Origin of the sequence: Mycobacterium sp. IS-1264, from assembly GCF_001954195.1 — a bacterium.
Taxonomy (GTDB): Bacteria; Actinomycetota; Actinomycetes; order Mycobacteriales; family Mycobacteriaceae; genus Mycobacterium.
The window spans coordinates 56518-113635 of sequence record NZ_MBES01000052.1 but is presented as its reverse complement, the minus strand read 5'-3'; the positions used below and the strand labels follow the sequence as shown (position 1 = coordinate 113635).

Sequence of the window (57118 nt, the reverse complement as noted above, 5' to 3'; positions counted from 1 at the left end):
GCAAGGTAATCAACGAACGGCCGTATTTGTCGACCTACGAACAGTGGGAGGCACCGCAGGAGGGCACGCCGCCGTTTCGCACGATGGCGAAGCCGGTGCTCGCGGCGATCAACGGATTGTGTTGTGGTGCCGGGCTGGACTGGGTCACCACCGGAGACATTGTCATCGCGTCGGACAAAGCGACGTTCTTCGATCCCCATGTCAGCATCGGGCTCGTGGCCGGGCGCGAGGTGGTCCGGGTGGCCCGGGTGCTGCCGCGCTCGATTGCCCTGCGCATGGCTCTCATGGGCAAGCATGAGCGGATGAACGCACAGCGGGCATACGAGCTCGGGCTGATCAGCGAGATCGTCGAACACGACCGGCTGCTGGAACGCGCCCACGAGATCGCAGACATCGTCAACTCCAATGCGCCGCTGGCGGTTCGGGGCACCCGGCTCGCCATCATCAAAGGCCTCGACCTGCCGCTGCACGAAGCCGAGATGCTGGCCGAGTCGTTCCGCGAACGCAACCTGCACACCGAGGATTCTCTCGAAGGGCCCAAGGCGTTCGTGGAAAAGCGGAATCCGGATTGGCAGTGTCGATGAGTTTCGAAACCATCCTGCTCGACGTCGACGCCTCCGACCACGTCGCGACCATCACGCTGAATCGGCCCGAGCAGCTCAACGCCTTCAACCGAGCCATGTGTGAGGAGATGGCCGAAGCCTGGCGCGCGGTCAAACTCGATGACTCGGTGCACTCCGTCGTGCTGCGCGCCGCCGGCGACCGGGCGTTCAGCGCCGGCCTGGATATCAAGACGCCCTACGGCCAACCCGAAAACGTCTGGAACCACCAAGATCCCGGCGAGTCGCTGAGCCCCAAGTGGCAGAAGATGTGGAAACCCGTGGTGTGCGCCGTCCAGGGCATGTGCACCGCGGGTGCGTTCTACTTCCTCAACGAATCCGACGTGGTCATCTGCTCAACGGACGCAACGTTTTTCGATTCACACGTGTCGGCCGGCCTGGTCTGCGCGTTGGAGCCGATCGGCCTGATGCGGCGCATCGGTCTGGGTGAGACGTTGCGGATCGCGCTCATGGGCAACGACGAACGGGTCGGCGCCGACACCGCGCTGCGAATCGGCTTGGTATCGGAGGTGGTCTCCCCGGACCAGCTGTGGGACCGTGCCCGTGAGATCGCCGCGGCGATCGCCGCCAAGCCGCCGTCGGCGACCCAGGGCACCGTGAAGGCGATCTGGGAGTCGCTGGACAAGCCGTATCGAGCCGCATTGGAGCAGGGGCTGATCTACACCCGGCTGGGAAACCCGCTCGGCACCGCCGAGTTAGCCACCCAGCAGAGCGAGGGCCCGCGCCAGCCGAAGATCCGCTGATGCCTCCTCACCCACTCAGCCAGCGCATCGCGGAAGTACTTGACCTGCAGCCCGACTCGCACGCCATCGAGTACGAAGGCCGGTGGTTGTCGTGGCGTCAAGTTGGCGACGCGGCACGCCACATCGCATCCCTCACCCCCAACCACAAGGCCGGGATCGGGATGCTGCTGCGCAACCGGCCAGCCCACGTCGCGGCATTCCTCGGTGTGCTGCTGGGCGGCGGAACTGTGGTCACCATCAATCCATCTCGGGGCGATGAGCGCACCCGAGCCGATATCGCCGGGCTACGACTGCCATTGGTCATCGGCGATTCCGAGGACCTGGCGACGCTGGTCAGCCCGGAGACCCCGACCGTCGCGATCTCGGGCCTGTTGGACGATGCCGGCGGGTCGCCGCGACCGACGCCGGACACCGCTGACCCACCCGGCGTGGCGGTCCGGATGCTGACCAGCGGAACCACCGGCCCTCCCAAACGAGTTGACCTCAGTTACGACATGCTGGCGCGCAGCGTGATGGGTCCCGATCCGGAGAACGCGCCGGCGCCCACGCGGCTGAGGCGCGGAGTCGCGATCGTCAATTCGCCGCTGGTGCACATCGGCGGTGTGTTCCGGGTTTTGCAATGCATCGCCGAAGCGAGATCGTTTGTGCTGCTGGAAAGATTCGAGCTCAACGCCTGGGCCGAGGCGGTCCGCAAGCACCGGCCCCGCGCGGTCTCGCTGGTACCGGCGGCATTGCGGACGGTGTTGCACTCCGATGTGCCGCGGGCCGACCTGGACAGCATTCGGGCGGTCACCTGCGGCACGGCTCCGCTCTCGGCCGACGACGCCGATGCCTTCACCGACAAGTACGGCATCCCCGTGTTGACTTCCTATGCCGCAACCGAATTCGGCGGAGGCGTCGCCGGCTGGACCCTGACCGACTACCAGAAGTACTGGCGCGCCAAACGCGGCAGCGTCGGCCGGGCCAACCCGGGCGCGCAGCTGCGGGTGGTCGGCGATGACGGCGAGACGCTCGAGCCGGACCGGGTGGGCCTGCTCGAGGTGAAGCCGGGACAACTCGGGCCTGCGGCGACGTGGATGCGGACCACGGATATGGCGCGAATCGACGCCGATGGCTTTGTGTGGATCGTCGGGCGCGCCGATCAGGCGATCATCCGCGGCGGGTTCAAGGTCTTGCCCGACGACGTCCGCGTCGCACTGGAGGGCCACCCCGCGGTGGCGGGCGCCGCGGTGGTCGGGCGACCCGATGATCGGCTCGGGGAGACTCCGGTCGCCATGGTGGAACTGCGCGCAGCCGAATACGCCGACGCCGACGCGCTGGTGGAGTACCTGCGAACGCGATTGGCCCGCTACGAGATTCCGACCGAAATCGCGGTCGTCGACACGATCCCGCGCACACCGTCGGGTAAGGCCGATCTGAGTGCGGTCCAGCGTTTCTTCGACGAATCCGCCGCGCAGCGAGACCATGTGCGGTGAGTTGACGGTCGCCGGAATCCTGCGGACCCAGACGCAGTCGCGCGGTGGCCACCCGCTTCTGGTCTGCGACGCCGATCGCATCGGCTACGCCGAGGCCGATCAGCGGTCGGCCGAGCTGGCCCGCGGACTGATCGCCCTCGGCGCCGGCAAGGGAACACATGTCGGCCTGCTCTATCCAAACGGCCTCGAGTTCGTCGTCGGGATGCTCGCGGCCGCGCGAATCGGCGCCGTCGTGATCCCGTTTTCGACTTTCGTCACCGCTCGCGAGCTGCGCGAGCAACTGGTCCACAGCGATGTCGAAATTCTCTTGAGCGCCGAGTCGTTCCGCTCCCACGATTACGCGGAACGAATCGCCGAGGCGCTGGCGGACCCCCGCTTCGATTCGGGCGAACGCCTGTTCGTCTCCGCCGCACCGCAATTGCGCCACGTTGCGCTCACGCATGGGCAGCTCTGCGGGCTGGCCACGTCCGTCGAGCCCGCGCTGCTCGCGGCCATGGAACACGATGTCGACGGCTGCGATCCGCTGGCCGTCGTGTACACGTCGGGATCGGCGAGCGCTCCCAAAGGAGTGGTGCACACCCACGCCGCCCTGCTCGAACATCAGCAAAACCTCAACGAGATCCGCGGTTTGACCGCGGCCGACAAGCTGTTCTGCAATTCGCCGTTTTTCTGGATCGGTGGGTTCGCGTTTGGCCTGCTGGCCACCCTGGTTGCCGGGTCGACGCTGGTGTGCTCCAACGCCAGCGATGCCGGCGAGACGCTCGACCTGCTGGAGGCCGAAAAGCCAACCATGACCAACGGTTTCGCAGCCGGGGTCGTTCACCTGGCCAACCATCCCAGCTTCGCCGAACGCGATCTGTCCTCGATGCGCCGCGGCAACTTGTACCCGATCATGCCGCCCGATGTTCGCCCGGCCGACCCGGAGTTGCGTCACAACATGCTGGGCATGACCGAGGCCGGCAGCGTCGTACTGATCAGCGACGACGAATCGGATCAGCCCGAAGCGCGGCGGGGATCGTTCGGTAAGCCGGCACCGGGATTCGAGACCAAAATCGTCGATCCCGATTCCGCGGGAGTCGGGGAGCTGTGCATTCGCGGACCGTACGTGATGCAGCGGTATTACAAGCGCGGCCGCGAGGAATGCTTCGACGCCGACGGCTGGTTCCACACCGGCGATTTGGTGCGCGTCGACGCGGACGGCTTCTTTTATTTCGCCGGCCGGCTCAGCGCGATGATCAAAACGGCGGGCGCCAACGTCTCGGCGGCCGAGGTGGAGAAGGCCATCGCCAAGGTCACCGGCGCCGAGGCACACGTCGTGGGCATTCCGGACGCCGAGCGGGGCGAGCTGGTAGCGGCCGTCGTCGTCCAGCCCAATCTCGACGAAGGCGCGTTGCGCGAGCGGCTCAGGGCCGAATTGTCGGCGTACAAAATCCCGAGGCGGTTCGCCGCCCTGACCCGCGCCGAAATACCGCTGCTGTCCAGCGGCAAGGTCGACACGCAGCGGCTGAGGAAGCTGTTCGATGCCTGACACCATCGACCGGCTTGTCAGGTTGCGTGCCACACAGCACGGCGCCAAACCGATGGTGATCGACCCGACGACCCGGATCAGCTACCGCGAACTCGACACAACCACACGCGATTTGGCCGCGATCTTCGTCGACGCCGGCATCGGAAAGGGCACCCGGGTCGGGCTGATCATGCCCAACTGCGTGCGCTGGGTGCAGGTCGCCGTCGCCCTGACCCGGATTGGCGCGGTGCTGGTTCCGCTGAGCACGCTGCTGCGGGCCGGGGAACTGGTCGCCCAGCTACGGGCCGCCTCGGTGCAGTTCCTGGTGAGCGTCGCGGAATTCCGCGGCCACCGCTACCTGGAGGAGGTCTGCTCCATGCCGCGGCTCGAACTTCCCGCCCTGCGCGAAGTTTGGCTGGCGGACCGGTTCGACGACCACGCCGCGGCCGGTGAGGGCGCTCGCCGGATCGTCGACGCCATGACCGAAACGGTCACCCCCGCCGACCCGCTGGTCATTATGTTCACCTCCGGCAGCAGCGGAGCACCCAAGGGTGTCATCCACTCGCATGGCAATGCGTTGGGCGCGGTCGAGTCGGGCCTGTCGGCACGCTGCATCGCCACCGACACGCGCCTGTATCTCCCGATGCCGTTCTTCTGGGTCGGCGGCTTCGGCAGCGGGATACTGTCGGCGCTGCTGGCCGGTGCCACCCTCGTGACCGAGGAAATCCCGCGCCCCGAAACCACCCTGCGGCTCCTCGAAACCGAGCGCGTCACATTGTTTCGCGGCTGGCCCGATCAGGCCGAGGCGCTGGCCCGGCACGCGGAAACGGTTGGCGCCGACCTGTCGGCGCTGCGGCACGGCAGCCTGGAAGCGCTGCTGCCGCCCGAGCAGCGCGCCGCTCCCGGGGCGCGGGCCACGCTGTTCGGCATGACGGAGGCGTTCGGGCCCTACTGCGGCTATCCCGCCGACACCGACATGCCGCCGACGGCGTGGGGCAGCTGCGGAAAACCCTTCCGGGGCATGGAGGTCCGGATCGTCGACCCGGATGGCGGTGGACCGGTTCCCGCGGGAACCGTGGGCATGATCCAGATTCGGGGACCGCACACGCTTCGCGGCATTTGCCGTCGCAGCCGCGAAGAACTGTTCACCGCCGACGGCTTCTACCCCACCGGCGATCTCGGCCACCTCGATCGAGACGGGTTCCTGTTCTACCACGGCAGATCCGACGACATGTTCAAAGTGAGCGGCGCGACCGTATACCCGAGCGAGGTGGAGCGCGCGCTGCGCACGATCGACGGCGTCCAGAACGCGTACGTCACCAACGTCTCCGGGCCGTCAGGTGAGCGGGTCGGCGCGGCGGTGGTTTGCCACGACGAGCTCACGCCCGAACAACTGAGGGTCGCTGCCCGAAAGCTGCTGAGCGCCTTCAAAGTTCCGACTGTGTGGCTGATGCTGCGATCCGACGACGACGTTCCGCGCGGCGGCACCGGCAAGGTCGACATCCAGCGCCTGCGGGAGGCACTGCTCGGGGCGCAGCGCGACTAACGGCGACTGCCGGACACCGCCGACCGCGGCAACCGGCCCGCGCGAGAATGCCCGGTCATGACGCCACCGTCGACCACGACGTCGAAGGCCAGATTCAGCCGAATGGGCTTGGTCACCGATTGCCGCCATGTCAACCGGGTGCCGTCCGCGACGATCTCGCTCCGAATGCCTTGCAACGGAACCGTTTCGGACTTATAGGTCGCCGTCCCGCCGAGCCCGTCACGAGATTCCCTGAACACATACTCCACGGCGAGTGTGCCGATCGGCGTTTTGATCGTGACGTCCCATTCGCCTTCGATACCCAACTCATGCCTCCACTGGTTCTCGCCCGCTTGGGCGCCACACGGTGCCCCGGCGCTCGTACTCGAAGAGTTCCTCGACGGCGCGCGGAATTCGCGGGCCGTACCACCGCTCCAGCAGGTAGAGACCCAAGTCCAGCCCCGATGTCACCCCACCCGCGGTGACCAGATCCCCGTCGTCGACGACCCGAGCCGCCACCGGGTGCACGCCGGAAGCCTCGAGTAACTCCAATCCCAAATGATGCGTCGCCGCGTGGCGTCCTTCGATCAGGCCCGCCATCGCCATCACCACCGATCCCCCGCACACCGCCGCCATCGTCACCTCTGGGTTGGCGAAAGCCTTCCGCAACAACGGCGTTAGCTCGGTCTGGCTTGCCCGGGCCAAAACCACCGGAATGGTCTCGACGCCGTCATCCGGGTCCCCGGCCACGGGCCCGCTGGCGCCGGGCACGATCACACACCCGCGGCTGTCCGGATCAAGCGTGGCGGTGGCGGTCAACGCGAGTCCACGGGTTCCCCCGGTCACGCTGCGCGCCCCTTCCGCCGACACCAGCGTCACGGTCAGCTCGCCCCCCACCCTGTCGCTGCCCGCGGCCAGCACTTCGAAGGGCCCCACGACGTCGAGCGGGTCGAACCCGTCGTACAGCACGATTTGCGCATGCATTCAGCCATCGTCATGGGTCGGGCGGCGGTGGGCCAGTGGCTGGATTGACACGATGCGCCGGTATATTGCCAAGCCATGCATCGCGTGGCAGTGCTGGCGGAGCCGGATGTCATCGCGTTCGACGTCGCCATCGCGGTCGAGGTATTCGGCCGTGTCCGGCTCGAGGACGGCGCGCCCGGCTACCGGGTCCGAGTGTGCGGTTGCGAGCCCCTCCTAACGGCCGGACCGATCCGCATCTGCACCGACTTCGGCCTGGAAGAACTCGGCAACGCCGACACCATCGTCGTGCCGGGACGCAACGACGTCACGGTGCCGGTCCGCGACGACGTCGCCATCGCCCTCAAGTCGGCCCACAGCCGCGGCGCCCGAATCGCATCCATTTGTAGCGGAGCCTTCACCGTGGCGGCCGCGGGCATCTTGGACGGCAGGCGCGCGACCACCCACTGGCTGGCGGCCGAATTGTTCTCTGCCGCTTATCCCAACGTCCGGCTCGACGCCGATGCCCTCTACGTCGACGAGGGGCAGATTCTCACTTCGGCCGGAGCATCAGCGGGCCTGGATCTCTGCCTGCATATGGTCGCAAGCGACTACGGTTCCGCGGCGGCCGCCGACGCCGCTCGCTTGGCCGTCACCCCGCTCCATCGCACCGGCGGGCAAGCGCAATTCATCATCCGCAATCGCCGCATGTCCAACACCGAACTCGATGGCCTGCTGGCATGGATCGAAAACAACGCGCACCTGCCGCTGACCCTCCGCGAGATCGCGCGTCAGGCGTCCACCAGTGAGAGGACCATCAACCGGCGCTTCAAGCAAGAGACGGGGCAGACACCCATGCAGTGGGTCAACGGTATTCGGATCAAGCATGCGCAGGAGCTGCTGGAGAGAACGTCCGACAGCGTCGAAAACGTCTCACGCCGAGTCGGTTTCGCATCGGCGACGAATTTCCGTGAACAGTTTCGCCGACTGGTCGGGGTGGCACCGCAAAGCTATCGCAACACGTTCCGGGACAAGGCCGGCAGGTGACGGGTCATTGGACTCGCGTCCAGGGTTGACAGTTCTGCGACTCGAAGGCCTTAACCGATGTGTTGATATTGGCGAACATCGGACCGATGGAGGTGTTCGTCTGGAGCACATGGTCCTTGTTCGCATCGGGCGTGCTGTAGGTGAACCACGAGCACATCGAGTCCTGGGTCGGCACATTGTTGATCCAGACGCCAAAGGCCGACCCCGACCCGCCAGTGTGGTAGAGGCCCGGTGCAATGTCGGGTCCGACGACAAAGACACCATTGCCGGGGATCGGGTCGAGCGGGTCGGCGATGGCCGGAGGCGCGAGCGCGACCATGCATGCGGCGAACACGGCCGACGTGCGAAGGATTGGGGGCATTTCTCATCTCCGTACCGTTGCCCACCCCAATGGCAGGGTAAGCCCCGCCGCGCTCGCACAACAACAGCTAGTCCCGTGAACCGTTTACCTCCACGACAACCCCATGGGCGGTGAGGTGGTCGATCAGCGGAACGGCGCCGGCGGCAAGGTGTTCTGACATCGCGGCCCGCGCGAGTTTGTCGTCGCGCTTTTTCAGCGCGGACAGGATCCGGCGATGGTCCTTCATCGACTGTTCCGGCCACCCTTTGATGTTGGGGAACACCGATTCCGGGGCGTAGCGGGTGATCTGCAACATCAGCTGGGCGAGCTTGGGTGAATCCGCGGCAACGTTGATGGCCCGATGGAATTCGTGGTTGAGACGAACGGTTCGCTCATGGTCGTCGCCGGCATAGGCGTCTTCGAGCTGCGCTTGGATCTCCTTGAGTTCGCGCAACTGGTCGTCGGTGATGTTGATCGCGGCGCGTGCGGCCAGCTCGCCGCCGACGTGAGCCTGCACGTTGGCGACGTCGGCGACATCGCGCCCGGTCACGGGCAACACCACGAATCCCCGGCGCGGCTGCTGGGCGATGAGGCCCTCGGCGCGCAGGGCGAACAGCGCCTCACGCACCGGGGTGACACTGATCCCCAGTTCCGCGGCAAGCTGGTCTAGCCGAACGTAGGATCCCGCGGCGTAGGTGCCGTCGAATATCCGGGTGCGGACGAATCGCGCGACGTCCTCGGAAAGCTGAGGCCGCGCGGCGAAATCCGGAACGCTCATCGCCTCACACCCGATACTCGGCGAGCAATCGCTTGCTGATGATGGACTTCTGGATCTCGCTGGTTCCTTCGCCGATGAGCAGGAACGGCGCATCGCGCATCAGCCGCTCGATCTCGTATTCCTTGGAATAGCCGTAGCCGCCGTGAATCCGGAAGCTCTGCTGCGTGACCTCCGAACAGTATTCGCTGGCAAGGTATTTGGCCATGCCGGCGGCGACGTCGTTGCGTTCTCCCGAGTCCTTCAGCCGCGCCGCGTTGACCATCATGAGGTGTGCGGCTTCGACTTTGGTCGCCATCTCGGCCAGCTGGAACGCGATGGCCTGGTGCTCGGCGATCGGCTTGCCGAAGGTGTGGCGTTGCTGCGCGTAACGCACGGCGAGTTCGAAGGCGCGGATTCCGATGCCGCAGGCTCGTGCCGACACGTTGACCCGGCCGACCTCGATGCCGTCCATCATCTGGAAGAATCCCTGCCCCAGTGTGCCACCGAGGATGTCGTCGGCGCTCGCCCGGTACCCGTCGAAGATGAGCTCGGTGGTTTCGATGCCCTTGTAGCCGAGTTTGTCGATCTTGCCGGGAATCGTCAGGCCCGGCACGACTTCACCGAAACCGACGGGTTTCTCGACAAGAAACGCGGTCAGGTTGCGGTGTGGCTTGTCCGAACCTTCGTCGGTGCGCACCAGCACCGCCACGAGCGTCGACGTCGCGCCATTGGTCAGCCACATCTTCTGTCCGTCGATGCTGTAGGCGCCGTCGGAATTCCGCTTGGCCCGGGTGCGGATCGCGGCGACGTCGGAGCCCAGCTCGGGCTCGGACATCGAGAACGCGCCGCGGGATTCGCCGATCGCCATGCGGGGCAGGAACCGCTGCTTCTGCTCGTCGGTGCCATGCTGACGCAGCATGTACGCCACGATGAAGTGGGTGTTGAGCACCCCCGACACGCTCATCCACCCGCGTGCCAGCTCCTCGACGCAGAGGGCGTACGTGAGCAGCGACTCCCCCAGGCCGCCGTACTCCTGCGGAATCATCAGTCCGAACAGACCCATCTCGCGCATCTGGTCGACGATGTCCTGGGGGTAGGTGTCGGCGCGCTCGAGTTCCGGCGCGTTGGGAATGACTTCCTTGTCGACGAATTGTCGTACGGTGGAAATGATTTCGGTCTGAAATTCGGTCAGGCCGAGCGTCTGCGCGAGTCTGGTCATGGGCTGTCGTTCCCTATCGTGTTGGTGCTTATCAAGCGCTCGATGTCGGCCGGGATCAATCCCAGGCACTGCGCGAGCAGATCGGCGGTGTCTTGCCCCAGGGTGGGTGCCGGAGCGCTGGCGGGATGGGTGCCGTCGAACGAGATCGGCAGGCCCGGCGCGAAATAGTCTCCGACACCGGGTTGATGCAGCCGTGAGAAGAGCGGGTTTGCGGTCACTTTGGGGTGTTCCGCGGCCTCCGCGAAGGTGCGATATCGCTCGAACAGGACGGTGGTGTTCGACAATGCCGCGGTGACTTCGTCGGCCGTGTGCTCGGCGAACCAGGTGGAGAACAGGCCGGAGAGAGCATCACGGTACCGATAGCGGTCCCCTTCGGCGGCGAAGTCCACACCGAGTGCCCCGGCGAGCGCCGACACCGCGGCGCTGGTGCCCGTCGCATCGACCAGGTCGCGAAAGTGCCTGCCGGTCAACGTGACAACCATGAATGCCACACCGTCGCGACTGGTGAAGTCCTGGCCGTATTGGCCGTAGATGGCGTTGCCCAATCGCTGGCGTTGGGTCCCGTTGACCTGCGGCTCGGTCAGCAGGCCCAGATTTCCCGCGGTGGCCAGCGCGACGTCCTCGAGCGCCAGGCTGATGCGCGCACCCCTCCCGGATTGCTCGCGGCGCCGGACGGCCGTGACCACGGCCAGCGCGGCGTACAGGCCGCAGCACACATCCCAGGCGGGCAGCACATGATTGATCGGACCGGCATGATCGGCCGGTCCGGTCACGAGCGGGAATCCGAGACCGGCGTTCACGGTGTAGTCCACCCCGGTGGAACCGTCGCCACGCCCAACGAGCTGCACGTGGATCACGTCGGAACGCTTGGCGAACAACTGATCATGGCTCAGCCAGGACAGACCCGCGGCGTTGGTGACGACGATGCCGTCGCCCTCGACGATCAGCCGCTGGACGAGTTCTTGACCTTCTGCCGAGCGCAGATCGATGGTGGCCGAACGTTTCCCCTTGTTCAATCCGGTCCAGTAGATCGACGTGCCGTCCGCCGCCAGCGGCCACCGCTGGACGTCGGAGGCGCCGCCGATCGGGTCGATTCGGATCACCTGGGCGCCGAGCTGACCCAGCGTCATGCCGCACAGCGGTGCGGCGACGAAGCTCGACACCTCCACCACGGTCAGGCCGCTCAGCGGCAACTCGCTCACGTCGAAGCGACCCGTTCGAAGACCGCGGCAAGCCCCTGGCCGCCGCCGATGCACATGGTCTCTAACCCGTAGCGCGCCTCCCGGCGATGCAGTTCGCGCGCCAGGGACGCCAACATCCTGCCGCCGGTGGCGCCGACCGGGTGACCCAGTGAGATGCCCGACCCGTGCACATTGGTTCGGTCGTGGTCGGCCGAGCCGAAATTCCATTCGCGCATCACCGCAAGCGCTTGTGCGGCAAAGGCTTCGTTGAGTTCGATGACGTCGATGTCGGACAGTTGCAGGCCCGCCTTGCCGAGCGCAACCTCGGTCGCGGGCACCGGGCCGATGCCCATGACGTTCGGCGCCACGCCCGCCAGCCCCCACGACACCATGCGGACCAACGGCCTCAGCCCATATTCTGCGGCCTTCTCGCGCGTGGTCACCACGCACATGGAAGCCGCATCGTTCTGTCCGCTGGAATTGCCGGCGGTGACCGTCGCATCCGGATCTTCGGCCAGCAGAACGGGTTTGAGCTTGCTCAGCGACTCGACCGATGTGTCGGCGCGTGGATGCTCATCGGTGTCGATGATTTCCTCGCCGTGCCGACTGCGGACCTCGACAGGAATGATCTCCTCCGCGAATACGCCGTTCTTTTGCGCCGCCACGGCACGCTGGTGTGAGCGCACCGCGAGCTCGTCTTGCTCCCGGCGCGAAATGCCGTACTGGCGACGCAGGTTCTCAGCCGTTTCCAGCATGCCGCCCGGAACCGGATGGTGCCGGCCGCCGGCCGTGGTGCGTCCCCGGGCCAGCCCGTCGTGCACCCGGACACCCCCGCGCGCGCCACCCCACCGCATGTCGGTGGAATAGAACGCGACATTGCTCATGCTTTCGCATCCGCCGGCGATGACGAGGTCGTGGTCGCCGTTGGCCACCTGCAGGCACGCCTGAATCACCGCCTGCAGACCGGACCCGCAGCGGCGATCGACCTGCATGCCCGGAACCGTCACGGGCAGACCGGAATCCAATGCCACCACTCGCCCGATCGCGGGCGCCTCGCTGCTCGGATAGCAGTGCCCGAGGATGACGTCGTGCACGGCCTCCGGCGCAAGTCCGGTTCGTTCGAGTAGTCCTTTCAGCGCGGCGACACCGAGGTCGACCGCGGTCTGCGACTTGAACATTCCGCCGTAGCGGCCGATCGGTGTCCGTACCGGCTCACAAATAACCGCTTCACGCATGGTTATCCTTTCGCGGCAAGCTCAGATGTGCCGGCCGCCGGTGACTTCCATGACGGTGCCGGTCATATACGAGGACAGGTCGGAGGCCAGGAACAACGCGACGCTGGCGACCTCGCTGGGCTCCCCCGCCCGGCCCATCGGAACCTCGGCCTCCTTCTGATCCCAAATGCGTTGCGGCATGGCCTCCGTCATGGCCGAGCGAATCAAGCCGGGGGCGATGACGTTCACCCGGACTCCCAGATAGGCGAGTTCCTTGGCGGCGGCCTTGGTCATCCCGACGATCCCGGCCTTGGCCGCGGAGTAGTTGGTCTGGCCGATCATGCCGACCTTGCCGGACACCGACGACATGTTGATGATCGCGCCGCGCTTGTTTTCCCGCATGATGGCCGCCGCCAGACGGATGCCGTTCCAGGTCCCTTTCAGGTGCACGTCGATGACCTGATCGAATTGTTCCTCGGTCATCTTGCGCATCGTCGCGTCGCGGGTGATCCCGGCGTTGTTGACCATGATGTCCAGGCCGCCGAAGCGCTCGACCGCGGTCTGGATGAGGCTCTCGACATCGGCCGCTTGAGTCACATCGCACCGGACCGCCAGGGCAACGTCATGACCGCCCAGCTGCTTGGCGGCAGTTTCGGTCGCCTCGAGATTCACGTCTCCGAGCACGACGCGCGCGCCTTCGGCGACGAATCGCTCCGCGATAGCGAAACCGAGACCCTGTGCACCACCCGTGACCACCGCGGCCTGACCGCTGAGCAACGACACTGAAGACCACTCATCCTTAATCGCGTTCTTGCTCCCAGGGGGACCCCTGCGATCCGAATATCATATTTCATATAGGATCCTGTCCTGGGATCTGGGGTACCCATTCGAGGAAAAGGAGCGTCTGCGCATGACCGTCGCGGGAGTCCACGAAGACCGCGAAGTCTCGGACGAAGATTTCCAGGCGATCCTTGAGGCGACCCGTCACTTCGTCCGCACCGCGGTGATCCCGCGCGAGCAGGAGATCCTGACCGACGACCGGGTGCCCGATGATCTGCGCGAACAGGCCAAGACGATGGGTTTGTTCGGATACGCGATTCCTCAGCAGTGGGGCGGCCTTGGGCTCGATCTTGTGCAAGATGTCGAGCTGGCAATGGAATTGGGCTACACCTCGCTGGCGCTGCGGTCGATGTTCGGCACCAACAACGGCATCGCCGGACAGGTTCTCGTCGGCTTCGGCACCGACGAACAGAAGAAGCGCTGGCTCGAGCCAATGGCGTCGGGCGACGTCGTCGCCTCCTTCGCGCTGACCGAGCCCGGCGCCGGATCCAACCCAGCGGGCCTGCGAAGCAAAGCGGTCCGCGACGGGAGCGATTGGGTGATCTCCGGGCAGAAGCGCTTTATCACCAACGCGCCCGTCGCCGACCTGTTCGTGGTGTTCGCGCGGACCCGCCCGGCCGACGACCAAGGTCCGGGGATCGCCGTCTTTCTGGTTCCCGCGGACGCCGCGGGCGTCGAGGTCGGCACCAAGGACGCCAAGATGGGCCAAGAAGGCGCGTGGACCGCGGATGTCAGCTTCGACGACGTGCGGCTGGGCACGGACGCGCTGATCGGCGGCAGCGAAGACATCGGCTATCGGGCGGCGATGACCTCTCTGGCGCGCGGCCGGGTGCACATCGCCGCGCTCGCGGTGGGAGCCGCGCAACGCGCTCTCGACGAGTCGGTGTCCTACGCCGCCACCGCGACGCAGGGCGGGACGCCGATCGGAAACTTCCAGTTGGTGCAGGCGATGATCGCCGACCAGCAGACCGGGGTGCTGGCCGGTCGGGCGCTGGTCCGCGACGCGGCCCGGCTATGGGTCACCAACGGGGACCGCCGGGTCGCGCCGTCGGCGGCGAAGCTGTTCTGCACCGAAATGGCCGGCAAGGTAGCGGATCTCGCGGTACAGATCCATGGCGGCAGCGGCTACATGCACGGCGTGCCCGTCGAAAGGATCTACCGCGACGTGCGACTGCTGCGGCTCTATGAGGGCACCAGCGAGATTCAGCGTCTGATCATCGGGTCCAATCTTGTCAAGGCGGCGCAGCGATGACCGGCAGACTCGAAGGCAAGGTCGCGTTCATCACCGGAGCGGCGCGCGGGCAGGGGCGGGCGCACGCCATTCGGATGGCCGAGGAGGGGGCCGACATCATCGCCGTCGACATCGCCGGCAAGCTCCCGTCCTGCGTTCCCTATCCGCCCGCGACCGAGGAGGACCTCTCCGAAACGGCTCGGCTCGTTGAAGAAACGGGTCGCCGCATTGTGACGTCGGTCGTTGACACTCGCGATTTCGACGGACTGCGCAAGGCGGTCGACGACGGGGTCGCCGCACTGGGGCGCCTGGACATCATCGTGGCCAACGCGGGGATCGCGGCCCCGCAGGCCTGGAACGACATCACGCCGGAATCCTTTCGCGACGTGATGGACGTCAACGTGCTGGGCACCTGGAACACCGTGATGGCCGGCGCGGACAAGATCATCGACGGGGGCCGCGGTGGCTCGATCATCTTGATCAGTTCGGCGGCCGGGGCGAAAATGCAGCCGTTCATGGTGCACTACACCGCCAGCAAGCACGCCGTCACCGGTCTGGCCCGCGCCTTCGCCGCCGAGTTGGGCAAACACTCGATCCGGGTCAACAGCGTTCATCCGGGTCCGGTGAACACCCCGATGGGATCCATCGAAATGGTGGAGGCGATAGGCAAAGCCATGGAAACCAATCCACAGCTGACCCACGTCCTCACCCCGTTTCTGCCCGACTGGGTGGCCGAGCCGGAAGAGATCGCCGACGCCGTGTGCTGGCTGGCCAGCGACGAATCGCGGAAGGTCACCGCGGCGCAGATCCGGGTAGACCAGGGCTCCACGCAGTACTGATTGCGCCGCGCTCAGATCAGCGCAGCAATTCCAGCGTCCCCAGGTCGCGGATCGCTTGGCAGCCGCGGCTGAGCATGGCCAGCACCATGTCGTCGCCGCGCTCGGTGGCGGCCGCGAACGCGAACCCCAGCGCCGAGATCAGCGGCGCCTGCAGTACACCGAGCCGGTAGTCACGCCAACATGTTTCGCGGTCGTAGTCGGTGACCCCGCCACCCGTCAACGCCCGGTGATAGTCGGCGACGAGCTCCTCCTCGATGCTGGCGCGCAGTCGCGAATTCAGGCTCGTCGCGGTGAAGTAGGCGAGATCCCTGGCCGGCAGGCCCACGCCGAGCGTCTGCCAGTCGACCACGCTGACCCGCGTTCGGTCCGGATCGAACAGCATGTTGTCCAGGCGATAGTCCCCGTGCAGCAGGGCAAACCGGTCATACTCGGCCAGCAGCCACGGTTCCACCAAACCCATTGCGGTGCGGAATGTTTCGCGGTCTTCCGCGCTCATTCGATCGCCCAGCTTCTCGATGGTGATGTCGGCGCTCATCCGCGCCACCTCGCCCATGCCGCGGGCGCCGGCCTCGTCCGGGCGGCCAAACGCGATGCCCGGAAAATCCAGCCAGGCCGGGTCGCACCAGCTGGGCGCGTGCAGGCCGGCCAAAGCGTTTGCCGCGAGGCGCGCTTCGGCTTCACCGCAGCCGGCGAGCTGATCGCCCTGAACCGCCGGCGCTTGATCGGCCAGCAGCAGGGCGAAATCCATTGCATCCTCGGTGATCTCGCAGTAGAAGCACCGCGGCGTCGGCACCTGCACCCGATCGGCCACGGACGAGTAGAACGCGCACTCGCTGCGATAACCGATGACGACCCGGTCGCGCACGGTGTCGTCCTGGGCCGGCAGCTTGATCACGTAGGTCTGCGGCAGATCACGCGGATCCGTCGCGTAGCGGGCCGTTACCCGGTAGGTCGCGCCGGTCTGGCCGGTGCCGATCGCAACCACGTCCACGTGCGACACCTCGACGGTTGGGTGGCGTTCGCGAAGCACGGCCGACAGCCACTCGGGCGTGACGTCGCCGGGATACCGCGGAATGGACACCACAGCACTCATGGGCAGCACGCCTCCGTACCGAGACCGTCGATGGACGGCTCAACTGTAAGGCATACGGCAAGGGCGGCGGCCGAGGGTCGCTCCGGTCAGCGCGGGTCCGCCGTTGGGGGTCCGCCGGCGATGCCGGCGTCCGTCTTGTCTCCACGACGGGTGCCCATCGCCCGCCCGGCGTTCCAGTAGGCCTGGGCGTGTATCTGGGACTTGCGCAGGCCGAACTCGTCACGCAGCCTGCGTCGGACGTGCTTGAGGGTCGCGGCCTCGGGCGTCGCCCACACGTACCAGCCCGTCCATTCGCGGCCCTCGATCGCCTCGGCCAATGACCTCTCGTCGCGGCGTGCGACCCAATGCACTTGCAGCCGAGGGTGTTTCGCCAGCGGGATCAGCCCGTCGTTGTCGTCGTGCCGCTCGAGGTACATCTCGATCGGTACATCGTCGGGGACGGCTTCGACGATCCCATTCATCCCGGGGATCGATGCCGAGTCACCGATCAGTAGGTAGCCGGCGGGGGGCTCGTCGGGAACAGCGAAGCGCGACGAGCCCATCAAGCACATGACTGCGATTGTCGTGCCAGGTTCCACGGATCTCGCCCACAACGACGCCGGTCCGGCCGGTTCGTGCAGCACGACGTCGACCGCGAACCGGCCCGCGGCGACGTCCGCCTCGGAGATCGTGTAGGCGCGCTGGAACTCGGTGTTCGACCCGTCGGGGTCGGGAAACCAGAACCGCAACCAGGCCGCGGGTTCGGCCTTCGCGTCCTCGAAGAGCGTCGGCGACTCCATCCGCACCCGCACGAAATGCGGTGCGATGCGGACGGTTTCGATTACCGTTGCGGCGTGGTCGCGGGCACCCAAACCCCGCAAGATCACACCCTGCAACCCGCGTCCCATGAGCGGTCCTCTCCCGTGACGGGCATTCCGCCACCCTTCGGCTAGTAGTTGCCCTCACAAACTAAGGGTTGCCTAACCAAAGGTCAACTCAAGGGTTTGGTGAGAGGGGGCTAGCGACTGCGCGGCGCGCGCGGGTTTGGGCCGATTGCCAGGTCTGCTTCGGACTCTTTGCGCTTCGCCTCGGCCATCTTGCGGTCCTCGGCGGCGGCTTCGCGATGGCGCTCTGCGGACCTGCGGTGCACGTCCGTGTGCGAGACGCCTCGGTCGACCGTCACGTCTTGCACGCTCGCGAGCCGTTCGTGCTGGCGCGCCGATTCCTCGATGCTGCGCGCGGCCGAGAGTCCCGCGTGGGCGGCGCGTCCGCGAGCCTCCGCGACTCTGCGTTCCGCGGCCGCCAGGTCTTGTGCGGAGACGGATTCTTCGGAGGGCTCGCGTCCGGTCGCCATGGCGTCTTCCTTTGGTGCGATTCATCGCGGTTACCCGCGGAATGCACGCCAAAACCAGAAAGCGTGCGGGCGGAGGGACTCGAACCCTCAAGCTCTCACGAGCACCGGCACCTAAAGCCGGCATGTTTGCCAATTTCATCACGCCCGCGGACCCAGCGATCGTATCGCCTCGGCCTGGGCCCGAACCGTCGCGCGGTACCGTCATGGGGTGTCCAGTACCCGTCGTCGCAGGCCCGCGCTGATCATTCTGGTGATCGTCGCGGCCTGCGGCTGCCTGGCCCTGGGCTGGTGGCAGTGGACCAGGTTTCAGTCCGCCTCGGGTACCTTTCAAAACCTCGGGTATGCGCTGCAGTGGCCGCTGTTCGCGTGGTTCTGTGTCTACGCGTACCGCAAGTTCGTGCGCTACGAGGAGGCGCCGCCGGAGCCGCGGAAGGGCGGCGAGATGACCGAGATACCCGCCGGCCTACTACCCGAGCGCCCCAAGCCCACACAACGACCGCCCGACGATCCCGCGCTGCGGGAGTACAACGCCTATCTGGCAGACCTCGCCAAGAACGACGCCGAAAAGCAGAACAGGACAACCGCATGACCACGCCCGAGACACCCGGTGCGCCGGCCTTCCCCGTCGAGAAGATCCGCACCGCGCTGTTCGGCTACCGGATCATGGCGTGGACGACGGGTATCTGGCTGATCGCCCTGTGCTACGAAATCGTCTCGCATCTGGTGTTCCACCATGAGATCCGCTGGATCGAAGTGGTGCACGGCTGGGTGTATTTCGTCTACGTGCTGGCCGCATTCAACCTGGCGGTCAAGGTCCGCTGGCCGATCGCCAAGACCATCGGCGTGCTGCTGTCCGGCACCATCCCGCTGCTCGGGATCATCGTCGAGCACTTCCAGACCAAGGACGTCAAGGCGCGCTTCGGGATTTAGGGCTCGAGCGTGACTCTAGCGTCACGCTCGACGCCGAACGTGACGCTGCAGTCACGTTCGCGCGGCCAGCGCTCGCAGCGCCGGCACCAACAGTGCCAGCGCACGACCTCGATGCGAGACGGCATCCTTCTCGGCGGGGCTGAGTTGCGCTGCGGTGCGGTCGCTTCCGTCGGGAATGAAGACGGGGTCGTAACCGAATCCGCCGTCGCCGCGCGGCTCGCGGGCGATGCTGCCCGGCCACTCGCCGCGGACGACGACTTCGCCGGATGACGACACCAGTGCGCAGGCCGACACGAAGGCCGCGCCTCGCCGCGAGTCGGGGACGTCCCGCAGCTGCGCCAGGAGCAACGCGGTGTTGGCGGCGTCGTCGCCGTGTTTACCGGACCAACGCGCCGACAGCACGCCCGGCATCCCGCGCATAGCGGCCACCTCCAAACCGGAATCGTCGGCCACACTCGCAAAACCGGTCGCGGCGAACGCATCCCGCGCCTTGGCCAATGCGTTGTCCTCGAAGGTCGCACCGGTTTCGGGCGCCTCGTCGAAAGGCGCCACATCGTTCAGCGACAGCAGCGTCAAGCCGGACAGTCCGGCGCCGTCCAGCACCCGGCGCAGCTCGGCCAGCTTCTTGGGGTTGCGGCTGGCGACCAGTAGGTGGGTCAGCTTCCGAACGCCTTCGGCGGTGGCGGCCCCTCGGGCAACACACCCGGGTACGGCCGCTCCAATGCCTCCCGCTGCGCCGCGAACAAGGTGTCGCAAGCGCCGAGCGCCATGTCGAGCAGCTTGTCCAGCGTCGAACGCGGAAACGTCGCGCCCTCACCGGTCCCCTGAACCTCGACCAGAGTCCCGGTGTCGGTGGCCACGACGTTCATGTCCACCTCGGCGCGCGCGTCCTCCTCGTAGGGCAGGTCCACCCGAATCCTGCCGTCCACCACGCCGACGGAGACCGCCGCGATAGCGCACGACAGCGGCCGGGGATCGGAAAGCTTTCCCGCCGCCGAAAGATAAGTCACCGCGTCGGCCAGCGCCACGTAGGCGCCCGTGATGGCCGCGGTGCGGGTGCCGCCGTCGGCTTGCAACACATCGCAGTCGACGGCGATTGTGTTCTCCCCCAACGCCGCCAGGTCGATGCAGGCTCGCAGCGACCGGCCGACCAGCCGGCTGATCTCCTGGGTGCGCCCGGACAGGCGGCCGCGCACCGATTCACGATCGGAGCGAGTGTGCGTGGCCGACGGCAACATCGCGTACTCCGCGGTCAGCCACCCCAGGCCCGACCCCTTGCGCCAGCGCGGCACGCCCTCGGTGACGCTGGCGGTGCACATGACTTTGGTGTGACCGAATTCGATCAGGACCGAACCCGCCGGGTTTTCGGTGAACCCGCGGGTGATGACCACGGGGCGAAGCTCGTCGTCGAGGCGACCGTCTTCTCGTTTGGACACGACGCCAACCCTAACCGGTTGACTCAGACCCTTTCCGAGTGGCGGACATCGAACGTCTCACCGCATACGACCGCATGCACGGGGCCGTCGAACTCGGCCTTGGCCTCGCTGATCACGTCCTCACGCGACGTCCACGGCGGGATGTGTGTCAGCAGCAGCTCGCGAACGCCGGCCTGTGCCGCGGCCCTGCCGGCCTCGGTGCCCGAAAGGTGCAGGGCGGGCGGACGGTCATGCGCGTGCGTCCACGAGGCCTCGCACAGGAAGACGTCGGCGTCGCGGGCCAGCTCGATGAGCTGATCGCACGTTCCCGTGTCACCGCTGTAGACGAACGAGGCGCCGCTGGGATCGGTCACCCGCAAGCCGTAGGACTCGGTCGGATGAGCCACCACCCGAGGCGTCACGGTGAGCGCGCCGAACGTCACCGGCTCACCGTCGACCCAGTGGTGGACGTCGAAGATGTCGGAGCAATCGTCGATTTCCCCGCCATAGGGCGAGGACGCGGCCCCCAACCGTGACCACGTGTCGCTCGGGCCGTACAGCAACGCCTTGCCGAGCGGGCGCGACGGGTGGTAGCGGCGCCATACGAACAACCCCGGCATGTCCAGACAGTGGTCGGCGTGCAGATGGGACAGCAGCACATGCACCGAGCCGGGATCCATGTATCGCTGTAGCGCGCCGAGGACACCCCCGCCGAAGTCGAGGACCAACGGCGGGGTATCCGGAGCCCGAAGCAGATAACCCGATGCAGGCGAATCCGGACCGACCACGCTGCCCGAGCAGCCGAGCACGGTTATTCGCACGGACACTACTGTGCCATGCCCGATAGCAGCGTGGAGAAAACATTGCCGCATTGATGTGATGAGAATCTCCCCGCGCGCTTGCGCAGCTAGGCCGGGCTAGTCGATACGGGAGCGGCGTACGGGTTGGACGCCGGTCACCGCGGGACCCAGGAAGCGCGCGGCCAGTTTGGTGAACGCCTCGGGGTCGCCGGTGGACTCGAACACCCGGGTGGCCGGCGCCGCGTCGTGGGGCCGCAGCAGGTCCCGCTCGGTGAGCACGCGTAGCACTTCCTTGGCGGTTTCCTCGGCACTCGAAACCAGCGTGACGTTCTCGCCCATCGCCAGCTGGATCAGCCCCGACAGCAGCGGATAGTGCGTGCATCCCAGCACTAGGGTGTCGACCTGCGCGCGCTGCAAGGGCTCTAGGTAGCCCTCGGCCAGCCCCAGCACCTGACGGCCGCTGGTGACGCCGCGCTCGACGAAGTCGACGAACCGCGGGCAGGACACCGCGGTGATCTCGGTGTCGCGGGCGGCGGCGAACGCGTCCTGGTAGGCGTGCGAGGCGATGGTCGCCTGGGTGCCGATGACACCGATGCGGCCGTTGCGGGTGGCGGTCACCGCGCGGCGCACCGCGGGCAGGATCACCTCGACGACCGGCACGTCGTAGCGCTCGCGGGCGTCCCGCAGGCACGCCGCGGACGCCGTGTTGCAGGCGATCACCAGCGCCTTGACGCCTCGGTCGACGAGATCGTCACCGATGGCCAGCGCGTGCGCTCGGACCTCGGGAATGGTCAGCGGGCCGTAGGGACCGTTGCCGGTGTCGCCGACGTAGATGATGTCCTCGTCGGGTAGCTGGTCGATGATGGCCCGCGCGACGGTCAGGCCCCCGACGCCGGAGTCGAAGACTCCGACGGGCGCTAATGGCGAGCTCATGTCTTGGGGCGCCGCGAACCGGCTTTCCTCGAGGCGCGGGCCTTGCGCTCCGGACCCGACAGAACGTAGGCCGCCAGGATTCCGGCCAGCGCGCCACACAGATGCCCCTGCCACGACACACCGCCGCATTTGTCGAGCACCGGCACGGCGCTGACCAAGATGCCGCCGTAGGCGAAGAGCACCACCAAACCGGTGACGATGTCCCAGAATCTGCGCACGAATATGCCGAAGACCAGCAAGAACGTCAGCCAGCCGAAGATCAGGCCGGAGGCCCCGATGTGGTCGGACTCGAAACGACAGCCGCCCCAGTTGCCGATCAGCCAGGTGCCGAAGCCGCCGACGATCCACACGATGGCGGTGGCCCAGACGAACCGGGACAGGCCGGCGAGCGTCATCAGGAAGCCGAGCACTAACGCCGGGACGGTGTTGGCCAGCAGGTGCGTCCAGCTCGCGTGCAGGAACGGCGCCCAGATGATCCCCCACAGCCCGTCGGCTTCCAGCGGCCTGATGCCGTTGCGGTCCAGCGAATGGTGCATCAGCTGATCGATCAGCTCGATGACGTACAGCAAAGCCACGAACGTGACGATCGTGGCGCCGCCCACCATCCAGTCGGGCCGCTTCTTGGAACCCGTCGCCGGTGTTCGGTTCCCGGCGGGGCCGGTCATGCCCATAGCTGCCCTTCCAGAGCGTTTTCGGCATCGTCCAGGCTACCGGCATAGGCGCCGGTGGACAGATACTTCCAGCCGGCGTCGGCCACCACGAAGGCGATGTCGGCGCGCGCACCGTCGTTGAACGCCTTTCGGGCGATGCCCAGCGCCGCATGCAGCACCGCTCCGGTCGAGATGCCCGCAAAGATTCCTTCGGAGTCCACCAGCTCGCGGGTGCGACGGATCGCGTCGGCCGCGCCGACCGAGTAGCGGGCGGTCAATACGTCGGGGTCATAGAGTTCGGGCACGAATCCCTCGTCGATGTTGCGCAGCGCGTACACGCCTTCGCCGTAGCGGGGTTCGGCGGCCACGATCTTGACGTCGGGAACGCGCTCGCGCAGGAACCGCCCGGTGCCCATCAGGGTGCCGGTGGTGCCCAGGCCGGCCACGAAGTGGGTGATCTCGGGCAGGTCGGCCAGCAGCTCGGGCCCGGTGCCGCGGTAGTGCGAATCGGTGTTGGCGGGGTTGCCGTACTGATAGAGCATCACCCACGACGGATTTGCCGCGGCCAGCTCCTTGGCGGTCGCCACCGCCGTGTTCGACCCGCCCTCGGCCGGCGAGAAGATGATCCGCGCGCCGTAGAGCTCGAGCAGCTGACGCCGTTCGACGGACGTGTTCTCTGGCATCACGCAGATCAGCTGGTAGCCCTTCAGCCGGGCCGCCATCGCCAGCGAGATGCCGGTGTTGCCGCTAGTGGGCTCGAGGATCGTCGCGCCGGGCGCCAGTAGCCCGTCCTCTTCGGCCCGTTCGATCATCCGCAGCGCAGGGCGGTCCTTGATCGAGCCGGTCGGGTTCCGGTCCTCGAGCTTGGCCCACAGCCGCACGTGCGGCCCGTCCGGCCCGTCGCTCCAGCGCGGTGAGAGCCGCGACAGGCCGACCAGCGGCGTGTTGCCCAGCGCGGCCAGCAGCGAGTCGTAACGCGTCATGCGCCCCGGTTACCCGCCCGCCACCGCGGGCAGGATGGTCACCGAGTCGCCGTCGGCGACCGTGGTGTCAAGGCCGCCGGAGAACCGCACGTCCTCGTCGTTGACGTAGATGTTCACGAAGCGATGCAGCTTGCCCGGATTGTCGGAGTCGATCAGCCGCTCGGAGATGCCGGAGTAGTTGGCCTCCAGGTCGCTGATGATGGCGCCCAGCGTGTCACCGCTCGCCGAGACGCGCTTCTCGCCGCCGGTGTGCGGCCGGAGGATGGTTGGGATGGACACGGTGACGCTCATGCGGGCCTTTCTCGAACTGTGTTCAGTACTGCTCGACGATATCGACAGGTTCTTCGGTGACGACGCCGTCGACGATGCGATAGCTGCGCAGCTCGTGGCGGTCGGGGTCACGGGTGGACACCAGCACGTAGTGCGCGTCCGGCTCGGCGGCCAGCTTCACGTCGGTGCGGCTCGGGTAAGCCTCGGTCGCGGTGTGTGAGTGATAGATGACGACCGGGACCTCGTCGGCATCGTCCATCGCCCGCCACACCTTCAGCTGCTCGTGCGCGTCGAAGCGGTAAAACGTCGGCGAACGTTCGGCGTTGACCATCGCGATGTGCCGCTCCGGACGATCCGAGCCGTCCGGGCCGGCCAGCACCCCGCAGGCTTCGTCGGGGTGGTCACGACGCGCGTGGGCGACCATGGCGTCCACCAGGTCGGCACGGATCACCAGCACGTCAACCTTTCCCTTTCCGCTAGGGGCCGAATGCTCCGGGCAACATGCCGCGGTAGGTGGGTATTCCGGCCACCGACTCCGCGGCCAGCACCCCGACCAGCACGGCGCGCGCCAGGCAATCGGCCGCGGCCGCGCCCACCTCGGTGGTCAGCGCGGTCTCCGGCGAAAATGCGGCGGGCGGTGGTGTCGAGCCGACCGCCGGCGCCACCTCGACGGCCCCGGTAGCCAGCGCGAACACGGTGTCGCCGTCCAGCGGTGTGTGTGCCGGCCGGATGGTGCGGGCCAGGCCGTCATGGGCGGCGATCGCGACACGCCGGCAGCCCGCCGGGGTCAGCGCGGCGTCGGTGGCCACCACCGCGATCGTGGTATTCAGCGGGCTCAACGGCGACGGCAGCCGGGCGAACGCGTCGATCTGGTCGGCCGGCGGCGGCCGCAGGGCGAACTCCTCGGTCAGCGCCGCCATCCACGGGAGACCGGTGGCCCGGTCGACGACGTCGCCCGCGCAGTTCACCGCGACGAGGGCGCCGACCGTCACGCCGGACGGCAGTGTCGTCGAGGCGGTCCCGATGCCGCCCTTGAGCACACCGGCGCGCGCCCCGACCCCAGCGCCGACGGTCCCGACCGACACCCCTTCGTCGCTCGCGGCGAGCGCCGCCTGGTAGCCGAACTCGGCGTCCGGCCGCCGGTCCCAGCCACCGACCGGCAGGTCGAAGATCACCGCCGCGGGCACGATTGGCACCACGCCGCCCTCCATCGCCACGCCGCGCTCGTGTTCCTCGAGCCAGCGCATGACGCCGTCGGCGGCGGCGAGGCCGTAGGCGCTGCCACCGGCGAGCAACACCGCGTCGACGAATCGCACGGTGTTGACCGGATCCAGCAGATCGCTCTCGCGCGTGCCGGGCGCGCCACCGCGGCAATCGACGGCGCCGACCGTCCCGGGCGGGGTCAACACGACGCTCACGCCGCATGCCCAACCGGCGCCCAAGGACGCGTCGGGATCCAGTCGCTGGTAGTGGCCGACGCGGATTCCCCCGACGTCCGTGACGGAGTTCATCCGGCCGGCCGCCCCATCAGCACCAGGACCAGATATTCCTGCAGGACGGTCAGCCACTGATACACGTCGTAATGCGCGGCCAACGGATGGTCCGATGGCAGGCGATCTGGGCCCTCGGGCCCGATTTCGAGCAGGACGCCCAGCGTCAGCCGAATGTCGTTGACCGCCGCGATCCATGCGTTGGCGCCGTCCTCGGTCAGTTCGAACCGGCCGCCTTCGGCCGGCAGCGTGTCCAACAACTCCTGTGCGGCAACACGTTTGGCGTTGATGATCTCCGGCTCGTGCAGGCTGCGCAGCGCGGCGTTGAGGCCTTCGGACGCATCGGCCGCGGCGTCGTCCTGATCGGATTTGTAGAAATCGGGCAGCAGCCGCCGCAGCGTCGACTCCCGCGGCCGTTCGGAGTTTCCGGTCTTGATACCGGTGATCTCTTCGAGTTCGTCTGCCGGCGAAGAAGATTCGCGCTCGTCGAGCAAACCGATCATCGCGGTGACGAGGTTCTTGAGCAGGTCCGCCTCATGGGGAGCCAAGGCGGACCGAAAACGGGGACCGTTTGCGGTCTCGACGCGCTTCCATTTGCGCACGCGGAATCCCGGGTGCCCTCGAATCTCAGCGGTCCTGCTGCATCGTCGCCCACAAACCGGCGGCGTGCAGTTTGGACACGTCGACTTCCATGGACTCCCGGCTGCCCGCGGACACCACCGCCTTGCCCTCGTTGTGCACCTGCAGCATCAGCTTGGTGGCATGCGGCTCGCTGTATCCGAACAACTTCTGGAATACATACGTCACGTAGGTCATCAGGTTGACCGGGTCGTCCCAGACGATGGTGACCCAGGGACTGGCCGTGACGTGGGCCGGAGCGGACTCGCGTTGTCCGGTAGTGCCAGGCTTGGTGGGTGCTGACGCAACAACCATGGCCTCCACGATACCGAGAGACGGCTCGCTCGCAGCCAGCCGTTACCTTTACGGAATGAACGACCCGGCCCTCGCTGGGCTGCTAACCGACAAATACGAGTTGACCATGCTGGCGGCGGCGCTGCGCGATGGCACCGCGCATCGCCGGACCACGTTCGAACTGTTCGCCCGCCGCCTGCCCGAGGGTCGCCGCTACGGCGTGGTCGCCGGCACCGGCCGGCTGCTGGAAGTGTTGCCGCAGTTCAGGTTTGACGACGACGCGTGCCAGCTGCTGGCGCAATTCCTGGACGACGACACGCTGCGCTACCTCCGCGATTTCCGCTTCGGCGGCGATATCGACGGCTACGCCGAAGGCGAGCTGTACTTTCCCGGTTCGCCGGTGTTGTCCGTGAGCGGCAGCTTCGCCGAATGCGTGGTGCTCGAAACGCTGGCGCTGTCGATCTTCAACCACGACACCGCTATCGCCTCCGCGGCGGCGCGAATGGTCAGCGCCGCGCAGGACCGACCGCTGATCGAGATGGGATCACGGCGAACCCACGAACGCGCGGCGGTGGCGGCGGCGCGCGCCGCCTATATCGCCGGGTTTACCGCGACGTCCAACCTGGAAGCCGAACGGCAATACGGGATCCCCACGGAGGGCACCGCGGCACACGCTTTCACGATGCTGCACACCCGGCGGGACGGGCCCGACGAAGTCGCCGCATTTCGTGCCCAGGTCGACGCGCTGGGCGCGCAAACCACGCTGCTGGTGGACACCTACGACGTGACGACCGGCGTGGCCACTGCCGTGGCCGCCGCCGGTGCCGAGCTGGGTGGGGTGCGCCTCGACTCCGGTGAGCTGGGCGTGCTGGCCCGCCAGGTGCGCCAGCAACTCGACCAGCTGGGCGCGACCCGGACCAGCATCGTGGTGTCCGGCGACCTCGACGAGTTCTCCATCGCCGCGTTGCGCGCCGAGCCGGTGGACAGCTACGGCGTCGGCACGTCACTGGTCACCGGCTCGGGCGCACCCACCGCGAGCATGGTCTACAAGTTGGTCGAGGTGGACGGCATGCCGGTGCACAAGCGCAGCGCCCACAAGGAATCCGACGGCGGCCACAAAGAGGCGCTGCGGCGCTGCCGCCCCACCGGCACGATCACCGAGGAGGTGCTGTACCCGGCCGGCAATCCGCCGGAAGCCACCGAGCCGTTCCGGGTGCTGACGGTCCCGCTGGTGCGCGGCGGGGAGGCGGTGACCGAAACGGGTCGCGGGGCGCTGGCCGCCGCCCGGGACCTGGTGGCGTCCGGGCTGCGCAGCCTGCCGTGGGAGGGGCTGAAATTGGCGCACGGCGATCCGGCGATCCCGACCGTGCGGGTCGGCTTCTGAGCCATGCCGGAAGCATCCGTGCCCGAGTTGCTGGCCACCGCGGTGGCTGCGCTCGGCGGCAGCGAACGCAGCGGACAGCAGGAAATGGCCGACGCCGTCGCGCGGGCCTTCGAAACCGGCGAGCACCTCGTCGTGCAGGCGGGCACCGGCACCGGGAAGTCGCTGGCGTATTTGGTTCCCGCGATCGTCCGCGCCGTCAACGAGGACGGCCCCGTCGTCGTGTCGACCGCCACGATCGCGCTGCAGCGCCAACTCGTCGATCGCGACCTGCCCCGGCTGGCCGATTCGCTCACCGACGCGCTGCCGCGCCCGCCGCGGTTCGCGCTGCTGAAGGGGCGACGAAACTACCTGTGCCTGAACAAGATCCATAACGGTGCCGCCGCCGACGGGTCCGACGAACCGCAGGACGAGCTCTTCGACGCGGTGGCGGTCACCGCGCTGGGCCGCGACGTGCAGCGGCTCACCGCCTGGGCCTCGACGACCGACACCGGTGACCGCGACGACCTCAAACCCGGTGTGCCGGACCGATCCTGGTCGCAGGTCAGCGTGTCCGCGCGGGAGTGCCTCGGCGTGGCCCGCTGCCCGTTCGGCACCGAGTGCTTTTCGGAACGGGCGCGCGCGACGGCCGGCCGCGCCGACGTCGTCGTCACCAACCACGCCTTGCTGGCCATCGATGCGGTTGCCGAATCGGCGGTGCTGCCCGAGCACGCGCTGTTGGTGGTCGACGAGGCGCACGAGCTCGTTGACCGGGTGACGTCGGTGGCCACCGCGGAGCTGACGCCGGCCACGCTCGGTGTTGCATCCCGGCGGATCGCCCGGCTGGTGGATCCCGAGATAACCCAGCGGCTGGAAGCGGCATCGGCCAACTTCGGGGCAGCGATCCACGACGCAACACCGGGCCGCATCGACCATCTGGACGACGAGATGGCGACCTATCTGGCCGCGCTGCGCGATGGCGCCGCTGCGGCACGCTCGGCGATCGACACCACCAGCGACGCCAAGGCCGCCGCGGCGCGCGCCGAAGCGGTTGCCGCGCTGAGCGAAATATCCGATACGGCGTCGCGTGTCCTGGCCTCCTTCGCTCCCGCGATCCCCGATCGCACGGACGTGGTCTGGCTGGATCACGAGGACAATCGCGGTTCGCCGCGCCCGGTGCTGCGGGTGGCGCCGCTGTCGGTCGCCGCGTTGCTGCGCGATCGGGTGTTCGCGCGGTCGACGACCGTGTTGACGTCGGCGACCCTGACGGTTGGCGGCTCCTTCGACGCGATGGCGACCGCGTGGGGGCTGGCCGGACCGGACTCCGGCGAATACCCGCGCTGGCGCGGCCTTGACGTCGGATCGCCTTTCCACCACGCCAAGGCGGGCATCCTCTACGTCGCGGCCCATCTGCCACCGCCGGGACGCGACGGCGCCGGCTCGGCCGAGCAACTGACCGAGATCGCCGACCTCATCACCGCGGCCGGCGGGCGCACGCTGGGATTGTTCTCATCGATGCGGGCCGCCCGGGCCGCCGCCGAGGCCATGCGCGAACGGCTGCCGACCCCGGTCCTGTGCCAGGGCGACGACAGCACCTCCGCGCTCGTCGAGCAATTCAGCGCCGACGCCGAGACTTCGCTGTTCGGCACGCTGTCGCTATGGCAGGGCGTCGACGTGCCGGGCCCGTCGCTGTCGCTGGTGATGATCGACCGCATACCGTTCCCCCGGCCCGACGACCCGCTGCTGGGCGCTCGCCAGCGCGCCGTCGCCGCGCGCGGGGGCAACGGCTTCATGGCCGTCGCCGCCAGCCACGCGGCGCTGCTGCTCGCGCAGGGCTCGGGACGGCTGTTGCGCCGCGTCACCGACCGCGGCGTCGTCGCGGTGCTCGACTCGCGGATGGCCACCGCCCGCTACAGCGATTACCTGCGCGCCTCGCTGCCGCCGTTTTGGCAGACCACCGACGCTGCGCAGGTCCGCGCGGCGCTGGAGCGGCTGCGCACCGCCGAGCCGGCTAACGGGCCAGGGTGACCAGGCCGAGCTCGTTGCCGGCGGCGAGCATCGGATGATTGGGCAGCACCCGCACCGTGTATCCGAGCGCGCCGGCCAGCGGCAGCGTCATCGTGGTCGAGAAGACCTGGTTGCCCCCCTCGGCGGTGCCGGTATACGACATCTCGACGGTCAGCGGGTCCTGCAACGCGTCGCCGGCGTCCACCCTGCCCACCAACGCCTGGACGGTGACCTCGTCGGGTGCCAGCCCGGCCAATTGCACGGTCGCGGTCAGGGTCAGCTTCGAGCCCAGCACCGGAGTATCCGGCAGGCCGGTGCTGTCGACGTCGGTGATATCGATCTTGGGCCAGGCTTCTTCGGCGCGCCTGCGGTAGGCGGCCAGCTCACGGGCGGTGCCGAACTCCCCGGCACTCTCGTCGCCCTCGACCGGCGCGACCGTCCTTCGCAACGACTGCGCGGCCGGGGTGTAGTAGTTCTCGACGTAGTCGCGCACCATCCGCGACGCCAGCACTTTCGGGCCCAGCGTCTGCAAGGTGTGGCGCACCATTTCGATCCACCGCGGCGGCACCCCATGCTCGTCGCGCTCGTAGAACTTCGGTGCCACCGCTTGCTCCAGCAGGTTGTACAGCGCGCTGGACTCCAGGTCGTCGCGACGGGCCTCGTCGGTCAGCCCGTCGGCAGACGGTATCTCCCAACCGTTTTCGCCGTCGTACCATTCGTCCCACCAGCCGTCGCGGATGGACAGGTTCAGACCGCCGTTGAGAGCGCTCTTCATGCCCGAGGTGCCGCAAGCTTCCAGGGGCCGCAGCGGATTGTTCAACCAGACGTCGCAGCCCCAGTACAACAGCCGGGCCATCGACATGTCGTAGTCGGGCAGGAACGCGATGCGGTGGCGCACCTCGGGCCGGTCGGCGAAGCGCACCACCTGCTGGATCAACGCCTTGCCCCCGTCGTCGGCGGGGTGCGATTTGCCGGCGACGATCAGCTGAATCGGTCGTTGTTCGTCGAGCAACAACTGTTCGAGTCGGTCCGGATCGCGCAGCATCAGCGTCAGCCGTTTGTATGTCGGAACCCGCCGAGCGAACCCGATGGTGAGCACGTCGGGATCGAATGCGGTTGCGATCCAGCTCAATTCGGCATCCGAGGCACCGCGTTCCAGCCACGACCGGCGCAGCCGCGCCCGGACATCCTGGACCAACAGCGCCCGTAGTTGTGACCGGATCCACCACAGATGACCGGCGTCGACCTCCTGCAGGCGCAACCAGACACCGGGATCACTGAACGAGTTCGACCCCGCCAGCTCGCGGCCGAGCTGCAACCACTGCGGCGCCGCCCACGTGCGCGCGTGCACGCCGTTGGTGATCGACCCGATGGGTACCTCGGCGGGGTCGAATCCGGGCCAAAGCTCGTTGAACATGGCCCGGCTCACCCGACCGTGCAGCAACGACACACCGTTGGCGCGCTGGGCAAGTCGCAGACCCATGTGGGCCATGTTGAACTTCTCCGGGTCGTCTTCGGCGCCGAGCGCGATGATCCGCGCCGTCGACACGCCGGGCAGCAACATGGGCGCGCTCGGGCCGCGCTTCTTATCGGGTTCGTCGTCGAGATGGTCGTCGAAGTAGAGCCGCACCATCTCGACGGGGAAGCGGTCGATTCCGGCGGGCACCGGGGTGTGCGTGGTGAACACGGTGCTGGATCGCACGACGGCCAACGCGGTGTCGAAATCCAATCCCGAATCGGTGATCAGCTCGCGGATGCGTTCGGCTCCGAGGAATCCCGCGTGGCCCTCGTTCATGTGAAAGACCTCAGGCGCGGGCAGCCCTTCGATGGCGGTGAACGCGCGGATCGCCCGTACCCCGCCGATACCCGCCAGGATCTCCTGCCGCATCCGATGCTCCTGATCGCCGCCGTACAGGCGATCGGTGACGCTGCGCAGTTCGTGCTCGTTCTCGGGCACGTCGGAATCCAGCAGCAGCAGCGGAACGCGGCCCACCTGCGCGACCCACACCCGGGCCCGCAGCTGCGCCGAGTCGGGCAGGCTCAACTCGACCAGCACCGGATCGCCGGTGGCGTCGGTCAACAGCCGCAACGGCAGGCCCTGCGGATCCAGTGAGGGGTAGGTCTCGTTCTGCCAGCCATCCGCCGTCAGCGACTGCCGGAAATAGCCGGAACGGTAGTACAGGCCCACCGCGATCAGCGGCACGCCGAGATCCGAGGCCGACTTCAAGTGGTCACCGGCGAGGATGCCCAGGCCGCCGGAGTAATTGGGCAGCACCTCGGCAACGCCGAACTCCATCGAGAAGTAGGCGACGGCAGCCGGCATCGCGGCCCCGGCCTGTTGGTGTTGCTGATACCACAGTGGACGGCTGAGGTAGTCGTTCAGCTCGGCGGCCAGTTCGTCGAGCCGAGACAGGAACCCTTCGTCGAGCGCCAACTCGTCAAGCCGGGCCGGCTTCACCGCACCCAGCAGCGCAACGGGGTCTCGACCGCAACGCTCCCACAACGTCGGCTCGATGGTTGCGAAGAGATCCTGCGTCGGCTTGTCCCACGACCACCGCAGGTTGTTCGACAGCTGGTCCAGCGCGGCAAGGCGCTCGGGTAGGTGAGCACGGACGGTAAAGCGGCGGAGGGCTTTCACGCGTCTCTACCTTACTGAGGAATCGCCCGTGTGCACGGCGAGCTCAGCCACCGCTTTTGGCCCATGTGTGTGGCCGGACACTAGGGTGGGTATCGGGTAGTTATTGGGCAGCAAAGATGCTTCCCGAGCAGAGAATCATCCCCATTGGAGAGTTTTTCGACGATAGGCATTCCGCGACGCAGCACTCCGCGGTCTGGCCGCACACAATCGGAACGGAGTGGTGGTGCCCGGTCGTGTCGAGATCGATAACGTCCAGCCCGTCGTTTCATGCGGCGCCTACCCCGCCAAAGCCGTGGTCGGTGAGATGGTCCCGGTCAGTGCGACGGTGTGGCGTGAGGGCCACGAGGCCGTCGCGGCGACCCTCGTGGTGCGATACCTGGGGCCGCGCTATCCGCAGGTAGCGGAGACCCGCCGGATCAAGGCGGTCCAGGCGCCGGAACGGCCGGTGTCAGCACGCGACGCCAAGGTGACCGAACGGGTCAAGCCGCTGCAGCTTCGGATGACGATGGGCCAGGAGCCGTACGTTTTCCACGGCCAATTCACCCCCGACCGGGTGGGCCTGTGGACGTTCCGCGTCGACGGGTGGGGAGATCCGATCCACACCTGGCGGCACGGACTCGTCGCCAAGCTGGACGCCGGCCAGGGCGAAATCGAGCTGTCCAACGATCTGTTGATCGGTGCCGCGCTGTTCGAGCGCGCCGCGACCGGGGTGCCGCGCGCGGGTCGCGATCCGCTGCTGGCGGCCGCCAAGGCGCTGCGGACCCGCGGGGACCCGGTGACGCGCACGGCGCTGGCCCTGTCGCCCGAGATCGATGAACTTCTGACCGACTATCCGTTGCGCGACATCGTCACCCGGGGCGAGCAATTCGGGATCTGGGTGGACCGGCCGCTGGCCCGCTTCGGCTCGTGGTACGAGATGTTTCCGCGCTCGACCGGCGGGTGGGACGCCGCCGGTAAACCGGTCCACGGCACCTTCGCCACGGCCGCCGCCGAGCTGCCCCGCATCGCGGAGATGGGTTTCGACGTCGTCTACCTGCCGCCGATCCACCCGATCGGCAAGGTACATCGCAAGGGCCGCAACAACTCTCCGACCGCCGCTCGCGGCGACGTGGGATCGCCGTGGGCCATCGGCAGCGACGAGGGTGGCCACGACGCGATTCACCCCCAGCTGGGGACGATCGACGACTTCGACGATTTCGTCGCCGCCGCACGCGATCTCGGCATGGAGGTGGCGCTGGATCTGGCGCTGCAATGCGCACCGGACCACCCGTGGGCCCGCGATCACCGGCAGTGGTTCACCGAATTGCCGGACGGCACCATCGCCTATGCGGAGAATCCCCCGAAGAAGTACCAGGACATCTACCCGCTCAACTTCGACAACGATCCCGCCGGGCTCTACGACGAAGTGCTGCGCGTGGTCCGGCACTGGATCGACCACGGCGTCAAGTTCTTTCGAGTCGACAACCCGCACACCAAGCCGCCGGACTTCTGGGCCTGGCTGATCGGTCAGGTCAAGGACACCGACCCCGATGTGCTGTTTCTCTCGGAGGCTTTCACCCCACCGGCGCGCCAATACGGGCTGGCTAAGCTCGGCTTCACCCAGTCCTACAGCTACTTCACCTGGCGCACCGCGAAATGGGAACTCACCGAATTCGGCGACGACATTGCCGCGCTCGCGGACTTCCGCCGGCCGAATCTTTTCGTCAACACCCCCGACATCCTGCACGCCATCCTGCAGCACAACGGCCCCGGCATGTTCGCCATCCGCGCGGTGCTGGCGGCGACCATGAGCCCGGCGTGGGGCATGTATTCCGGTTACGAGCTGTTCGAGCACCGTGCGGTGCGGGAAGGCAGCGAGGAGTACCTGAATTCGGAGAAATACGAATTGCGCCCCCGCGACTATGCCGGCGCGCTCGCCGAAGGCAAATCACTCGAGCCGCTCATCAAGCAGCTCAACGCGATTCGCCGGCTGCATCCCGCGCTGCAGCAGTTGCGCACCATCCACTTCCACGGCGTGGACAACGACGCGTTGATGGCCTACAGCAAGTTCGATCCGGCCACCGGAGATTGCGTGCTCGTCGTGGTGACCCTCAACGCGTTCGGGCCCGAGGAGGCCACGTTGTGGTTAGACATGGCCGCATTGGGTATGGAACCGTACGAACGTTTTTGGGTACGCGACGAGATTACCGGCCAGGAATTCCAATGGGGGCAAGCGAATTACGTTCGTATCGACCCCGCTCAGGCGGTCGCACACATCATCAACATGCCGCTCATACCGTACGAATCCCGAATTACGTTGCTACGCAGGAGGTGAGCGGACGTGAGCCGAGCTGACCAACTAGCCGGGGCGCACCTAGCGCCCGACCCCGCCGATCTTGCGCGCCTGGTGTCGGGGGCGCACTACAACCCGCACGGCATCCTGGGCGCCCACGAGTACGGCGACCACACCGTCATCCGGGCGTTCCGTCCGCATGCCGCCGAGGTCGTCGCGCTCGTCGGTGACGACCGGTTCCCGATGCGCCATATCGATTCGGGTCTGTTCGCCGTGGCGCTGCCGTTCGTCGACCTAATCGACTACCGACTGCAGATCAGCTACGACGGTTCCGCCCCGTACACGGTCGCCGACGCCTACCGATTCCTGCCCACCCTGGGCGAAATGGACCTGCATCTGTTCGCCGAAGGCCGACACGAGCGGCTCTGGGAGGTGCTTGGCGCCCACCCCCGCTCGTTCACCACGGCCGACGGTGTCGTCAACGGGGTGTCGTTCGCCGTGTGGGCCCCCAACGCCAAGGGCGTCAGCCTGATCGGCGAGTTCAACGGCTGGACCGGCACCGACGCCCCGATGCGGGTGCTGGGCTCGTCCGGAGTGTGGGAGTTGTTCTGGCCGGGGTTCCCCGTCGACGGGTTGTACAAGTTCCGCGTGCACGGCGCCGACGGCGTCGTCACCGAGCGGGCCGATCCGTTCGCTTTTGCCACCGAGGTGCCGCCGCACACCGCATCGCGTGTGACGGTCAGCCAGTACCAGTGGGCCGACGACGAGTGGGTGGCAGCGCGTGCGCGGCGCAACCCGGTGTTCGAGCCGATGAGCACTTACGAGGTCCATCTCGGCTCGTGGCGCCCCGGGCTCAGCTACCGCCAGCTGGCCCGGGAACTGACGGATTACGTTGTGGAACATGGGTTTACCCACGTGGAGCTGCTCCCGGTGGCCGAGCACCCGTTCGCCGGATCCTGGGGATATCAGGTCACGTCGTACTACGCGCCAACATCGCGATTCGGGACACCCGACGATTTCCGGGCGCTGGTCGACGCCCTGCATCAAGCCGGCATCGGCGTCATCGTGGACTGGGTGCCGGCGCACTTCCCCAAGGACGCATGGGCGCTGGGACGGTTCGACGGCACCCCGTTGTACGAGCATTCCGATCCTAAACGCGGGGAGCAACTCGACTGGGGCACTTACGTGTTCGACTTCGGCCGTCGGGAGGTGCGCAACTTCCTGGTGGCCAACGCGTTGTACTGGCTCGAGGAATTCCACATCGACGGCTTACGCGTGGACGCGGTCGCGTCGATGCTCTACCTGGACTATTCGCGTCCGGAGGGCGGCTGGACCCCCAACATCTACGGCGGGCGCGAGAACCTGGAGGCGGTGCAGTTCCTACAGGAGATGAACGCCACAGCACACAAGGTGGCGCCGGGCATCGTCACGATCGCCGAGGAATCGACCTCATGGCCGGGGGTGACACGGCCGACCAGCCTTGGCGGCCTGGGCTTTTCGATGAAATGGAACATGGGTTGGATGCACGACACGCTGGACTACATCAGCCGCGACCCCATTCACCGCAGCTATCACCACCACGAGATGACCTTCTCGATGCTCTACGCGTTCAGCGAGAACTACGTGCTGCCGCTCAGCCACGACGAGGTGGTGCACGGCAAGGGCACATTGTGGGGGCGGATGCCGGGCAACAACCACGTCAAGGCCGCCGGCCTGCGCAGCCTGCTGGCCTACCAGTGGGCGCATCCGGGCAAGCAGTTGCTGTTCATGGGGCAGGAATTCGGTCAGCGCGCCGAGTGGTCCGAGCAAAACGGCCTGGACTGGTGGCAACTGGACGAGGTGGGGTTCTCCAACGGCGTGCTGCGCCTCGTGGGTGACATCAACGACATCTACCGCACCCATCCGGCGCTATGGAGCCAGGACACCACCCCCGAGGGCTATTCCTGGATCGACGCCAACGATTCAGCGAACAACGTATTGAGCTTCTTGCGGTACGGCAACGACGGTTCGGTCATGGCCTGCGTGTTCAACTTCGCGGGCTCCGAGCACAGCGGCTACCGGCTGGGGCTGCCTAGCGCGGGCCGCTGGCGCGAGGTGCTCAACACCGACGCGACGGTCTACAACGGGTCGGGGATCGGAAATCTCGGTGGCGTCGACGCAACCGAGGACCCGTGGCATGGCCGTCCGGCCTCGGCGGTGATGGTGTTGCCGCCCACGTCGGCGTTGTGGCTGGAGCCCGCCTGAATATAAAGGGCCCCAACGACTCTCAGTAAAGGGCGTTGGCGAGGTTGCGCCGACCCGCGATCACCTCGGGATCGGCCGGGTCGAAGAGTTCGAACAGCTCGATCAGCCGCGTACGCACCCTGGTGCGCTCGTCGCCGGATGTGCTGCGCACCAACGCGATCAGGCGCGCGAACGCCGCACCCACATCCTGGTTGAGCAGTTGCACGTCGGCGGCCGCGAACGCCGCATCGACATCGTCCGGAGCGGCGTCTGCAACGGCGACGGCGTCCGGGCGCTGCGCCGTTGCGCGAGTGAGGAAGTCGATCTGCCGGATCGCCGCCTTCGCCTCGACGCTGCCGGGATTCGTCTCCAACAGCGCTTCATAGGACGCCTTCGCGGCCTCGAAGTCGCCTGCCTCGAGATGCTGCCGGGCCGCCGCCAACTCGGGATCGACTTCCGCGGGTCCCTCGGAACCGCTGGGGCCCTTGAGCTTGCCGGCCGTCGCCGACAGTATCGAGTCCAGCCAGCGACGCAATTGATCGGCGGGCTGCGCGCCCTGGAAGCTGGAGATCGGCTGCCCGGCGGCCAAAGCCACCACGGTGGGGACCGCCTCGACACCGAATATCTGCGCCACCCGCGGCGCCACGTCGACGTTGACCGTCGCCAGCGACCACGTGCCGCCGTCCTCGGAGGCGAGGCCACCCAGCGTGTCGACCAGCTGGACGCAGGCATCGCTGCGGGGCGACCACAGCGCTACGACCACGGGAACTTCGTCGGAGCGGACCAGGACTTCGTTCTCGAAGTTCGCCTCGGTGACCTCCGTGGCGCCCGGCGCGGGCGCAGCCGTCGGCCCGGCCGCCGAGGCGTTCTGTTGAGCTCGTTGTTTGAGGCCGGACAGATCGACCGCACCACTCAAAGCGGGTCCGATCGAGGGTCGCGGACGAGTCACGCCGTCAAGTCTGTCATGTGCGTCGGCTACCGATCCACCCGGTGGCCGCGGCGCTCATGCGGTGCTCATGCGGGGCAAAACCCCGCCGAAATCGCCGCCCGAAAGGCCCTCGAGCGGCCCGTATGACGAAAATCACACCCGCCGCTCACCGCACGCGTCCCAGCAACGCCGTCCGGTCCAGCTAACCGGCCCGCAGAATCAGCGCGTCGCCCTGGCCACCGGCCCCGCAGAGCGCCGCCACGCCGTAGCCGGACCCGCGGCGCGCCAGTTCCAGCGCCGCATGCAGGGTGATCCGGGCGCCCGACATGCCGATCGGATGGCCGACCGCGATCGCGCCGCCGTTGACGTTGACGATGTCGGGATTCACGCCGAGTTCGCGCGTCGACGCCAGCGCCACCGCCGAGAAGGCCTCGTTGATCTCGACCACGTCGAGCTGATCAACGGAGATGCCCTCGCGGGCGAGTGCCTTCTTGATGGCGTTGGCCGGCTGCGACTGCAGCGTCGAATCGGGCCCGGCGACGACACCGTGCGCACCGATCTCGACCAGCCAGCTGAGCCCCAGCTGCTGCGCTTTGTCCTTGTTCATCACCACCACCGCGGCCGCGCCGTCGGAGATCTGCGACGCCGAACCGGCGGTGATGGTGCCGTCCCTGCGAAACGCCGGTTTGAGACCGGCCAGAGACTCGGCGGTGGTGTTTGCGCGGATCCCCTCGTCCTCGGTGAACTGCAGCGGATCACCCTTGCGCTGCGGAATGTTCACCGGCACAACCTCGTCGGTGAAGACGCCGTCCTTCCACGCCGCGGCCGCCTTTTGGTGGGACCGCGCAGCGAACTCGTCCTGTTCGGCGCGGGTGAACTTGTCGACGTCGTTGCGCTGCTCGGTGAGGGCTCCCATTGGCTGGTCGGTGAACACGTCGTGCAGGCCGTCGTAGGCCATGTGGTCCAGCACCGTCACGTCGCCGTACTTGTAGCCGGCGCGGCTGTCCATCAGCAGGTGCGGGGCCTTCGTCATCGATTCCTGGCCGCCGGCCACCACCACGTCGAACTCGCCGGCACGAATGAGCTGGTCAGCCAGCGCGATGGCGTCGATGCCGGACAGGCACATCTTGTTGATGGTCAGCGCCGGAACGTCCCAGCCGATGCCGGCCGCCACCGCGGCCTGCCGGGCGGGCATCTGGCCGGCCCCGGCCGTCAACACCTGTCCCATGATCACGTATTCGACCGCACTCGCCGGCACCTTGGCCTTCTCCAGCGCGCCGGCGATCGCGATGGCCCCGAGATCGCTGGCCGAGAAGTCCTTCAGCGAACCCATCAACTTGCCGATGGGTGTCCGCGCTCCAGCAACTATCACCGACGTCGTCATGGCTACCTCCTAGGCGTGCGCGGACGGCCGATTCAGCCACCCCGGAAATGCGCAATCTTTGCCGCCACGTTACCGTGATGTGATGACGACCGATCAAGTTGACGCCCGTCACCTCCTGGCAACCTCCTTGGTGACCGGCCTGGATCACGTCGGCATTGCGGTCGCCGACCTCGACGCCGCAATCACCTGGTATCACGACCACCTCGGCATGATCCTGGTGCACGAGGAAGTCAACGATGACCAGGGAATTCGCGAGGCGATGCTGGCCGTCCCCGGTACCACCGCGCAGCTCCAGCTGATGGCCCCGCTCGACGACTCGTCGACGATCGCGAAGTTCATGGAGAAGCGCGGGCCGGGCATTCAGCAGATGGCCGTTCGGGTCAGCGATCTGGACACCATCTGCGAGCAGCTGCGTGAGCAGGGCGTGCGACTCGTCTACGACGCAGCCCGGCGCGGCACAGCAAACTCGCGGATCAACTTCATCCACCCCAAGGACGCAGGCGGCGTCCTGATCGAGTTGGTGGAGCCGGCCTCCTAAAGCCCGGCGACTAAGACCACTTTCGGGTCGGGCCGCGCTTGGCGCGGTTGGTCCAGCACGGCGTGTGCCAATGCCGCCGGTCCTCGACGGCCGTGGGTGAATCAGCCGGCCACACCACCACATGCGCAGTGCCGGAACGGATTTCGTGGTCACATCCGGGACAGCGGTAGGTCTTGACGGCGCGAGCCGCGGCTACCGGGCGCACTTCGTACTCGTACCCATCCGACCCTGTTTCGATACGACGCAGCATTGCCGGCGGCCCTTCCGGCTGTCGTCGGGGTGGCGGTTTGCGGCGCGGACACATCAGAACAGCCTGTACTCGTCGTTGTCCATCCCGCGCATCTTGTCGTAATCCAGTGTTATGCAACGGATCCCGCGATCGGTGGCCAGCGTTCGCGCCTGCGGCTTGATCTGCTGAGCGGCGAACACCCCTTTCACCGGCGCCAGCAGGGTGTCACGATTGAGCAATTCGAGATAGCGGGTCAGCTGCTCCACGCCGTCAATCTCACCGCGCCGCTTGATTTCCACCGCGACCGAACCACCGAGTTCGTCGCGGCACAGCAGATCGACGGGGCCGATCGCCGTCATGTACTCCCGGCGAACCAACGTGTATCCCTCGCCCAGCAGTTGAACGTGCTCAGCGAGCAGTGCCTGCAGGTGAGCCTCGACGCCGTCCTTCACCAGACCGGGGTCGACGCCGAGGTCGTGGCTGGAATCGTGCTCGATCTGCTCGACGGTGATGCGCAGCTGCTCGCCCGCCTTGTTCTCCACCACCCACACCGGCACCTCGCCGCTGGCGTCTTCGCTCAACCAGCACGGCGGACTCATCCAGTTCAGCGGCTTGTATGCGCGGTCATCGGCGTGCACGCTGACCGACCCGTCGGCCTTGAACAGCAGCAATCTGCGCGCGGATGGCAGATGGGCGGTGAGTCGGCCGACGTAGTCGACGGTGCATTGGGCGATGACGAGGCGCACCCGACTCACCTTAGAGCGCGACAGACAAATAGGCTGGCGCCACCATGTCGGCCAACAAGACCCTGGCCCAACGGATAGGCCGGGTGCTGGAAAGGGTGACCCGTCAGAGCGGGCGCCTGACGGAAACGCCTGCCTACGGCTCCCTGCTTCTCGGCCAGGTGTCGGAGAGCCAGCGACGTCGGCGAGTACGCATCCAAATCATCCTGACTGTCCTCGTACTGGGGGCCAACCTGCTCGGCGTCGGGGTCGTTCTGCTATTGGTGGCGGTCGCCATTCCCGAACCCAGCGTGTTCGACGACGCGCCGGCGTGGCTCACATTCGCAGCCGTGCCGGCCTATCTCGCGGTCGCGTTCGCGCTGGGCGCCTTTTGGATTACCCGGCGCACCGTACTCGCACTGCGGTGGGCTATCGAGGGCCGTGCTCCGACTCGTAAGGACGAGCGCAACACTTTCATTGCGCCGTGGCGAATCGCCCTGGTGGACCTCGTGCTGTGGGGGGTCGGTGCGGTGCTGGCGACGATTGCCTACGGCCTCGTCAACACCCTGTTCATCCCGCGGTTCCTGTTCGGGGTGAGCTTTTGCGGGGTTCTGGTCGCCACCGGTAGTTACCTGCTCGCCGAGTTCGCGCTCCGGCCGGTGGCCGCCCAGGCGCTTGAAGCGGGACCACCGCCGCGGCGGCTGACAGCGGGAATCATGGGCCGGACGATGATGGTCTGGTTCCTTGGCTCCGGCGTGCCCGTCATCGGCATCGCCCTCCTGGCATTCTTCGAGGTGCTGCTGGGTAATCTCACCGAAACCCAGTTCGCGGTCGGCGTGCTGATCATTTCCTCGGCCACGCTGATCTTCGGTTGCGTCCTGATGTGGATCCTGGCCTGGCTGACGGCGACACCGGTGCGGGTGGTGCGCGCCGCCCTCCAGCGCGTCGAGGAGGGCAACCTTCGCGGCAACCTGGTGGTTTTCGACGGCACCGAACTCGGTGAGCTGCAGCGTGGTTTCAACCGAATGGTCGACGGTTTGCGTGAACGCGAGCGCGTGCGCGACCTTTTCGGCCGGCACGTCGGCCGCGAAGTCGCCCTGGCCGCGGAACGCGAGCGGCCCAAACTGGGCGGCGAAGAACGCCATGTCGCAGTCGTTTTCATCGATATCGTCGGCTCCACGCAATTGGTGACCAGCCACCCCCCGGCCGAGGTCGTCCGGGTCCTCAACCGGTTTTTCGCGATCGTCGTCGAGGAGGTGGATCGTCATTGCGGGCTGGTCAACAAGTTCGAGGGCGACGCGTCGCTGGCCATCTTCGGCGCGCCGAATCGCCTGGAGAATCCCGAGGACGAAGCGCTGGCCGCCAGCCGGGCCATCTGCAAGCGGCTTGCCAGCGAAATGTCCGACCTGGACGCCGGCGTCGGCGTGGCGGCGGGCCAGGTCGTCGCGGGCAACGTCGGCGCGCAGGAACGGTTCGAATACACCGTGATCGGCGAACCGGTCAACGAGGCCGCCCGGCTGTGCGAACTGGCCAAGTCGCACCCGGGCCGATTGCTGGCAACCGCCGACACCTTGCAGGCCGCAAGCGAAAAAGAAAGTGCCCGTTGGTCTTTGGGTGACACCGTGACGCTCCGTGGCCACGACAATCCCGTCCGGTTGGCCGTGCCGACCGGAGGCTAAGGCCGCCAGAGCTCCAACGTGGTGCGCGCGCCCGCGGGCAGCTCGAGTATTTCGACTGGGGTGCCGTCGGGGTCGTAGACGAAGAACATTCGCACCCCACCGATGTCGACCGCCGCCTCGGTACGCACGCCGGGATGCTGACGCCGCAGCGTTTCGTACGCGTCGTCCAGGTCGGCGACGCGGAACGAGATATTCGTATAGCCAAGGTGCGGCCCCGCCGGGGCAGCGGGCAGTTTACCGAGAAAGAGCAGCTCGACCATCGCGCCGCCGATCAGCCCCCCGATCATGCGGCCGTTCTGTGCGGCGCCACCCGTCACCGCGTCGAGTCCGGCTCCCTCCAGCTCGACATCGAAAACGACATCCATGCCCAGCACCGCCGTGTAGAAGGCCAACGACCTCTCCATGTCGGAGACGCCGATACACGCGTGGGAGAAGTTCTCCAGGGCGATGGGTTGCGGCTCGGTCATGAGGGCTCCTTTGCGGACGTTCGGGTTCACGGCGCGCCCACCACCATGTCGGTTTTCCGCCAGTTTTGTCGGCGGGCAGGTGTAACTGTTGAAGCGTGCACGAAGATTTCGAACGCTGCTACCGCGCGGTCCAGTCCAAGGACGCCCGGTTCGACGGGTGGTTCGTCACCGCGGTCCTGACGACGCGGATCTACTGCCGGCCCAGCTGCCCGGTGCGGCCTCCTTTTGCCCGTAACGTGCGGTTCTACCCGACCGCGGCGGCAGCGCAACGGGCGGGCTTCCGGGCCTGCAAGCGCTGCCGCCCCGACGCGTCCCCGGGCTCGCCCGAATGGAACGTGCGCGGCGACGTCGTCGCGCGCACGATGCGGCTGATCGCCGACGGCACCGTGGACCGTGACGGCGTCGGCGGCCTTGCCGCCCGTCTCGGTTACACCACCCGTCAGCTCGAGCGGCTTTTGCAGGCCGAGCTCGGCGCGGGTCCGCTGGCGCTGGCCCGCGCGCAGCGGGCGCAGACGGCCCGAGTGTTGATCGAGACCACACAGCTGCCGTTCGGCGACGTCGCATTCGCCGCCGGGTTTTCCAGCATCCGTCAGTTCAACGACACCGTCCGGCTGGTGTTCGAGAGCACACCGACGATGCTGCGCAAACAGGCGGCGGGACGGTCCGATGCGAATTCGCCTGGGGCGGTGAGTCTTCGACTTCCGGTGCGCACCCCGTTCGCCTACGAGGGCGCATTCGGTCACCTGGCCGCCGGCGCGGTACCCGGCTGCGAGGAGGTCCGCGACGGTGCGTACCGGCGCAGCCTGCGGCTGCCCTCCGGCAGCGCCGTGGTCACCCTGACACCGGCCGTCGATCACGTCCGCTGCGTGCTGGTGCTCGACGACTTCCGCGACCTCACCACCGCGATCGCCCGCTGCCGGCGCTTGCTGGACCTCGACGCCGATCCCGAAGCGGTCGTGGACGCGCTCAGCCGCGACCCCGACCTGTGCCCGGTGGTCGCCAAGGCGCCCGGACAACGCATTCCCCGCACCGTCGACGAGGCCGAACTCGCCGTGCGCGCGGTACTCGGGCAGCAGGTATCCACCAAGGCCGCGCGCACGCATACCGCCCGGCTGGTTGCCGCGTACGGCCGGCCCCTTGACGATGCCGCGGGCACACTGACTCATACATTCCCGTCCGTCGAGGAGCTCGCCGAGATCGATCCCGTCCATCTGGCGGTCCCCAAGGCAAGACAGCGCACACTCAGCGCCCTGATCGCCGGCCTCGCCGACGGAACCGTCGTGCTGGACAGCGGAAGCGAATGGGAAAGCGCGCGAAGGCAATTGCTCGCCCTGCCGGGGATCGGCCCCTGGACCGCCGAAGTGATTGCGATGCGCGGCCTCGGCGACCCGGATGCGTTCCCGGCGAGCGACCTGGGACTTCGGCTCGCCGCCGAGCGGCTCGGCCTGCCCAGCGATGAACGGACCTTGCTCGACCACAGTGCCCGCTGGCGACCCTGGCGGTCCTATGCCGTCCAGCACCTGTGGACCACGCTCGAGCATCCGGTGAACCATTGGCCACCTCAGGAGGTTGCATGATCAGCTACCGCACCATCGACAGCCCGATCGGCCCGTTGACGTTGGCCGGGCACGGCTCGGCGTTGACCAACCTGCGGATGGTCGATCAGACCTACGAGCCCAAACGAACGGACTGGTCAGCCGACCCCAAAGCATTCACTGACGCCGTCGACCAACTGGGCGCCTATTTCGCCGGCGAACTCACCGATTTCGACCTCGAGCTGGATCTGCGGGGCAGCGAATTCCAGCAGCGGGTGTGGAAGGCGCTGCTGACGATTCCGTACGGGGAAACCAGGTCGTACGGCGAAATCGCCGAACAGATCGGCGCCCCCGGCGCCGCGCGCGCCGTCGGATTGGCCAACGGCCACAATCCCATCGCGATCGTCGTTCCCTGCCATCGCGTGATCGGTGCCAGCGGCAGCCTCACCGGGTACGGGGGCGGGCTGGATCGGAAGCGAACCCTGCTGGAATTGGAGAAAAGACGCACGTCGGCGAATTTGACGTTATTCGACTAGGTTGCACCCGACGTCAAATGCAAAAACACCCCCGTTGCCGGGGGTGTTTTTGTGTATGTTCGGCGGTGTCCTACTTTTCCACCCTAACGGGGCAGTATCATCGGCGCTGACAGGCTTAGCTTCCGGGTTCGGGATGGGACCGGGCGTTTCCCTGTCGCTGTGGCCGCCGTAACTCTATTTAAATGTATTGGTGGGGGGTGTGGTGCGCCACGGCATTACTGCCAGGCGTTGGATCGTGGTTGCGATATGTGTTGGTAAGTTTTCGGCCGGTTAGTGCCAGTTCCCTGCACCCATTGCTGGGCTTCCAGGTCTGGCCTATCGATCCCGTGTTCTGCGGGGGGCCTTATCCCTCTAAAAGGGTGAGAAACCTGATCTTGGAGAAGGTTTCCCGCTTAGATGCTTTCAGCGGTTATCCTGTCCGAACGTGGCTATCCAGCGGTGCCCCTGGTGGGACAACTGGTGTACCAGAGGTTCGTCCGTCCCGGTCCTCTCGTACTAGGGACAGGTTTCCTCAAGTTTCTGACGCGCGCGGCGGATAGAGACCGAACTGTCTCACGACGTTCTAAACCCAGCTCGCGTGCCGCTTTAATGGGCGAACAGCCCAACCCTTGGGACCTGCTCCAGCCCCAGGATGCGACGAGCCGACATCGAGGTGCCAAACCATCCCGTCGATATGGACTCTTGGGGAAGATCAGCCTGTTATCCCCGGGGTACCTTTTATCCGTTGAGCGACACCCCTTCCACTCGGGGGTGCCGGATCACTAATCCCGACTTTCGTCCCTGCTTGACTTGTAGGTCTCGCAGTCAAGCTCCCTTGTGCATTTACACTCAACACCTGATTGCCGTCCAGGTTGAGGGAACCTTTGGGCGCCTCCGTTACATTTTAGGAGGCAACCGCCCCAGTTAAACTACCCGCCAGGCACTGTCCGTGAACCGGATATACGGTTCGACGTTAGGTGTCCAATACGATCAGAGTGGTATTTCAACAACGACTCCACAATTACTGGCGTAACTGCTTCAAAGTCTCCCACCTATCCTACACAAACCGTACCGAACACCAATACCAAGTTGTAGTGAAGGTCCCGGGGTCTTTTCGTCCTGCCGCGCGTAACGAGCATCTTTACTCGTAGTGCAATTTCGCCGAGTCTATGGTTGAGACAGTTGAGAAGTCGTTACGCCATTCGTGCAGGTCGGAACTTACCCGACAAGGAATTTCGCTACCTTAGGATGGTTATAGTTACCACCGCCGTTTACTGGGGCTTAAATTCTCCGCTTCACCCTTGCGGGTTAACGGGTCCTCTTAACCTTCCAGCACCGGGCAGGCGTCAGTCCGTATACATCGTCTTGCGACTTCGCACGGACCTGTGTTTTTAGTAAACAGTCGCTTCTCACTGGTTTCTGCGACCGGTTCCCGCTCCCAGCGAAAAGCTGTTCACGGTATGCCGGTCCCCCTTCTCCCGAAGTTACGGGGGCATTTTGCCGAGTTCCTTAACCATAGTTATCTCGTACGCCTCGGTATGCTCTACCTGACCACCTGTGTTGGTTTGGGGTACGGGCCGTGTGTGTGCTCGCTAGAGGCTTTTCTTGGCAGCAGAGGATCACCGAATTCACCTCAACCGGCTATGCATCACCTCTCAGGATTAGTGAGCGACGGATTTGCCTATCGCTCTCCCTACAGGCTTGCCCCAGTATTACCACTGACTGGTACGGCTACCTTCCTGCGTCACCCCATTGCTTGACTACTACCAGCGAAGGTCCCACGCAGCCCCGAAACTCCATGCCCCCGAAGGGGAATGGTCGATCCGGATTTGGGTGGTTAGTACCGCTGATTCGTCAGGGACGCTCACACACGGGTACGGGAATATCAACCCGTTGTCCATCGACTACGCCTGTCGGCCTCGCCTTAGGTCCCGACTCACCCTGGGCGGACTGGCCTGGCCCAGGAACCCTTGGTCTTACGGCGGGCAAGGTTCTCACTTGCCTTATCGCTACTCATGCCTGCATTCTCACTCCCCCACCCTCCACCACCGGTCACCCGGCGGCTTCGCGGAATGGGGGACGCTCCCCTACCCAACCTTGCGGTTGTCGCGGCTTCGGCGGTGTGCTTGAGCCCCGCTACATTGTCGGCGCACAATCACTTGACCAGTGAGCTATTACGCACTCTTTCAAGGGTGGCTGCTTCTAAGCCAACCTCCTGGTTGTCTTTGCGACTGCACATCCTTTTCCACTTAGCACACGCTTTGGGGCCTTAGCCGGCGATCTGGGCTGTTTCCCTTTCGACGTACGGAGCTTATCCCCCGCCGTCTCACTGCCACGCTATACACCACGGCATTCGGAGTTTGGCTGACGTCAGTAACCTAGTAGGGCCCATCGGCCATCCAGTAGCTCTACCTCCGTGGTGAAACACGTAACGCTGCACCTAAATGCATTTCGGGGAGAACCAGCTATCACGGAGTTTGATTGGCCTTTCACCCCTACCCACAACTCATCCCCTCAGTCTTCAACCTAAGTGGGTTCGGGCCTCCACGCGGTCTTACCCGCGCTTCACCCTGGCCATGGGTAGATCACTCCGCTTCGGGTCCAGAACACGCCACTACACCCCTTACGGGGATACGCCCTATTCAGACTCGCTTTCGCTGCGGCTACCCCACACGGGTTAACCTCGCGACATGTCCCTGACTCGCAGGCTCATTCTTCAAAAGGCACGCCATCACCCCACAAGGAGGCTCTGACGGATTGTAGGCACACGGTTTCAGGTACTCTTTCACTCCCCTCCCGGGGTACTTTTCACCATTCCCTCACGGTACTAATCCGCTATCGGTCATCGAGAAGTATTTAGGCTTACCGGGTGGTCCCGGCAGATTCACAGCGGATTCCACGGGCCCGCTGCTACTCGGGAGTTGATACAAGGCAGGTGCCGGGTTTTCGCGTACCGGGCTCTCACCGTCTATGGCGGACCATCCCAGGCCACTTCCGCTAACTACGACACTTTCTGACTGCCCCTCAGCCAGGTAGAGCTGAGACGTATCAATCCCACAACCCCGCACACACAACCCCTACCCGGTATCGCATGCGTGCGGTTTAGCCATGTTCCGCGTTCGCTCGCCACTACTAGCGGAATCACAATTGTTTTCTCTTCCTACGGGTACTGAGATGTTTCACTTCCCCGCGTTCCCTCCCGCACCCTATATATTCAGATGCGGGTAACACGACATAACTCGTGCTGGGTTTCCCCATTCGGAAATCCTCGGATCAACGCTCGGTTGACAGCTCCCCGAGGCATATCGCAGCCTCCCACGTCCTTCATCGGCTCTCGATGCCAAGGCATTCACCATGCGCCCTTAGACACTTACTAACACAAAAACCAAAGATAAAAATTACACATTTATGGACACGCCACCACGAGGGCAGCGCATCCTTAGATGCTCGCAACCACTATCCAATACTCAAACACCACACCCCACCACCAAGATGGGGGGACACCACTCAGATAAACCGGAGTGTTGCCTCAGGGCCCAATAGTGTGTCTGGCGGTCGTTTGCTGTTGTGCACCCGGCTTTCGTCCACTACAGACGAAAACCCCTCACGGCTTGCACCCCACCAATTGGAGTGCTTTTCGTGGTGCTCCTTAGAAAGGAGGTGATCCAGCCGCACCTTCCGGTACGGCTACCTTGTTACGACTTCGTCCCAATCGCCGATCCCACCTTCGACAGCTCCCTCCCAAGGGTTAGGCCACTGGCTTCGGGTGTTACCGACTTTCATGACGTGACGGGCGGTGTGTACAAGGCCCGGGAACGTATTCACCGCAGCGTTGCTGATCTGCGATTACTAGCGACTCCGACTTCACGGGGTCGAGTTGCAGACCCCGATCCGAACTGAGACCGGCTTTAAAAGGATTCGCTTAACCTTACGGCATCGCAGCCCTTTGTACCGGCCATTGTAGCATGTGTGAAGCCCTGGACATAAGGGGCATGATGACTTGACGTCATCCCCACCTTCCTCCGAGTTGACCCCGGCAGTCTCTCACGAGTCCCCGGCATTACCCGCTGGCAACATGAGACAAGGGTTGCGCTCGTTGCGGGACTTAACCCAACATCTCACGACACGAGCTGACGACAGCCATGCACCACCTGCACACAGGCCACAAGGGAACGCCTATCTCTAGACGCGTCCTGTGCATGTCAAACCCAGGTAAGGTTCTTCGCGTTGCATCGAATTAATCCACATGCTCCGCCGCTTGTGCGGGCCCCCGTCAATTCCTTTGAGTTTTAGCCTTGCGGCCGTACTCCCCAGGCGGGGTACTTAATGCGTTAGCTACGGCACGGATCCCAAGGAAGGAAACCCACACCTAGTACCCACCGTTTACGGCGTGGACTACCAGGGTATCTAATCCTGTTCGCTCCCCACGCTTTCGCTCCTCAGCGTCAGTTACTGCCCAGAGACCCGCCTTCGCCACCGGTGTTCCTCCTGATATCTGCGCATTCCACCGCTACACCAGGAATTCCAGTCTCCCCTGCAGTACTCCAGTCTGCCCGTATCGCCCGCACGCTCACAGTTAAGCCGTGAGATTTCACGAACAACGCGACAAACCACCTACGAGCTCTTTACGCCCAGTAATTCCGGACAACGCTCGCACCCTACGTATTACCGCGGCTGCTGGCACGTAGTTGGCCGGTGCTTCTTCTCCACCTACCGTCAATCCGAGAAAACCCGGACCTTCGTCGATGGTGAAAGAGGTTTACAACCCGAAGGCCGTCATCCCCCACGCGGCGTCGCTGCATCAGGCTTGCGCCCATTGTGCAATATTCCCCACTGCTGCCTCCCGTAGGAGTCTGGGCCGTATCTCAGTCCCAGTGTGGCCGGACACCCTCTCAGGCCGGCTACCCGTCGTCGCCTTGGTAGGCCGTCACCCCACCAACAAGCTGATAGGCCGCGGGCCCATCCCACACCGCAAAAGCTTTCCACCATAAAGCATGCGCTAAATGGTCCTATCCGGTATTAGACCCAGTTTCCCAGGCTTATCCCGAAGTGCAGGGCAGATTACCCACGTGTTACTCACCCGTTCGCCACTCGAGTACCCCCGAAGGGGCCTTTCCGTTCGACTTGCATGTGTTAAGCACGCCGCCAGCGTTCGTCCTGAGCCAGGATCAAACTCTCCAAACAAAAACCCCTCGATAACGAGGTGAATTTACAATCAGAGATACCTGACAAGACGCCAATATCTGGCATCAAAAAACGACCATACCCACACACGGGGGGTGCAAAGTATGGTCAAAAAACAACAACAAAAATAAAAACCACCAAACACACTATTGAGTTCTCAAACAACACTCACGCTTGTTTTCGCCCGCTTCGGGGCAACCCTGCCAGCTTAATATAAGTCCGGCAGAGGAGTCAAGCCCCGGTTTCGGTCGGCTTCAAGTGGCGACCGCGCCTGTTGGGCAACAACTTCCGACTACTCTACCCGTTCGATCTCGGCTCCCAAAATGGCCAGGTTCTCCACGAACAGCGGGTAGCCGCGGTCGATGTGGAAGACGTCGTGCACCTCGGTGTCGCCGTCCGCGACCAGCCCCGCGAGCACCAGGCCGGCGCCGGCGCGGATGTCCGAGCACCACACCGGGGCGCTGGAAAGTTGTGGCAGGCCGCGCACCACGGCGTGGTGGCCGTCGGTGCGAGCGTCCGCGCCGAGCCGGATCATCTCTTCGACGAACCGGAAGCGCGCTTCGAAAACGTTCTCCGTGATCATCGAGGTGCCGTCGGCGATCGACGCCAGGGCGATGGCCATCGGCTGCAGGTCCGTCGGGAAACCCGGGAACGGCAACGTCGCAACGTTGACCGCCTTCGGACGCTCGTATTGGGTCACGCGGAAGCTGCTGTCCGTCTGGGTGACCGTGGCGCCCGCGTCGTGCAATTTGTGCAGCACCACCTGAAGATGCGCCGGGTCAACGCCCGTCACCGAGATGTCCCCACGAGTCATGGCGGCGGCGATGCCCCACGTGGCCGCGACGATGCGGTCCCCGATCACCCGGTGCTCGGTGGGATGAAGTCGCGGAACACCGGTGATGGTCATCGTCGGGGATCCGGCCCCTTCGACCTGCGCGCCCATCTGGTTCAACATCGTGCACAGGTCGACCACGTCGGGTTCCCGCGCGGCGTTGTGAATCGTGGTGACACCCTCGGCGACGACGGCGGCCATCAGGATGTTCTCGGTGGCCCCCACCGACGGAAACTCCAACTGAATCTCCGCGCCACGCAGTGCATCCGCCTGCGCGACCACGCATCCGTGCTCGATGTTGCAGTGCGCGCCCAGCTGCCGCAGCCCCGCCTGGTGCATGTCGAGCGGACGCGATCCGATCGCGTCACCACCGGGCAGCGCGACCCTGGCCCGTTTGCATCGCCCGACCAGCGGCCCCAGCACGCACACCGAGGCCCGGAACTGGCGCACCGCCGCGAAGTCGGCGTCGTACTTCGGTTCGTCGGGTGAGGTGATTCGGGCGGTGTCGCCGTCCAGTTCGACGGTCGCCCCCAAACCACGCAAAACCTCCGCCATCAGCGGCACGTCGAGGATGTCGGGGCAATTGGTGATGGTGCTGGTGCCTTCGGCCAGCAGCGTCGCGGCCATGAGCTTGAGCACGCTGTTCTTGGCGCCTCCGACAGCGACTTCGCCTGACAACCGGTTGCCGCCGGTCACCACGAATCGCTCAGACACCCGCGTCAGTCTAGTGAAGCGGTTTCGGCTTGTCAGTCAGGTCAAGTCCGGCAGCCGGTACCGTTTTGTCATGGCAATACACCTGACCCGGATCTATACGCGAACCGGCGACGACGGGACCACTGGATTGAGCGACTTCTCGCGGGTCTCGAAAAACGACCCCCGGCTGGTGGCGTACGCCGACTGCGACGAGGCCAACTCGGCGATCGGCGTGGCGATCGCCCTGGGTCAGCCGGACAACGAAATCGCGGACGTCTTGCGCCAGATCCAGAACGACCTGTTCGACGCCGGCGCCGACCTGTCTACCCCCGTCGTGGAAACTCCCGAATACCCCCCGCTGCGCGTAACCCAGGCCTACGTGGACCGGCTCGAACGGTGGTGCGACACATACAACGAGCCGTTGCCGGCCTTGAATTCCTTTGTGCTACCGGGTGGTTCGGCGTTGTCGGCGCTGCTGCACGTCGCTCGCACGGTGGTACGGCGGGCCGAGCGGTCGGCGTGGGCCGCGGTCGATTCCCACCCGGAGGGCGTCAACGTGCTGCCGGCGAAATACCTCAACCGGCTCTCGGATCTGCTTTTCATTCTGTCGCGGGTGGCCAACCCCGGCGGAGATGTGCTCTGGAAACCCGGCGGCGGCGCGCCCGGAGGCTGAGGCGAGCGGCCAAATCGGCTCGGCCGCCGGGGTTTCAGACGCTGCGACGACGCGCGCGCGGCGACGGGCGGGACTCCAGCCACGACAAGAACGCGGTCAACGCGCCCTGATCCAGGGCGAGCTCATAACCGGACCTGCGGTCCTGCGTGGTGTCGCGCAGTTCTAGGACGACGATCTCGTCGGTCATGATGTCGAACTCGTCGCCACGCGGCGCACGCCGGGCCACGATCTCCACACCGCGCCGGCTGAGCCGACGATCGGGCCACAAACGCAGGCTGGACAACCGGTAGAACGCGGCCTCGCCCCCGCGGTAGCGGATCACGCCGTGCCGCCAGCCGTGACCACCCACCGCGGGGATGTCCCGCATGATTCCCGCCGTGCCGCCCTGGCGCAGCTTCCACAGCCGATAACTCAACGCAACGACGGCCGCCGCTAACAGGACGACGAGCACGACCATGCCGACCATGGGCGCGCTCATCGGCGGTCAGTCGATCGCGCCGACGGCGCGCAGTCTGGCGCGGCCCCTCGCGGCGATGCGGGGATCGTCGGACTCCGAATCTTCCTTCGCGGCGGCCTCGTCGATCTCCGACTCGAACTCCGCTGATTCGGCGAGAACGGTGACGGTCTCCTCGGTTACCGAGAGGAACCCACCGTCCACCGCGATCCGCAGATCGTCTTCGCCTTCCCGTTCGACGCGCACCATGGCGTCGTCGACCAGTTGCGCCACCAGCGGGATGTGGCGGGGCAGGATGCCGATTTCGCCGACGGTGGTGCGGGTGAACAGGAACGTCGCCTCGCCCGACCAGATCTTTCGGTCGACGGCGACGATCTCAACATTCAATTCCGCCATGCCACAACGCCTTTCGATTCAGCCTCAGGAATCCAGCTTGGCGCCGAAGCTTTCGGCTTTCTTGGCCAAGTCGTCGAGCCCACCGATCAGGAAGAAGGCCTGCTCGGGTATGTGGTCGAAGTCGCCCTTGGTCAGCTTGTCGAATGCCTCGATGGTCTCCTTGACCGGCACCGTCGAACCCGGCTGACCGGTGAACTGTTCGGCCGCCATCATGTTCTGCGAGAGGAACCGCTCGATGCGCCGGGCGCGCTGCACCAGCTGCTTGTCCTCTTCGGACAACTCGTCGATACCGAGGATGGCAATGATGTCCTGAAGGTCCTTGTAGCGCTGCAGGATTCGGATGACTTCCTGCGCCACGCGGTAGTGCTCGTCACCGACGACACCCGGGTCGAGGATGGTCGAGCTCGACGCCAGCGGGTCGACGGCGGGGAAGATGCCTTTGGAGAACACCGAACGCGAGAGCTCCGTGGTGGCGTCCAGGTGTGCGAACGTCGTCGCCGGCGCCGGGTCGGTGTAGTCGTCGGCGGGCACGTACACCGCTTGCATCGACGTAATCGAGCGGCCTCGCGTCGAGGTGATGCGCTCCTGCAGCTCGCCCATCTCGTCGGCCAGCGTGGGCTGGTATCCCACCGCCGACGGCATACGACCGAGCAGGGTCGACACCTCGGATCCCGCCTGGGTGAACCGGAAGATGTTGTCGATGAACAGCAGAACGTCCTGGCCCGCCTCGTCGCGGAACCACTCGGCCATTGTCAACGCCGACAGCGCGACCCGCATACGGGTGCCGGGCGGCTCGTCCATCTGACCGAACACCAGGGCGGTGTCCTTGAGCACGTCGGCTTCCTTGAGCTCGACCCACAGGTCGTTGCCCTCGCGGGTGCGCTCCCCCACCCCGGCGAAAACCGAAGTCCCACCGAAGTTTCGGGCAATACGGTTGATCATCTCCTGGATGAGCACCGTCTTGCCGACGCCGGCGCCGCCGAACAGCGCGATCTTGCCACCACGCACGTAGGGGGTGAGCAGATCGACGACCTTCAGGCCCGTCTCGAGCATCTCGGTGCGGGGCTCGAGCTCTTCGAACGCCGGGGGTTTGCGGTGAATCGACCAGTGGTCGAACTCTTCTCCGTACCCCGGCTTGTCGAGGCAGTACCCGAGGGCGTTGAAGACATGGCCCTTGACCCCCTCGCCGACCGGCACCGAGATCGAGTTGCCGCTGTCGGTTACCTCGACGCCGCGCACGAGGCCGTCGGTGGGCTGCAACGAGATGGTGCGCACCAGGTTGTCGCCCAGGTGCTGCGCAACCTCGAGCGTGAGGGTCTTCTTGAGCTCCTCGAAGGTGATGTCGGCGTTCAGCGCGTTGAACAGGTCCGGGACGGAGCCGCGCGGGAACTCGACGTCGACGACGGGCCCGGTGACCCGTACCACGCGGCCGTTGGTGTCGGAGTTCCCGGACTTCCCGCCGTCTTTGGTCTTCTCGTCAGTGGCAGTCATGTTTCTTCTTCCTCGTGGTGCTACTTAGCGTCGGCCAGCGCGTTTGCGCCGCCGACGATTTCGCTGATCTCCTGGGTGATCTGGGCCTGCCGCTCGCGGTTCGCCATCAGCGTCAGATCCTTGATCAAATCGTCTGCGTTGTCGGTGGCCGACTTCATCGCACGTTGGCGGGAAGCCAGCTCCGATGCCGCGGCTTCCAACAGCGCCGCGTACACACGGGTGGTCAGGTACCGCGGCAGCAACGCTTCGAACAGCGTCGTCGCATCGGGCTCAAACGAATACAGGGTATGCAGTTCGGGTTCTTCCTCGACGTACTCCACCACCAGCGGAGCGATCCGGTGGGCCACCGCCGTCTGCGACATCATCGACTTGAACTCCGAGTAGACGATGTGCAGTTCGTCAACCCCCTGGTCGCCCTGGTCGTCTGCCGACTCGTCGTCGCCCGCGCCCTTCATGAAGGTATCGACCAAAGTGGACCCGATCTCCGCGGCGTTTTCGTACTTGGGTTGCTCGGAGAATCCCGTCCACGAGTCGGTGATGTCCCAGTTGCGGAATTTGAAGTAGTTCAGCGCCTTACGGCCCACCGTGTACAGAACCGGCGTCTTTCCTTCCTCCCGTAGCAGGGAGAACAGCTCCTCGGAGCGACGAAAGACGCTGGAGTTGTACGCGCCACACAAACCGCGGTCGGAGGACACCACCAGGACGCCGGCCCGCTTCGGTTCCGCGCGCTCGACCAGCAAGGGGTGATCCAGGGCGGCCTCGGCGGACAGGGTGGTGAGCGTCGAGGTGATCTGGAATGCGTATGGCCGTGCGGAGTCCAGGCGGGTCTGCGCCTTGCCGATGCGCGATGTCGCGATCATCTCCTGAGCCTTGGTGATCTTTTTGATCGACCCCGCCGACCGAATGCGGCCGCGTAATTCGCGAAGTGTGGCAGCCATCGTTAGCTACTTCTTGTCCTTGCCGGAGTCCTTCTTGGAGTCCTTCTTGGAGTCCTTGGATTCCTTCTGGTCCTTGGGCTTCTCCTTTTTGACTTGCACCGACTCCTTTTCCAGCTCCTCCTCTTCCATCGGCTCGACGTGCTCGTCGGGCACCACGGACGAGCCGTCGCTGGCCGCGAAGCCCTTCTTGAAATGCTTGATGATCTCGGTGAGCTGGTTCTCGCCCTCTTCGGAGAGCTTCTGGCTGTCGCGGACCCCGGCCAGGAACTTCTCCTCGGAGGCCCGCATGTGGTCCAGCAGCTCGGTTTCGAAGCGCCTGACGTCTTCGACGGGCACGGAGTCCAGGTGGCCGCCGGTGCCCAGGAAGATCGAGACCACCTGCTCCTCGACCGGCATGGGCTGGTACTGCCGTTGCTTGAGCAGCTCGACCAGCCGTTCGCCGCGATCCAGCTGTGCCTTGGACGTGGCGTCCAAGTCGGACGCGAAGGCCGCGAACGATTCCAGCTCGCGGTACTGCGACAGGTCGAGACGCAGCGAGCCCGCGACCTCTTTCATGGCCTTGATCTGTGCCGCGCCACCGACGCGGGACACCGAGACGCCGACGTTGATGGCGGGCCGGACGCCCTGGTTGAACAGGTCGGACTCGAGGAAGCACTGCCCGTCGGTGATCGAGATGACGTTGGTCGGGATGTAGGCCGAGATGTCGTTGGCCTTCGTCTCGATGATCGGCAGCCCGGTCAGCGAGCCGCCGCCCAGGTCATCGGAAAGCTTCGCGCAACGCTCCAGCAGCCGCGAGTGCAGGTAGAACACGTCGCCCGGGTAGGCCTCGCGGCCCGGCGGGCGGCGCAGCAGCAAGGAGATCGCGCGGTACGCCTCGGCCTGCTTGCTCAGATCGTCGAAGACAATCAGCACATGCTTGCCGTCATACATCCAGTGCTGGGCGATTGCCGAACCGGTATAGGGCGCAAGCCATTTGAAGCCGGCGGAGTCTGACGCGGGCGCCGCGACGATGGTGGTGTAGTCCATCGCGCCGCCCTCTTCCAGCGCGCGGCGGACCGCCGCGATGGTGGTGCCCTTCTGACCGATAGCGACGTATACGCAACGCACCTGCTTGCGCTCGTCGCCCGACTCCCAGTTCTGCCGCTGGTTGAGGATGGTGTCGATGCAGACCGCGGTCTTGCCGGTCTTGCGGTCGCCGATGATCAGCTGACGCTGGCCGCGGCCGATCGGGGTCATCGCGTCGATGGCCTTGATTCCGGTCTGCAGCGGCTCTTTCACGCCTTGACGCTGCACCACCGACGGCGCCTGGATTTCCAGCGCGCGCCGCACGTCGGTGTCGATGTCGCCGCGCCCGTCGATCGGTTGGCCCAGCGGGTTGACGACCCGGCCCAGGAACGCGTCGCCGACCGGGACCGACAACACTTCGCCGGTGCGCTTGACCTGTTGGCCTTCTTCGATTTTCTCGAACTCACCCAGGATCACCGCGCCGACGCTGTGCTCGTCGAGGTTCAGCGCGACACCGAGCACCCCGCCCGGGAACTCGAGCAGCTCCTGGGTCATGACCGACGGCAAACCTTCGACGTGCGCGATGCCGTCCCCGGCGTCGACGACGGTACCGACTTCCTCGCGGGAGGTGTCGGAGGTGAAGGAGCC

Annotated in this window: 52 protein-coding genes, 1 tRNA gene, 3 rRNA genes and 1 pseudogene (2 of these 57 running past the window's edge); 19 read left to right on the top strand and 38 right to left on the bottom strand. The window is 66.0% G+C overall.

What is annotated here, in order from left to right:
* The 5 genes in view from A5744_RS09495 to A5744_RS09475 are tightly spaced (each overlapping or abutting the next) and all read left to right on the top strand, a layout consistent with a single transcriptional unit that may run on beyond the window.
* A protein-coding gene (locus tag A5744_RS09495) for an enoyl-CoA hydratase/isomerase family protein (RefSeq protein WP_076060369.1) crosses the window boundary here: on the top strand, window positions 1–584 show its 3' portion. The gene continues 229 nt to the left of window position 1, outside the view; 584 of the gene's 813 nt are visible here — the last part of the coding sequence; its start codon lies beyond the left edge, outside the window; it ends in the stop codon at window positions 582–584.
* On the top strand, window positions 581–1363 hold the full coding sequence (locus tag A5744_RS09490) for an enoyl-CoA hydratase/isomerase family protein (protein ID WP_076060367.1): 783 nt from the start codon (window positions 581–583) through the stop codon (window positions 1361–1363). Before A5744_RS09495 ends, A5744_RS09490 begins: the two co-directional genes overlap by 4 nt.
* Window positions 1363–2838, top strand: a complete 1476-nt coding sequence (locus A5744_RS09485; protein ID WP_076060365.1) for an AMP-binding protein — start codon at window positions 1363–1365, stop codon at window positions 2836–2838. Before A5744_RS09490 ends, A5744_RS09485 begins: the two co-directional genes overlap by 1 nt.
* Complete coding sequence (locus A5744_RS09480; RefSeq protein ID WP_076060364.1) at window positions 2828–4366, top strand: class I adenylate-forming enzyme family protein; 1539 nt, start codon at window positions 2828–2830, stop codon at window positions 4364–4366. Before A5744_RS09485 ends, A5744_RS09480 begins: the two co-directional genes overlap by 11 nt.
* On the top strand, window positions 4359–5891 hold the full coding sequence (locus tag A5744_RS09475; RefSeq protein ID WP_076060362.1) for a class I adenylate-forming enzyme family protein: 1533 nt from the start codon (window positions 4359–4361) through the stop codon (window positions 5889–5891). Before A5744_RS09480 ends, A5744_RS09475 begins: the two co-directional genes overlap by 8 nt.
* Here A5744_RS09475 and A5744_RS09470 read toward each other — a convergent pair.
* Both A5744_RS09470 and A5744_RS09465 read right to left on the bottom strand, forming a co-directional pair.
* Window positions 5888–6196 carry a hypothetical protein gene (locus A5744_RS09470; protein ID WP_076060361.1) on the bottom strand — a complete coding sequence of 103 codons (309 nt, stop codon included), beginning with the start codon at window positions 6194–6196 and terminating at the stop codon, window positions 5888–5890. The genes A5744_RS09475 and A5744_RS09470 overlap by 4 nt on opposite strands.
* A gap of 1 nt (window position 6197) precedes the next feature.
* Window positions 6198–6854, bottom strand: coding sequence for a DJ-1/PfpI family protein (locus A5744_RS09465; protein WP_076060359.1), 657 nt, complete (start codon window positions 6852–6854; stop codon window positions 6198–6200).
* A gap of 75 nt (window positions 6855–6929) precedes the next feature.
* On the opposite strand from A5744_RS09465, the gene A5744_RS09460 reads away from it, so the two are divergent.
* A complete protein-coding gene (locus tag A5744_RS09460; protein WP_076060357.1) occupies window positions 6930–7877 on the top strand; it encodes a helix-turn-helix domain-containing protein in 948 nt (315 codons plus the stop codon).
* 4 nt (window positions 7878–7881) lie between these two features.
* On the opposite strand, the gene A5744_RS09455 is transcribed toward A5744_RS09460, so the two are convergent.
* The 6 genes from A5744_RS09455 to fabG form a co-directional block, all read right to left on the bottom strand.
* Window positions 7882–8238: a hypothetical protein gene (locus A5744_RS09455; protein ID WP_076060356.1), complete on the bottom strand. Its 357-nt coding sequence runs from the start codon at window positions 8236–8238 to the stop codon at window positions 7882–7884.
* 67 nt (window positions 8239–8305) lie between these two features.
* Entirely contained in the window at window positions 8306–8995 is a 690-nt protein-coding gene (locus A5744_RS09450; protein WP_076060354.1) for a GntR family transcriptional regulator, read from the bottom strand.
* Between the two features lie 4 nt (window positions 8996–8999).
* On the bottom strand, window positions 9000–10193 hold the full coding sequence (locus tag A5744_RS09445) for an acyl-CoA dehydrogenase family protein (protein ID WP_076060352.1): 1194 nt from the start codon (window positions 10191–10193) through the stop codon (window positions 9000–9002).
* Window positions 10190–11395, bottom strand: a complete 1206-nt coding sequence (locus A5744_RS09440) for a CoA transferase (RefSeq protein ID WP_076060351.1) — start codon at window positions 11393–11395, stop codon at window positions 10190–10192. Before A5744_RS09440 ends, A5744_RS09445 begins: the two co-directional genes overlap by 4 nt.
* Entirely contained in the window at window positions 11392–12609 is a 1218-nt protein-coding gene (locus A5744_RS09435) for an acetyl-CoA C-acetyltransferase (protein WP_076060349.1), read from the bottom strand. Before A5744_RS09435 ends, A5744_RS09440 begins: the two co-directional genes overlap by 4 nt.
* Before the next feature lie 21 nt (window positions 12610–12630).
* Window positions 12631–13371, bottom strand: a complete 741-nt coding sequence (fabG, locus tag A5744_RS09430; RefSeq protein ID WP_139331296.1) for a 3-oxoacyl-ACP reductase FabG — start codon at window positions 13369–13371, stop codon at window positions 12631–12633.
* 127 nt (window positions 13372–13498) lie between these two features.
* Between fabG and A5744_RS09425 the strand changes: the two genes are divergently transcribed.
* Window positions 13499–14680: an acyl-CoA dehydrogenase family protein gene (locus A5744_RS09425; protein ID WP_076060346.1), complete on the top strand. Its 1182-nt coding sequence runs from the start codon at window positions 13499–13501 to the stop codon at window positions 14678–14680.
* Window positions 14677–15498, top strand: a complete 822-nt coding sequence (locus A5744_RS09420; RefSeq protein ID WP_076060344.1) for a mycofactocin-coupled SDR family oxidoreductase — start codon at window positions 14677–14679, stop codon at window positions 15496–15498. The genes A5744_RS09425 and A5744_RS09420 overlap by 4 nt, the downstream gene beginning before the upstream one ends.
* A gap of 16 nt (window positions 15499–15514) precedes the next feature.
* On the opposite strand, the gene A5744_RS09415 is transcribed toward A5744_RS09420, so the two are convergent.
* From A5744_RS09415 to A5744_RS09400, 4 genes and pseudogenes are all read right to left on the bottom strand, one after another.
* Window positions 15515–16591, bottom strand: coding sequence for a phosphotransferase (locus A5744_RS09415; RefSeq protein WP_076060342.1), 1077 nt, complete (start codon window positions 16589–16591; stop codon window positions 15515–15517).
* 143 nt (window positions 16592–16734) lie between these two features.
* Window positions 16735–17478 (bottom strand): annotated as a pseudogene (locus A5744_RS09410) (siderophore-interacting protein); the annotation flags it as partial.
* A gap of 110 nt (window positions 17479–17588) precedes the next feature.
* Window positions 17589–17924: a hypothetical protein gene (locus A5744_RS09405; RefSeq protein WP_076060341.1), complete on the bottom strand. Its 336-nt coding sequence runs from the start codon at window positions 17922–17924 to the stop codon at window positions 17589–17591.
* Window positions 17925–17988: 64 nt separating this feature from the next.
* Window positions 17989–18072: transfer RNA gene (locus A5744_RS09400), tRNA-Leu, on the bottom strand.
* A gap of 60 nt (window positions 18073–18132) precedes the next feature.
* Here A5744_RS09400 and A5744_RS09395 point away from each other — a divergent pair.
* Window positions 18133–18513, top strand: coding sequence for a hypothetical protein (locus A5744_RS09395; protein ID WP_076060339.1), 381 nt, complete (start codon window positions 18133–18135; stop codon window positions 18511–18513).
* Window positions 18510–18854, top strand: a complete 345-nt coding sequence (locus tag A5744_RS09390) for a DUF3817 domain-containing protein (RefSeq protein WP_076060337.1) — start codon at window positions 18510–18512, stop codon at window positions 18852–18854. Before A5744_RS09395 ends, A5744_RS09390 begins: the two co-directional genes overlap by 4 nt.
* A 51-nt stretch (window positions 18855–18905) precedes the next feature.
* Here A5744_RS09390 and rdgB read toward each other — a convergent pair whose 3' ends face one another.
* From rdgB to clpS, 11 genes are all read right to left on the bottom strand, one after another.
* Window positions 18906–19514, bottom strand: a complete 609-nt coding sequence (gene rdgB, locus A5744_RS09385; protein WP_076060657.1) for an RdgB/HAM1 family non-canonical purine NTP pyrophosphatase — start codon at window positions 19512–19514, stop codon at window positions 18906–18908.
* On the bottom strand, window positions 19511–20290 hold the full coding sequence (rph, locus tag A5744_RS09380; RefSeq protein ID WP_076060335.1) for a ribonuclease PH: 780 nt from the start codon (window positions 20288–20290) through the stop codon (window positions 19511–19513). Before rph ends, rdgB begins: the two co-directional genes overlap by 4 nt.
* Before the next feature lie 23 nt (window positions 20291–20313).
* Complete coding sequence (locus tag A5744_RS09375) at window positions 20314–21096, bottom strand: cyclic nucleotide-degrading phosphodiesterase (RefSeq protein ID WP_076060334.1); 783 nt, start codon at window positions 21094–21096, stop codon at window positions 20314–20316.
* A 90-nt stretch (window positions 21097–21186) separates the two neighbouring features.
* Window positions 21187–22002 (bottom strand): glutamate racemase, encoded by an 816-nt coding sequence (murI, locus tag A5744_RS09370; RefSeq protein WP_076060332.1) that lies wholly within the window; start codon window positions 22000–22002, stop codon window positions 21187–21189.
* Window positions 21999–22673 (bottom strand): rhomboid family intramembrane serine protease, encoded by a 675-nt coding sequence (locus A5744_RS09365; RefSeq protein WP_205866301.1) that lies wholly within the window; start codon window positions 22671–22673, stop codon window positions 21999–22001. Before A5744_RS09365 ends, murI begins: the two co-directional genes overlap by 4 nt.
* Window positions 22664–23635: a cysteine synthase gene (locus A5744_RS09360; RefSeq protein ID WP_076060330.1), complete on the bottom strand. Its 972-nt coding sequence runs from the start codon at window positions 23633–23635 to the stop codon at window positions 22664–22666. Before A5744_RS09360 ends, A5744_RS09365 begins: the two co-directional genes overlap by 10 nt.
* A gap of 9 nt (window positions 23636–23644) precedes the next feature.
* On the bottom strand, window positions 23645–23926 hold the full coding sequence (locus A5744_RS09355; RefSeq protein ID WP_076060329.1) for a MoaD/ThiS family protein: 282 nt from the start codon (window positions 23924–23926) through the stop codon (window positions 23645–23647).
* Window positions 23927–23948: 22 nt separating this feature from the next.
* On the bottom strand, window positions 23949–24362 hold the full coding sequence (locus A5744_RS09350; RefSeq protein WP_076060327.1) for a M67 family metallopeptidase: 414 nt from the start codon (window positions 24360–24362) through the stop codon (window positions 23949–23951).
* Between the two features lie 19 nt (window positions 24363–24381).
* The gene (locus A5744_RS09345) at window positions 24382–25416 is read right to left on the bottom strand and encodes a P1 family peptidase (RefSeq protein WP_076060325.1); all 1035 of its coding nucleotides are present in this window, start codon (window positions 25414–25416) and stop codon (window positions 24382–24384) included.
* Entirely contained in the window at window positions 25413–25997 is a 585-nt protein-coding gene (locus A5744_RS09340; protein ID WP_076060324.1) for a DUF2017 domain-containing protein, read from the bottom strand. Before A5744_RS09340 ends, A5744_RS09345 begins: the two co-directional genes overlap by 4 nt.
* Window positions 25998–26022: 25 nt before the next feature.
* Window positions 26023–26328, bottom strand: a complete 306-nt coding sequence (gene clpS, locus A5744_RS09335; RefSeq protein ID WP_076060322.1) for an ATP-dependent Clp protease adapter ClpS — start codon at window positions 26326–26328, stop codon at window positions 26023–26025.
* Window positions 26329–26383: 55 nt separating this feature from the next.
* Here clpS and A5744_RS09330 point away from each other — a divergent pair, with 55 nt between their 5' ends.
* Together A5744_RS09330 and A5744_RS09325 are read left to right on the top strand one after the other, a co-directional pair.
* Window positions 26384–27691, top strand: a complete 1308-nt coding sequence (locus tag A5744_RS09330) for a nicotinate phosphoribosyltransferase (protein ID WP_076060320.1) — start codon at window positions 26384–26386, stop codon at window positions 27689–27691.
* Between the two features lie 3 nt (window positions 27692–27694).
* Window positions 27695–29695 (top strand): ATP-dependent DNA helicase, encoded by a 2001-nt coding sequence (locus tag A5744_RS09325; protein WP_076060318.1) that lies wholly within the window; start codon window positions 27695–27697, stop codon window positions 29693–29695.
* Here A5744_RS09325 and glgP read toward each other — a convergent pair.
* Window positions 29679–32312 carry an alpha-glucan family phosphorylase gene (gene glgP, locus A5744_RS09320; protein WP_076060316.1) on the bottom strand — a complete coding sequence of 878 codons (2634 nt, stop codon included), beginning with the start codon at window positions 32310–32312 and terminating at the stop codon, window positions 29679–29681. The two genes, A5744_RS09325 and glgP, sit on opposite strands and share 17 nt — an antisense overlap.
* A 223-nt stretch (window positions 32313–32535) precedes the next feature.
* Between glgP and A5744_RS09315 the strand changes: the two genes are divergently transcribed.
* The gene (locus A5744_RS09315; RefSeq protein ID WP_205866300.1) at window positions 32536–34626 is read left to right on the top strand and encodes an alpha-1,4-glucan--maltose-1-phosphate maltosyltransferase; all 2091 of its coding nucleotides are present in this window, start codon (window positions 32536–32538) and stop codon (window positions 34624–34626) included.
* Window positions 34627–34632: 6 nt separating this feature from the next.
* Window positions 34633–36828 carry a 1,4-alpha-glucan branching protein GlgB gene (glgB, locus tag A5744_RS09310; RefSeq protein ID WP_076060313.1) on the top strand — a complete coding sequence of 732 codons (2196 nt, stop codon included), beginning with the start codon at window positions 34633–34635 and terminating at the stop codon, window positions 36826–36828.
* Between the two features lie 22 nt (window positions 36829–36850).
* On the opposite strand, the gene A5744_RS09305 is transcribed toward glgB, so the two are convergent.
* Window positions 36851–37756 (bottom strand): tetratricopeptide repeat protein, encoded by a 906-nt coding sequence (locus tag A5744_RS09305; RefSeq protein WP_076060311.1) that lies wholly within the window; start codon window positions 37754–37756, stop codon window positions 36851–36853.
* Between the two features lie 181 nt (window positions 37757–37937).
* Window positions 37938–39119, bottom strand: a complete 1182-nt coding sequence (locus tag A5744_RS09300) for an acetyl-CoA C-acetyltransferase (RefSeq protein ID WP_076060310.1) — start codon at window positions 39117–39119, stop codon at window positions 37938–37940.
* A gap of 79 nt (window positions 39120–39198) precedes the next feature.
* On the opposite strand from A5744_RS09300, the gene mce reads away from it, so the two are divergent.
* Entirely contained in the window at window positions 39199–39657 is a 459-nt protein-coding gene (gene mce, locus A5744_RS09295) for a methylmalonyl-CoA epimerase (protein ID WP_139329694.1), read from the top strand.
* A 10-nt stretch (window positions 39658–39667) separates the two neighbouring features.
* Here the strand turns inward: mce and A5744_RS09290 are convergent, their stop codons facing one another.
* Window positions 39668–39961, bottom strand: a complete 294-nt coding sequence (locus A5744_RS09290; RefSeq protein WP_076060308.1) for a hypothetical protein — start codon at window positions 39959–39961, stop codon at window positions 39668–39670.
* Entirely contained in the window at window positions 39961–40632 is a 672-nt protein-coding gene (nucS, locus tag A5744_RS09285; RefSeq protein ID WP_076060306.1) for an endonuclease NucS, read from the bottom strand. The genes A5744_RS09290 and nucS overlap by 1 nt, the downstream gene beginning before the upstream one ends.
* 44 nt (window positions 40633–40676) lie before the next feature.
* Here nucS and A5744_RS09280 point away from each other — a divergent pair, with 44 nt between their 5' ends.
* Window positions 40677–42287, top strand: a complete 1611-nt coding sequence (locus A5744_RS09280; protein ID WP_076060304.1) for an adenylate/guanylate cyclase domain-containing protein — start codon at window positions 40677–40679, stop codon at window positions 42285–42287.
* On the opposite strand, the gene A5744_RS09275 is transcribed toward A5744_RS09280, so the two are convergent.
* Window positions 42284–42754, bottom strand: coding sequence for a VOC family protein (locus tag A5744_RS09275; RefSeq protein ID WP_076060653.1), 471 nt, complete (start codon window positions 42752–42754; stop codon window positions 42284–42286). The genes A5744_RS09280 and A5744_RS09275 overlap by 4 nt on opposite strands.
* A gap of 95 nt (window positions 42755–42849) precedes the next feature.
* On the opposite strand from A5744_RS09275, the gene A5744_RS09270 reads away from it, so the two are divergent.
* Window positions 42850–44331 carry a DNA-3-methyladenine glycosylase 2 family protein gene (locus tag A5744_RS09270; protein ID WP_076060303.1) on the top strand — a complete coding sequence of 494 codons (1482 nt, stop codon included), beginning with the start codon at window positions 42850–42852 and terminating at the stop codon, window positions 44329–44331.
* The gene (locus tag A5744_RS09265) at window positions 44328–44825 is read left to right on the top strand and encodes a methylated-DNA--[protein]-cysteine S-methyltransferase (protein WP_076060301.1); all 498 of its coding nucleotides are present in this window, start codon (window positions 44328–44330) and stop codon (window positions 44823–44825) included. The genes A5744_RS09270 and A5744_RS09265 overlap by 4 nt, the downstream gene beginning before the upstream one ends.
* A 57-nt stretch (window positions 44826–44882) precedes the next feature.
* Here the strand turns inward: A5744_RS09265 and rrf are convergent.
* From rrf to murA, 4 genes are all read right to left on the bottom strand, one after another.
* Window positions 44883–44996 (bottom strand): 5S ribosomal RNA (gene rrf, locus A5744_RS09260).
* 79 nt (window positions 44997–45075) lie between these two features.
* A 23S ribosomal RNA gene (locus A5744_RS09255) occupies window positions 45076–48180 on the bottom strand.
* A gap of 277 nt (window positions 48181–48457) precedes the next feature.
* Window positions 48458–49988 (bottom strand): 16S ribosomal RNA (locus A5744_RS09250).
* Together the 16S, 23S and 5S rRNA genes form the textbook arrangement of a ribosomal RNA operon.
* A 292-nt stretch (window positions 49989–50280) precedes the next feature.
* Window positions 50281–51534 carry a UDP-N-acetylglucosamine 1-carboxyvinyltransferase gene (gene murA / locus A5744_RS09245; RefSeq protein ID WP_076060299.1) on the bottom strand — a complete coding sequence of 418 codons (1254 nt, stop codon included), beginning with the start codon at window positions 51532–51534 and terminating at the stop codon, window positions 50281–50283.
* Between the two features lie 70 nt (window positions 51535–51604).
* Between murA and A5744_RS09240 the strand changes: the two genes are divergently transcribed.
* Window positions 51605–52186 (top strand): cob(I)yrinic acid a,c-diamide adenosyltransferase, encoded by a 582-nt coding sequence (locus A5744_RS09240; protein ID WP_076060652.1) that lies wholly within the window; start codon window positions 51605–51607, stop codon window positions 52184–52186.
* A 34-nt stretch (window positions 52187–52220) separates the two neighbouring features.
* Here the strand turns inward: A5744_RS09240 and A5744_RS09235 are convergent, their stop codons facing one another.
* The 5 genes in view from A5744_RS09235 to atpA are tightly spaced (at most 24 nt apart) and all read right to left on the bottom strand, a layout consistent with a single transcriptional unit that may run on beyond the window.
* Complete coding sequence (locus A5744_RS09235; protein WP_076060297.1) at window positions 52221–52664, bottom strand: DUF2550 domain-containing protein; 444 nt, start codon at window positions 52662–52664, stop codon at window positions 52221–52223.
* 6 nt (window positions 52665–52670) lie between these two features.
* Window positions 52671–53036 carry a F0F1 ATP synthase subunit epsilon gene (locus A5744_RS09230; RefSeq protein ID WP_076060295.1) on the bottom strand — a complete coding sequence of 122 codons (366 nt, stop codon included), beginning with the start codon at window positions 53034–53036 and terminating at the stop codon, window positions 52671–52673.
* Between the two features lie 24 nt (window positions 53037–53060).
* Window positions 53061–54527, bottom strand: coding sequence for a F0F1 ATP synthase subunit beta (gene atpD / locus A5744_RS09225; RefSeq protein ID WP_076060294.1), 1467 nt, complete (start codon window positions 54525–54527; stop codon window positions 53061–53063).
* 20 nt (window positions 54528–54547) lie between these two features.
* The gene (locus A5744_RS09220; protein ID WP_076060292.1) at window positions 54548–55465 is read right to left on the bottom strand and encodes a F0F1 ATP synthase subunit gamma; all 918 of its coding nucleotides are present in this window, start codon (window positions 55463–55465) and stop codon (window positions 54548–54550) included.
* Window positions 55466–55471: 6 nt separating this feature from the next.
* A protein-coding gene (atpA, locus tag A5744_RS09215; protein ID WP_076060290.1) for a F0F1 ATP synthase subunit alpha crosses the window boundary here: on the bottom strand, window positions 55472–57118 show its 3' portion. Its footprint extends 57 nt past the window's final position; the window shows 1647 of its 1704 coding nt (coding positions 58–1704); the start codon falls outside the window, past its right edge — the gene reads right to left on this strand; it ends in the stop codon at window positions 55472–55474.

Bases quoted from the DNA above. Each gene is read 5' to 3' on its own strand.
- A5744_RS09490 (WP_076060367.1), top strand. From the start codon at position 581: ATGAGTTTCGAAACCATCCTGCTCGACGTCGACGCCTCCGACCACGTC.
- A5744_RS09485 (WP_076060365.1), top strand. From the start codon at position 1,363: ATGCCTCCTCACCCACTCAGCCAGCGCATCGCGGAAGTACTTGACCTG.
- A5744_RS09480 (WP_076060364.1), top strand. From the start codon at position 2,828: ATGTGCGGTGAGTTGACGGTCGCCGGAATCCTGCGGACCCAGACGCAG.
- A5744_RS09475 (WP_076060362.1), top strand. From the start codon at position 4,359: ATGCCTGACACCATCGACCGGCTTGTCAGGTTGCGTGCCACACAGCAC.
- A5744_RS09465 (WP_076060359.1), bottom strand. From the start codon at position 6,854: ATGCATGCGCAAATCGTGCTGTACGACGGGTTCGACCCGCTCGACGTC.
- A5744_RS09460 (WP_076060357.1), top strand. From the start codon at position 6,930: ATGCATCGCGTGGCAGTGCTGGCGGAGCCGGATGTCATCGCGTTCGAC.
- A5744_RS09455 (WP_076060356.1), bottom strand. From the start codon at position 8,238: ATGCCCCCAATCCTTCGCACGTCGGCCGTGTTCGCCGCATGCATGGTC.
- A5744_RS09450 (WP_076060354.1), bottom strand. From the start codon at position 8,995: ATGAGCGTTCCGGATTTCGCCGCGCGGCCTCAGCTTTCCGAGGACGTC.
- A5744_RS09445 (WP_076060352.1), bottom strand. From the start codon at position 10,193: ATGACCAGACTCGCGCAGACGCTCGGCCTGACCGAATTTCAGACCGAA.
- A5744_RS09435 (WP_076060349.1), bottom strand. From the start codon at position 12,609: ATGCGTGAAGCGGTTATTTGTGAGCCGGTACGGACACCGATCGGCCGC.
- A5744_RS09425 (WP_076060346.1), top strand. From the start codon at position 13,499: ATGACCGTCGCGGGAGTCCACGAAGACCGCGAAGTCTCGGACGAAGAT.
- A5744_RS09420 (WP_076060344.1), top strand. From the start codon at position 14,677: ATGACCGGCAGACTCGAAGGCAAGGTCGCGTTCATCACCGGAGCGGCG.
- A5744_RS09415 (WP_076060342.1), bottom strand. From the start codon at position 16,591: ATGAGTGCTGTGGTGTCCATTCCGCGGTATCCCGGCGACGTCACGCCC.
- A5744_RS09405 (WP_076060341.1), bottom strand. From the start codon at position 17,924: ATGGCGACCGGACGCGAGCCCTCCGAAGAATCCGTCTCCGCACAAGAC.
- A5744_RS09390 (WP_076060337.1), top strand. From the start codon at position 18,510: ATGACCACGCCCGAGACACCCGGTGCGCCGGCCTTCCCCGTCGAGAAG.
- murI (WP_076060332.1), bottom strand. From the start codon at position 22,002: ATGAGCTCGCCATTAGCGCCCGTCGGAGTCTTCGACTCCGGCGTCGGG.
- A5744_RS09365 (WP_205866301.1), bottom strand. From the start codon at position 22,673: ATGGGCATGACCGGCCCCGCCGGGAACCGAACACCGGCGACGGGTTCC.
- A5744_RS09360 (WP_076060330.1), bottom strand. From the start codon at position 23,635: ATGACGCGTTACGACTCGCTGCTGGCCGCGCTGGGCAACACGCCGCTG.
- A5744_RS09355 (WP_076060329.1), bottom strand. From the start codon at position 23,926: ATGAGCGTCACCGTGTCCATCCCAACCATCCTCCGGCCGCACACCGGC.
- A5744_RS09345 (WP_076060325.1), bottom strand. From the start codon at position 25,416: ATGAACTCCGTCACGGACGTCGGGGGAATCCGCGTCGGCCACTACCAG.
- clpS (WP_076060322.1), bottom strand. From the start codon at position 26,328: ATGGTTGTTGCGTCAGCACCCACCAAGCCTGGCACTACCGGACAACGC.
- A5744_RS09330 (WP_076060320.1), top strand. From the start codon at position 26,384: ATGAACGACCCGGCCCTCGCTGGGCTGCTAACCGACAAATACGAGTTG.
- A5744_RS09325 (WP_076060318.1), top strand. From the start codon at position 27,695: ATGCCGGAAGCATCCGTGCCCGAGTTGCTGGCCACCGCGGTGGCTGCG.
- A5744_RS09300 (WP_076060310.1), bottom strand. From the start codon at position 39,119: ATGACGACGTCGGTGATAGTTGCTGGAGCGCGGACACCCATCGGCAAG.
- A5744_RS09290 (WP_076060308.1), bottom strand. From the start codon at position 39,961: ATGTGTCCGCGCCGCAAACCGCCACCCCGACGACAGCCGGAAGGGCCG.
- A5744_RS09280 (WP_076060304.1), top strand. From the start codon at position 40,677: ATGTCGGCCAACAAGACCCTGGCCCAACGGATAGGCCGGGTGCTGGAA.
- A5744_RS09275 (WP_076060653.1), bottom strand. From the start codon at position 42,754: ATGACCGAGCCGCAACCCATCGCCCTGGAGAACTTCTCCCACGCGTGT.
- A5744_RS09265 (WP_076060301.1), top strand. From the start codon at position 44,328: ATGATCAGCTACCGCACCATCGACAGCCCGATCGGCCCGTTGACGTTG.
- A5744_RS09240 (WP_076060652.1), top strand. From the start codon at position 51,605: ATGGCAATACACCTGACCCGGATCTATACGCGAACCGGCGACGACGGG.
- A5744_RS09235 (WP_076060297.1), bottom strand. From the start codon at position 52,664: ATGAGCGCGCCCATGGTCGGCATGGTCGTGCTCGTCGTCCTGTTAGCG.
- A5744_RS09230 (WP_076060295.1), bottom strand. From the start codon at position 53,036: ATGGCGGAATTGAATGTTGAGATCGTCGCCGTCGACCGAAAGATCTGG.
- atpD (WP_076060294.1), bottom strand. From the start codon at position 54,527: ATGACTGCCACTGACGAGAAGACCAAAGACGGCGGGAAGTCCGGGAAC.
- A5744_RS09220 (WP_076060292.1), bottom strand. From the start codon at position 55,465: ATGGCTGCCACACTTCGCGAATTACGCGGCCGCATTCGGTCGGCGGGG.